Raw genomic sequence first — 57,671 nt, forward strand, 5'->3', positions numbered from 1 at the left:
CATAGTTAAGGATTGCCACGGTGTCATCCGGGAACTGTTCGTACGCCTTCTTGTACACCGGCAGCGGATTCTCACCCCGGGAAACATACAGTCCGGCCAGCCGGTACATTTCGTACTGGCTCAGACACTCGGGTTTCTTCTCAAAAATTCCAGAAAGTTCCTCCACAGTGTAGGGTCTCACGTCAAAACTAAGACTGAAGGTAGTACGTCGCAGGGACGGGTAGAACTCTTTCAGGAGAACCTGATAACTCCTGCCGTCATCCAAAGCGCGTATGGCCGCCTCACGTTCGGTATCACGCCCGTTATGTCCGATAATAAAGAGGATTTCTTCTTTATTGGCGAGAGTGGAGCCGTTGACCGCCTCCTTAAGGCCTTCCCAGTCCTCCCCGACACCTTCGGTACGATAGACCGGCGCTTTCTTCAAGGCGGGGTATTGGCTGGAAATATATTCTGAAAGGGTTTGAGTCCGTCGTTGTGCAAGGGACTTGTTGTAGTCAAAATCTCCTTCAGGAGAGGCATAGCCTTTTATATTCACCTCCTTGAGCTCCGTTCCCTGAATGTTCAGGTTCTCCGAAATAAACTCCTTCAGCCTGTCAAGCTCCTGAGCGTTGCCGGCAAACTGCTCCTGCAGGTCGTGGCGTGCCACGGGAAAGACCACCTTGCAGTCGAAGGAGTCCTTGTAGCACTTGACCAGCACCTTCTCCGGTTCAATGAAACTGTAGGCATAATCCTTCTCCCCGAAAAGAGGGATGTCGGCTTGAAAGGCGATGCCCTCGCTCTCGTTCGTGCCGCATTCGGCACAGCCGTACGACACTTCCCTAACAACAAGGCGCCCGTCTGCCATCCAACGCTCGAAGGGGACGCTACTTTTCACCGTCAGCCCCGAACTTTTTAGCTCCTTGGAGGAACGTACCTCACCGGATCCAGGATCACCGGGTTTCAGGTTGCCCAACGTCTTGCGACGCTTGATTACCTTGTACCTCCTCTTGCCCGACACGCAGACCGGTTCAAGGCGGACGCTGTCGTGCCCGTCAGCCGAGACATAGACGGGGAACAGATAAGCGATTTCCTGGTTCTTAAGTCCAGCCAGGGGAGATACACTGAAGGTAATATCCAGTACATCTCCACCCGCTTCACGTTCCACATGGCTGTTTGAATAATCCCAGCGCAGGGTACCCGACGTTGATAAAATGTCTTGGGCGGAAGACAATAAGGGGAACATTCCCAGACAGCCCATGACAAGGATTTGCTTTTTATAATATTGTAACGGTTTCATCGATATTACTTTTTTAGCGTGATAGAATAAAAAGATGTCTCTATAGGATGCAAGGGGGATTATTTCAACATGTAGATGATTGAAATGGCGGCCCTGGTGGGACCTATATAGTCCGCATCCCCCTTGCCGATCTTCTGACCGCAGGTGGTACACTTGTACTTGTCATAACGGGTGTGCACGTAACCGATACCCAGGGAGGCTTCGATATTGAAACGGCTGGAAAGCACCCACTGGTACCCGGCACTCAATCCGCCTCCCCAGAAATAACCCTCGTAACGGTGGTCTTTCATTTTTCCATCCCCTTTTTGAAGAACAAAGGGCACGTCAACACCACCTATGTTCATCTGCCCGCCATGGGCATGCAGCCCGAAGAACCAGCCGTTGAAAACGTCACACGTCCAGTAACGGAGCTCCGGTTGTACCAGCCAGTGGCTGAACTTCTTTGTCTTGTATCGCGGGGAGGTGGCGTCTTTCGTATAAAAGAAGAAATTCATGCCCACCTGGGTGTCAAAAGTCCATTTACGCCCCATGGAAAACTCCAAGGATAAATTGGGAGTCTTCAAGGCATCGTAGGCCAAGTTGTTCTTCAAGGCAACCTTTTGGGAAAAGGCTCCCGCTGAACAAAGCAAAAACACCAAAAGAAAAAACTGTTTCATCATACTGTTATTCATTGTTTCATTATTTTATCTTGTTTAGAAAAAGACAAAGCTACTCTTATGTAATAATCATTAATAAAAATGCAATTCCCGGGGAAAGACTCTAAAATCTTTCTTGTACGGACGGAATGAACGGCCAAAAATTCTTGCCCGCACCAAAATGCCCTGCTCGCCCGTAAACCACGTACAAAACTCAAAAGCCTTTCCGCCGATCCCGCGAAAGCCGAATAGAGGAGACCGTCCCGGGTATGAAGGTAAATAGAGTCTGTATTGGACCACTCCATATTGAATATCTCATGACTCATTCGCATAATATCATTGAATTATAATTCCCATTTATTTTTCCACTCTCTCCCGTAGAGAGTGGAAAAACAGTTAAAACAGCATATAGCATATATAAAAAACATGACAAAACTATTGTCTTTTAATTGCGCTACAAAGTTAGTATGCTTTATACTTTCTGCTGTTTTCCATTAAGTTCTATTATTTATCAATTTGTCTCCCATATTCTCTTTCTGTCCTTTTCTGTCTGCTTTTTATCTGCTCCCTCAGTTCCTTGGGAGAACATCCCAGGCATCTTTTACAAAATCTGGAAAAATTCGCCAAAGATGAAAATTCCAATTCATTGGCAATGATCCCCAGCGGCAAATCTGTGACTGAAAGTTTATACTTAATCTCCCCCAACAGTTGTTTCTGCATCCATTCAGCCGGCGTTTCCCCGAACTCTGTATTGAATTGTCTTTTAAATGTGGAAATGGAAAGTCCACAGGCCGATGCCAGCTCTTTCACCGTTCTGCATCCTTTATAATTATCCAAAACTTTGTTTTTGAAATCCTGCGATTGCCCGATAATCGTATAGAAGAAATTTGCCAGTTCCGGCTTGGAATAGTAAAAACGGATATTCCAAAAAAGTTCTTTAAGCTTTATCTCATGAAAATGGATACAGTTTGCCCCGTCTTCCAAGTAACATACCAAAAGTTCAAGAAATTTAGATAAACGATCTCTTATCTCAAGAGGCTCCATGCTATATTCGATAATACCCTTTAAATGAAATAGTTCTGAAAAAGAGGCTTTTTGGCAAGGCCATACCCCTCCCTCAAACATGGCAGTTATTACTTCACAGCTTTCCAGCGCACACATACTGAACAGGCTGTCACGGCAGAGAAACGCCATCTTTCCCTCTGGTATTGTAAGTTGGAAACCCTTACAGGAAAGCCGTAGATTTCCTTTCAAAACAAACAGGATGCAGTCCTTTACCAGCTGCTCTTCGTGATTCAGTCCCTCGTCAAATTTATAGTGCCGGAATCCTTCCTGCATACACTTCGAATAATGATAGCATGACGTATGCTCGCTCAAATAAAATAGTTCCATTGTTTCTGCTTTTGTTACTGACAGACAAGTTCTTTATCCTATCTATCAGACTGTTATATAATCTATAATTTGTTTTATTCAGATTTCAAATTTCTTCATCACCCACGTATGCACTTGGACAACCTGTTTTGACTATTTTTCCACTCTCTACGGGAGAGAGTGAAGAAACAGAAACAAATATATATATTTTATGATAATATACCATAAAATAAAGCCCAATACTACCTTTAAATAAAATCATTAGCTACACTAATCTCTCTTTTTGTATCAACAGACCATATTACATACAATGGCAGGCAGTTTAAAATATACTCATACCGCCTGAAAAATTATCCCCATAGCCCGAGGCGAACAAGAAGAAAATGCGGGAGAAGCTCCCCACTGGGAGACCCTCCCTTTTCCCTTGGATAATAACCATATACAATGGAGCAAAGCTTGCAGAAACACCGAGAAATGGCAAAATACCTGACAGCCGGGATTCTCGATGCAATAATGAAGCTCCAACCCCACCGTCTGCCTGAAACAGAGGGTCTGCTGGTGTCTTGTGCGGGTGAGATAAATCAGCCATTCACTGCAAAAATGAAATCAGCCACTTGATTATTAACCGCATCCAATGCGGAATGATCCAGTTCCTTCAGGTAGATCCGGGTTGTTTTTTCCGATGTATGACCCAGGCATTCACCGATAATATGGACCGAGGCTCCGTTTTCCTTGGCAATTGTGGCCCATGAATGTCGTGCCGCGTGAAGTCTCAGCGGAATATCCAGGCCAATAGACCGGGAAATCTTTCTCAAGGAGTAGCGAATCTTATGATAGGCATTTCTATAACCGGTGTATGGTTCCTCCTCTTCCGTAAACAACGGGAACATGTACTCTCCTGGTACATTCTTATACCTTTCCAGGATACGACTGATCTCCCTATTTATCCCCACCCGCATCAATTGGTCGGTCTTGTGACGTTTGTAACAGATTTCAGCCGGAAAGACATTCTTTTTTTTCAGCAACGCAATATCGACAAATGACATTCCACGCGTGTAAAAACTGAACATGAAAATATCCCGGGCAAGAGACAAAGGGCTATTATTTTCCAGTTCCATTCCAGAGAGTGTTCTAATTACGATCGCATCAAGAGAACGTTTGAGCGTTTTTTCCGTTTTGATGTTTATCTCGCGAAACGGACAGGGAAGTTCCAAACCCATCTCCCGACATCCCTTTCTGAAAAGGGCCTTGATATTATGCAGATAAAAGCCGATGGTGTTGTCGCATATACCCGAAGCGAGCAGTTTCCCGTGATAGTCGGCTATGATCCGGGAAGAGAGCTTGATAAAGGGAAAATCCTTTTTCCCCAAGTATCTCTGCATCGAACGCAGGCTGGAGGCATATGCCCGGGCCGTTCCCTCGTGACCGCTTTGACGAAGTTCCAGGATTTTCCGTGAAAAGTAAGAATAAAAACCGGCTTCACGGGTCAGCACGCCGTAAGTCCTGAACACATCCTCTATTTCGTACTCCCGGGATTTCTTTTCCATTATTGAAATGCTCTTCACCAATAGCTTTGAGATACTCTCGCACCTGTGGTTGATTCGCCGAACTGACTCTGGAGTGTACTCTCCACCAACGATAACCCTTCCCCTCACGGGATCAAACAGGTTATCCGGAATGCTGAACCCTGTATAAACCACTTTTTTCCTTCGCTTGTGAAGAACCTGAACGACTAACGGGAATTTGCCGGACCGGTTGCTCCTTCCTTTTACCAGTACTGTTTTAACTGTTGCCATAGTTTTTTTATTAGTTAGACATTTGACGCTTCCCTGTTTTCTGGAAAGGAAGCATAAACTTATATGCACCAAATGGGAAAAGGAATGAAAAGGTTCAGTAATCAGGCTGGAAAAATACGCAGAAGACAGAAAGACGTTTTAGAGCCAGTCGGTAAGGAAGCTACACGTCCTGTAAAAGTAGGATTTTTTCGATACGGCAAATATGAAAACCGGTAGTGTTACGGTAATGAATTTCTCGGGTAAATTACGGATATTGGTCAAATGTGATAGATGAAGTTTTCTTGTTGTACAATAGTGAACAGGCGGCTAAAGCCGCCTGTAGTTTGATAAAGGAAAGCCTGTTCGTTATGGGATACGCACGAATGTTCCCCGTGAACATGAAAAGCTTTCACGAGGAAAAAGGGCATCAATGTCAGCAACAACATGCATGCTATGACAGCCCGATGTCTCTGTCTTTTTTTCGTACGATCCATTAATTTGCAAAATTAACGGTTTTAATCATCACTCGCAATACCTACAAATAATGATTTGCAAGCATAACTACTCCGCACATTTAGTTACATATACCAGAACAGAAATAAAAAAAAGAAGTGAACCGTTCGTCACCCGCGTATTCAGATAACGACGGTTCCCTCTGGTCTAAACAGAACCTTATCTTGTCAGATTCGGGTTTTTCTGGGAATCCATATCAGGATATGGAAGATACATCAGATTGTCATTCCACACCTTGTTCGTATATTCTACAGACTCCTTTACCTGAATCCCTTCGGCGATTTCCACAGCCGTGTTCTCCGCTCTTTCCTCAAAAGTGCCTTTCAGTCTGTTCATACGGAACTGATCCGCACGCCGTGTGACAAGGGCCACCCAATAGCCTGCCACCTCCCAGCCATGTTCCTTATAAGCCGCTTCGGCAAGAGCATCTGCGGAAAGTCCGTTCAGCGGTTCCAGTCCGGCGCGCCCACGGACATCATTGAGACACTTGAATGCCAAATCATCCGTTTGACCCATCCTGGCCTTAGCCTCCGCATACCACAACAAAACTTCCGAATAACGAATAATTCTATGTCGATGGTCATTACACAGATTCTGACTGGCCGGTAGTGTATAATCATACGGGGCATTGGTATTCACCTTTGACACAGGATCCCAGTTGACAGAGAATATACTGAACATGGGGTGGTGTTCCGGAACAACAGGTGTGCCGTCCTCCTTCAACTCCCACCAGTCAACCAAGGTTCCGTCTTTTAGACGGATTTTGGGATCATAGGTGGCATCCTTTCTCGGACCATCAGGAAACTCTTTCCAGAAACGGATCTCTCCCCAGGCATCCCCCCAACCACCCAAGGACTCAAACAAGTTACAAGAAGTAAGTTCTGAATCTTGGGACCAGTCCACGAACGGAGAATAATTTATTCCCAGTACCGTTTCCAAATTATAATTATTGCTCATGGCATACACATTCCTATAATTTTCATCAAGTTTATACTCGTATTCCCCCCTGTTCACGCCGTCAATGACCTCCTTTGCCTTTTCAGCAGCTTTTGCATAGTATTCCGTTTTATTCATCGGCCAACCGGCCATAGCCATATACACTGCTGCCAAAGTAGATTTGACCGCCTGCCGGGTTACATATACATTCACTCCATTCAAAAAGCGGGGACTACCGCTGTAACTCGTAGGCAATACGGCCTCAGCTTCGGTCAGATCCTGTACAATGTGATCATACACTTCCTCTACCGGGGTTAGAGGTTTGGTATAATCATCGTTGACATTGTCCAAATTCATCGGCAGCGGTCCCCAAAGTCGCACCAGGGTAAAATAAGCGTATGCCCTCCAGAATTTAGCCTGCCCGAGGGCGATATTTATCTCATCCAGAGTGGTAGGTGTTTTAGACGCCCCCTGTATGATTAGATTGGCAGCCTTTACAATGGCATAATGCATATTCCACGCATCTTTGACACCCTTGTTGTTGTTTACTGCGGCAAACTTGTCCATTTCCGCGGCAGGCTGCTTGTTACTCCCTGGATTGGTAGTTATATCATCTCCCTGCCATTGGGGTAATTGCATATTTGTATATATCTGGGAAGCATTAACTTTCTGATAAAGCGCATATACACTCATGTTCAGTTCATCCTGAGTGGAGAAAAAAGTTTCCGGAGTGAGTTTCCCCCTGGGATCCTCCGTTAAAAAATCACTGCATGACATCAGTGAAAAAGCCAGAGCAACCATAGTGCCTGCTATTATTTTTATATTCATAGGTTCTTCTATTTTAAATTTAAAAATTCATTCGGAGACCGAATGTGAATGTTCTCGGGGAAGGATAGGCTCCCATATCAATACCCGCGTCCACGTCAACGCTGCTGTTTGAGAAGGTAGTACCGGCCGGATCCATTCCCTTGTACCCGGTTATTGTAAATAGATTCTGACAACTGAAAGTAAGCCGCAAATCAGCGAATCCGGTTGTTTTTTTGGGGAAAGTGTATGAAAGACTTATATTCTCCAGACGAAGAAAATCTGCGTTCTCCAGCCATTTGGTTGAAACTGGCTGGAGATTATTCCCACCTTCGGTCAGACTCGGATATGTAGCCGATGGACCAATCTTGTCGAATCCCTTCAGATAGGCATCTGCCAGAGTTACAAAGCGGGAATTCCCTTCGGCCGAAGCCATAGTGTACCTCACAAGATTCAAACGTTTAGCTCCGAAAGATCCATTAAAGAACAGATTCAGATCCCAGTTTTTATAAGACAGGGAGTTGTTCCATCCCAAAGTGAAATCAGGATTGGCCTTCCCGATAACCTTGCGGTCACCGCCGTCTATCGACTGGTTGCCATCCACATCTCTGTATGTATCATGTCCTTTTTCATCCAAACCGGTCCATTCATATCCCCAAAAAGTACCAATGGCCTCACCCGGCTTGATAATAGTGGCATAATCAACCATACCGGCAGCCGGACTGGAACCGTTGATGAAGTCATCCTTACCGCCAGAAAGACGTTCCACACGGTTCTTCAAATAAGTGCCATTCAAGGTGGAAGACCATTGAAATCGATCATTCTGTATAATTCGGGCGGTCACGCTCAAATCAATACCACGATTACTGATCTCGCCGTCATTCACCCAGAAAGAGTTACCGCCGACATATCCGGGGATACTTCTTTTGAGTAACGCATCGGTAGTACGCTTGTAGAAATAGTCCACACTGAAATTCAACCGCCTGTCAAATAGGGAAAACTCTAAGCCCAGGTCGAATTGCTTGGTCTTCTCCCACGTAAGTTCAGGAGTCGCTATGTCATTTGCCCAATAACCGGTAAAATTACTATTGGTTCCAAAATTGTATGCAGTGGCACTCATAAGGCCCAAGGTCGCATAAGGACTGATCGCCTGACTACCCACAATACCATAACTGCCGCGAACTTTAATGTCCTGAACCGCGGAAACATCCTTCATGAAATCCTCATTACTCAACGTCCAAGCTGCGGCAATAGAAGGAAAGTACCCCCATTTCTTTTTGGCGAAGCGAGAAGAACCGTCAGCACGGAATGTACCGGTAAGCATATAACGATCCTTGTAATTGTACATGACACGGGCAACTCCCGACATCAGTGCCCATTGGCTATAGCTGTTGCTTCCATCACGGGAGGAGGCCATGCCTACATTCCACCAGCCCACACCTTCGGTCAGCAAATTGTTCCCCGTTATACCGATTGTCCTGGTTTCAGAAGAAGTCACCTCATATACAGCCGTGGCTGTCAGATGGTGGTCATTCCAGGAACCTGTATATGTCAGGTTATTGGAGCTTTGCAGCATCAGGCGATAAGTGTCATTATTCCCCATACCACTCTTCGCACCCACTCTTTTGGAACTGAAGCTATAACTTTTCCCGTCATAATAGTCCACGCCATTGGTTGTGATAAATGTCAGACCTTTTACTATATTGAAGCGTAAATCAACACGTCCATTGAATACGTTGGTCATTGCCTCTCCCGACTGCAACCTTAGGATACCGACTGGATTGGAGGCTATGGAATTATAAATATCTGTATTATAATTCCCGTTTTCGGACATCATCGTCATTGTAGGTGAATAGTTTAATGCGATCCATATTGGATTGTCCTTACTCGATGCAAAAGAACCACCATAACGGATACCGTGAGAAGCATTGATGTCTGCCGTGATATGCAGCCAGTCTGTAAGCCGTGAAGAGAGATTCATCTTTGCCGAGTAACGCTCATTCTTCGATTTAATGACCACCCCCTCCTGACGCATATAGTTGGCAGAAATATAATATTGCGTCTTCTCACTACCATTGGATACAGTCAGTTTGTAATTTTGTGTAATCCCTGTACGGAAGATCTCATTCTGCCAGTTGATGCCAGCCGAGCCATTCTGGTAAGAGAGTAATTCCTCATCCGAAAAATCAATGCCCTTGACCTCTTTCAACGCCAGAGCGTAATCATATGCTCCAAGGATATCGTATCTCTTATATACGTTAGAAACTCCCACTGATGCGTCGAACATAATTTCACGCACACCCGCCTTGCCACTCTTGGTAGTGATCAGAACAACTCCGTTTGAACCTCTGGAACCGTATATGGCAGTAGATGAAGCGTCTTTGAGAACCTGCATCGAACGGATATCCTCAGGATTGATACCGTCCAAACCGCTTTCACGAACGATTCCATCAACCACATACAAAGGGTCGTTACTTTTGCTGATGGAGTTAGCACCACGGACACGGATCTTCACACTTCCTCCGGGGACGCCGCTGTTCTCAACATGGACGCCACTGACACGCCCTTGAAGGGCGTCTGCAACCTGGGTTATAGGCTGATCCTTAAAATTTTTGTTGTCCAGTACGGCTACGGAACCAGCCATATCCGCTTTTCTTACAGTACCATAGCCAATAACAACCACTTCATCAAGTATTTCGGCATCTTCCTTCAAAACGATGTTTAACGGCCCACCTGTCCAGGCTATTTCCTGGCTCTGATAGCCGACATAAGAAACAATAATTATATCCCCCTTTTTTACGTTCCTAAGGGAAAAATCACCGTCAAGTCCCGTGATGCTACCGTTTGTCGTCCCTTTGACAAGTACGGATGCGCCGATAATGCTTTCACCATTGGCATCTTTGACAACTCCTTGACAGATGTCACTCTGTTGTATAATTTGTCCCTTCATAGAAGGATAATCATGGAAAGCATGAACCTGCATCCCACATAAAAGCGAAAGCGACAGTATTGCCCCCGCTGTTTTTTGAAGTGTATTCATAAATTATTTAGTTAGGATAAAAAGTTAGATAAAAGCTTATTTAGAAGTTACGCCCTTTTCAATATAAGAACTGTATTCCTCCGGTTCATATTTCCTTAGTTGATACACTGAAACTTTCAACAAGGGTATTACCATCTGTTATATATTCCTTTTCCAAACGGTTAACTTCCTTGTCGTCAACGTAGGCGATTACTGTTATATGAAGCTGTTTACCTGCCTCCGAAATACTGGAAACAGAACCGGCACAAGTCATGAAAAATGCGTTCCCACTTGTGTGGCAAGACACGGACGAAGTCTTTATTTGGGCGGAGTAGGAATCACCAATGTATTCATCCTTGTCATTATATAATTTGGCGGGACCACCCTTATCTGCACCATCGATACTTACATGCAGTTCGAATGAATCTGTGTCACCGGACTGTCTGATTACAATTTTATGAACTCCTGTCTGAAGATCATACCCATTTTCAGTTCTTTCATTTGCACACCCTACAAATACAAATCCAGTCAAAAACAAAACAATTCTCAGATAACTTAATTTACTTTTTATTTTTATACACATATAATTAAAGAATAAAATTAATACACCTATAAATCTTAATAAAAGGGATGTAAATTATTCAAAGAAAATACGTTATATATAGTCTATTATATATTTTGCAAAGTAAAATGACATTAAAAGATAATCAGTTATCGTTTAAGCCCTATTATTTACCAATGAAGTTCAAGTATTTGGATTACATAATTATCTTATTGTATCTGACTGAAACCGCAAGCCGGAATGTACAAAATCTGTCGAGAGTAAAGAAGATGATTCAAATAGGCTTCTATATTTTATGTAATTCATCAAGGTATTAAATAATAAGAGAATCAAAGTACGATTAAAAAGAAAGGAGTCCTATATAATACCGAAATCTCTCTATAACTGGATTTTAAAACCGCCTCTTCCTTCTATCTCTGTTTTCTTATTTTCCTAATCCAAATAATTAATACAACCATGCTAACCATAAATAAAAGAAGTAAACAAATAAAAGACATTTTGTAGTCTTTATAAAAATTGATTAATATTGCATAAGCAGTTAATGTTCCTAATGAAATAACAACTCCGGTAAGTAATATACCAACAAAACCTAATTGCTTATGCGAATTGCATGCTTTTCCCATTATGTGACAAAAAAGCCCAACAGGAATAGAGGTACAAATATAAAAGATGAATTTATGATTAACCCCGTCAGGGTTTAAGTATAAAAAATAAATTCCAATACAATAACATAAAAAGATTAACATATATTTCCGCATAATCGAACTATGTTTAATTTAATCAATACTTCCTTATTTCATTAACACAATTAACCATAGGAGTCTATAAACTTTAGCAATAAAGAATGTGAATCACCAAAGGCAAACACGTTATGTATAACACACAAAAATATATTTATTGATGTATGGTACACCGTCTATTATATATTTTGCAAAATAAAACATTAAAAAAAACAACTATTTATCATTTCAGCTCTATATTTTATCAATACAGATTAATGTTTGAATTGTGAAAGATTTGTATATTATTAAAGAGATGATTCAGATAGATTTCTATGTTCCATGTAGTTCGTCAAATTATAGTCAAGATAGATAATCTATAAGGCCATTTTGAGACAAGATAATTTGCTGGTGCAAGGTGCAGCTATATATAAATATAGCTGCACCTTGCACCACAAAATACAGTCTGAAAATCAACATCTTACAACTAAAAGGAAAGCACAAGTGCAAACTCTTTTTTGCTCCTCCTATTTTTTCACACCTTGCTTATTTTTCCATCCTATCGAAAAACTAAAAATCTCCTGTTTTTTTCTTTTTTCAGTCAAAATTATTATATTTGTACCAGTTCTAAGAGCAGAGCGAAGCAATGCAGCGAAACCCGCACCGCTACCAAATCGCTACCAGTTACCGAACTTCCTACTCTTTACGTCTTGTCAATCAAACTATTAAAAGAAATCTATCGTTTTTGAATGAAAAAAGACGATATCAACCTAACAGAACTATCCAAGGGAAATTCAAAGAAGAGATTGTTAATCGGACAATATCAATAAATACTAAACTAGTAGATAGTAATCTTAGCGGTGATGGTTATTCCAGATGGTCCTTTAAAACAAGTATCAATGCTCCAGTAATTACTATTTTAATGGTAGATGGCATTTTAGATTACAGTTCCGATGCAAATAGTTATACCCAGAATGTGACCATGGCGGTAAGTAATGGTAAAGATGGTGATTGGGCTAATGAAGAAAACTTTCCTTATGGTGATAGCAGCGCTCCGGGGGCTTATACATCCTCATATGAATGGAAACAATACACATTGACTATAGACGGAAATAAAGTTGAAGAGAATCTACCTTTTGGATATAGCGGCATAGAGAATTATACAGGAAGTAAGGAATACATAATCGGGAACTTCAAATATACTGTTACATTTTTCCCTAATTGATAATAATAACTTTTGTGTGTAATATTTTAAAATAGATTTTCTATTTATTGAGTATAATAGATCCAGGCATGTCTACAGTGGTTATGCCTAGATCTATTTTTAGAATCTTATGTTACAATCACTTTTCCCGATAGTGCTTATTGTATTGTGTGTATTGTGCAAGCATCATTGAGATTTATATTCAGTATTTCTCCTAAATCACCTTTTATCTGTTCGGGAGCAGTCCAGTTTGTGCCATTACTGGATTTAGAGATATAGCCCGATGAACCTACTGCAATGAAGGAACCAGTATTACTCCTTATCCTTTTCCAGATAACAGAACCGGACACGCTAGAAGTTGTCCAGCTAGTGCCGGATGTGGATGAGATTACCTTTCCACCATATCCCATGGCTACAAATTTGCCATTACCGTAAGTAATGCTTCCTATTGATCCTGAACTTGGCGCACTATTATACCACGTAATACCATCGGATGATCGAGCTATACTTCCATTTGTACCTACTATAATGAAATTTCCATTTCCAAATGTAATTCCGTTCCATTCAGCTGTTCCAACTGATTTGGGAGTTGTCCAATTTACTCCATCTGTAGACGTTGATATATAGCCTGAACCTCCATACGCTGCTGCACGTACTGCGATGAATTTCCCATTTCCGTATGCTATATCAACCCAATTTTCTGTTCCAATTTGCTTTGGTATCGTCCAGTTTATTCCGTCTGTTGATGTTGAAATGTAGCCTTCCGACCCCACAATTACAAATTTTCCATTTCCATATGTGACACTGTACCATGACACTTGACTAATCCGTTTGGGCGTAGTCCAATTCTTGCCATCTGTTGAACTGGAAATATATCCATAATTATAGCCTACTATAACATATTTACCATTGCCGTAGGTGATAGATGACCAATATTCATTATCTATTTGTTGTGTTCCTAAAGGAGTGATCACGTAGCCATTATCGCCTACTATAATGAAGCCTGCTACAGTAAACTTCCCTTGGATAGTTCTGTTAGAACATTACATTGGAAAAAATAAAAAATCCTGCGTGAGCAGTATTTGTAACTTAGGTTAGTGTATATTTGCTTAATAATTCAAAAATTGGTATGATATGATGTATAGTAAAGACATAAAATGTGATATTTATATGGGTAAGCAAGCTGGAACTAGAATATTCTATGAGATTCAACGAGCGAGAAAATCAATCAAGATTGTATCACCTTATCTAAGTGACAATAGGCTAGATGAATTGATTTCTCTGAAAAGAAAAAACATTGATGTAAAGTTAATAACTTCCGATATTGAGCGTTCTAACATTGAACAATCTACTCTACGCAAACTATTCATACAAAAACGTGAAATAGATACTGAGGCTAAGAGAAAATGCGAAAAAGGAATTAAGCTTTTAAAAATACTATTAATGGGATTTATTGTATCTATTCTGTTAGAAACCGTGCTGCTAGTTTGTAATTTTGATGTTAAATACCTTTGGGGAATATTGCCTATAATAGGCATATTCATATGTTACAAAAGTCTCCAAATTTTAATTAAAAGAAAGAAAATTTTCAACTATAAGTATTCAATGTGCTTTCCTATGAAAGTCTATACAACAAAAGAACTATACACTAAAAGAGCTACATTTATTCATGCAAAAATTTATATTATTGACGATTCAGTAGCTTATTTCGGATCTCTCAATTTTACAAATTCTGGGTTTGAATATAATTTAGAAACACAAGTTCGCACAGAGGATAAAGATACGGTAAATAAAACAATGAAGTTGTTCAATCATTTATTTGATGATCCCAAGGTAGATGAAATTGATATAACCGAATGGGGGCAAAAATTATACAGAGAGCCAATAAATGATTTTTTTTAAATTAATACGAATGAAGAGTGCTCATTCTTTAAAGATACAAGTATTAATGGGATTAACAACTTAAAAATACCCAACCTATATTCATTTATATAAGTTGGGATATTTTTAATCAGATTTACTTTTTAATATGCCATCATTGCATACCTTATAGCAATATTATCTTTTTTAAATACTAATTGAAAGTAGTTCTTTTTAGTTATACCCAATATCATAAGTAATCTTCTTTGTTATTGTTTTTCTTTTGCTGGGAATATTGTTATTCAAGGTCAATATATTGATAATTCAAACCACCTCGACACCACCATCCATTGCCATTTTCATTATTTTGCAATTGTTTATCTACATCAGCACCTTTCCAACGCTGTAATTCAGAGTCTGCATCGCTTCGCATTAATCTCCAAATATTGAAGACTCAAAAGAGACATTACTAGCAGCTTTTCAATTTTCATTTTCAATTAATACTATCTTTCAATATCAATATATTTGTAGTTCATTCCTCCTAGACAGAACCAAGACTTGTCAGGTTCATCATTACTGCCCATTATTATTTTATCTACATCTGCCCCTTTCCAACGCTCTAATTCAGAATCAGAATCACTACGCATAAATTTCCAAGTAGTAGTCCCATCTTCTTTATAATAAAAAGAAACTTGAGGGACATATTTCTTCACATCAGATCTATATATACTTATTCTGCATGAAAGTTTACCTTTATATTCTTCTGTGGTTGACGGTAAATTTATAGCCATCCGTCCTATTTCGTCTTCCCAAGTATCTCCATCATTTGCTGAAACTGCATTAAATTCTCCAGTAAATGTTCTATGCCATACAGCCTTAATTTCTCCTTTTAATGCTACATTGGCTCGATTTGTAAGCGTGAAGTCCATATTAAAAGGAGTATTCAACTTGAATTTCAGTATTTCATTCCTATCTACCCTGTACCCCTCTGGGTTCATAAATTTTAGCGACGGAATACTATTATCTTCCTTAACAGTAAACATCCAATCTTGCTCTTCAGAATAACGCTCAGACGGTAATATCCATGTATTTGTTCCCTCTTCTTGCAGTAACATTTTTAATTTGTATGTTCCGGGGGGTACTGTTACAAAACACGGAATTGAAAGAGTCATAAAATATTTGCATTCAAAATAATAAGAAGGAAACTGTTCAACCATCTTATCGCCTTGCCACAATGAATATTTCACTCTACCTTTAAAGCCATCTTTATGTTCATACACAACACCTTCAAAAACAAATGCTTCTCCACGTACCACAGTACGTCCATAAGGACTTCCCGGCATCCTAACCTCAACCGTTCGAAAGTATGCAGAACCAGGCTGTGTATGATCTTCTAACTGGATATTATCATCCTTCCCGTATTTAGTCCAGTAATCTATATCAAGTTCGAGATCCGGAAGTTCTTCAGGTGTCTTACTTAGATTAAGGGTATAAGTATATTCCTTCCCGGCTTCCCAATTATGAGATTTCGGAACATCCCAAATGTAATACTTATCATCTATAGTTATCTGGAATCGGATGTTACCCGGTGCTTCAGAGATCACAGTCGGCAACATGATCATCTGCGTCTTGACAAGATCGTTATCATCCAGGATGAGATTACGGTCTACGGAATAAATAGCAGTAGACCCGGAGCTTGTGACTACACCGGTGGCAATGTTCATAGTACCGGTTTGCTGGACATCAAGCACTTCAACTTTAGTTAGCTTCCCGGCATGCTGGTAATCATTCTTTCGAATCCGAATGGAGATCAATGATAACGCATGCTTCATTCCTATCTGGGCGATAGGATTTTTCTTATCAACAATAGATGAAGTAGCCAGGGCCGACGCATTAAATAATTTACTATTGCATATGTACTTTTCTTATTGCTATTTAATTGAATATTAATTATTTAGCATTGTTTTATTTCGTTTATATTTCGTATATTTACATGGTAATATTAAACAGTAATTGACATGAAAATAGGTATAATTGACATTTGTAAGCAAATAGAGGACCCTCGGATGGATCGTAAAAAGTTACATAAAATGGAAACGATCATATATGTATCCATTGCTGCTGTCATCTGTGGTGCTCAGTCTTGGAATGAGATTGAAGAATTTGGCCATGCTAAATTCAATTTTTTTAAAAGTAGAATACCCGATTTAGAAGTTATCCCCAGCCATGATACTTTTAATCGTTTCTTCAGCATTATAAAACCATCCTATTTTGAGTTGATTTTCCGCAATTGGGTGAAACAAGTGTGTCAGGAGATTAAAGGTGTTGTAGCCATCGATGGAAAACTAATGCGTGGTCCTAGCAAATGTAATGATGAACATACTACCGGCAAAGAAGGCTTTAAGCTCTGGATGGTTTCAGCATGGTCTGCAGCTAACGGTATTTCTCTGGGTCAGGTAAAAGTGGATGATAAAAGTAATGAAATCACAGCTGTTCCTCTGCTAATCCATGCCTTGGATCTGGATGATTGTATCGTCACTATTGATGCCATGGGCTGTCAGTTGGAAATAACAAAAGCCATTATTGAACGGAATTCAAACTATATAATAGCTTTAAAGAAAAATCAAAAGAGCAGTTATGAATTAGCCAAGAAAATAATTGATGGGTATGAAAACAGAAATGTGATTCTCAATAGGGTTACCCGGCATACCAGCGAAAGTACAGGACATGGCAGGCTTGAAACAAGAGTCTGTACTGTAGTCAGTTATGGTCCGGTCATGGAGCCGATGTTTAAGGACAAATTTGCGGGATTGAGGTCAATAGTGGGCATGAAATCCGAAAGGATAATTTTGGCAACGGGGGAACGTACTGAAGAAACGAGGTATTATATAACTTCACTTGAAAATACTAACCCGGAGGAAATAGCCAATGCCATTAGACAGCATTGGTCCATTGAAAACAATCTGCATTGGCAACTGGATGTTACCTTCAGGGAAGACTACAGCAAGAAAGTGCAGAATGCAGCAAGAAATTTCTCGGCAGTTACAAAAATGGCGCTCACCATTTTGAAGAATGATAAAGTCACAAAAGGAAGCATGAATCTCAAAAGGCTGAAAGCAGGATGGGATGAAAAATACCTGTCAACACTTTTACAGGACAGCGCATTTTAATGCGTCGGCCCTGATGAAGTAGCATAGAGATAATCCGTCTGTGTCGCTATTTCTAAAGGCATAGCTGTAGCATCAGAAATATCATTACTATATGGATAATATGCAAATGCAGTACCTTCTTCTGTCAGTTCAATATCCTTTTCTACCTTCCAATTTCCTTGCATATACATTGCAGGCAAGTTAGCAGCTTCAGGATTATCCTGATAATTAGTACCTAATTCTCCATTGGTCAGATATAAACCAATCCGATCATTATCCGTAAAATTAGTAATTATTCCCCTAGTGACGGGCTCAATGCCGGCTATGACAGGATTAATACTTAAATAGACAGGTTCGGGTTCTGGGGGAGTTACAGGTTCTTCAGGAGCTGGAGGAGTAACTGGAAGATCTATTATATCATCTTCCTTCGAACAAGAAAATATAGCAAGACTCAAAAGAGACATTACTAGCAGTTTTTCAATTTTCATTTTCATAAATTAATTATATTATTTCTGTTTTGTTTCTGTTATTTACATATACTATCTGAATCCAATCGGATTACGAGGTTTTTCAGTTTGTATCTTTTGAGCTTGCAACTCCGCTAATGTCTGATTGATCAATTCCAGTTGCACCCTGGTATCGTCATTGATATCGTTGTAATCAGAGAATACATCTTCTATATACTCTTTCAACTCTTTGACTTCATTCTGAAGTTCACGTACAGGATCAGTGGGAGCATTTAATAGTAACTGGCGAACTGCAACGAAAGCACGCATTATTCCCCGATTAACTTCAATTGCCGTTTTTGAGTTAAGAACACTACTAAGCATTGCCACGCCTAGCTCAGTAAAAACAAAAGGCATGTATTAAAGTTACTTCCCCTTTGGTTATTCAAGGTGCCAAAATTGCACCTTGAAAGTTCTTCCTTTGTTAGTTCAAACATAAAGTCCTCACCTTCAAGTCTTTCAATATTTCTTTTCACAGAACGTTTTAAGTATTTTGTCTCCGTACCGTACATTTCCGCCAGGTCAAAGTCCAACATTACTTTCTGTCCTCGGATCTCATAGATCTTACTCTGAATTAATTGCAACTCCATTTTGTGGGTTTATAACATTTAAAATACAGCAACAGCCATTCCTGCCGCCAATAATAGAAGAAAACCTATAACAAGTTTGAAAATTGTCGTAGTGATCAATACAATCTTCTTGTAGAACCACCTGGCAATTCCTAGTGCCAAACCGCCCCCAGTTAAAGAAAAAGGGAAAGTCGCCTGATTTTCGGAAACCGCTTCAAGAGTAGCATTTCTCTCTCCAAAATAATAAAACGTGACCGCTACAACAACAATTAACAAAAACGATGCAAAAAGCACCAGCAGATTAACTCGTTTCATAAATTAACTCTTTGATTATCAATACCTAAAGATACAAATTTTATTTGAATACACAAAGTAAATGTACTAATAATTCAGAGCGGATTATAGTTAAATTAATTAACAATAATTTGTTTTTTCTTTTGTTGGGGAGCACTTGATTTAAAATAGGTTCTACTTCTTCTTTTTATCTATCCTATCATAGTATTCCAACAGTGCCGTCTCCAATACTTGATAATCCTTTCTTCCTTGATTGGCCGCTTCAATTTTGAGCCTTTTATGAATAGACATTTTAATCCGGAATGAAGTTGACTTCATTTCATCCGAGTTACCATCTTGAATTTCTTCTTTTTTCTTTTTTTGCTCCAGTTGTGAGTCTCCTGATAGAATATCAGATATACCTTCAAATTTTTTCGCCATGATTTCAGATGTTAATTGATTAAAAACCTTTTGTTTTATTTACTTAAATAATTAATTACCGCAAAGATAGTATTTTTTTAGATTCTCTGTATCAATTCTTTCGTTGCATTTGAATAATCAGTAGCCCCCGCACTTTTTTCATCATAAGAAAATATATCCATTCCTTTATGCGGAGCTTCTGAAATGCGAGTATTTCTTCTTATTACACTTTCAAACACATCCGCTCCATGCTTGCCTTTCATTTCCTGTATCACACTTCGGTGGAGCCCGGTTCTTCCATCGTACTGCGTCATCAAATAACCCGCTATTCTCAGTTTTTTATTCAGCTTCTTTTTTATAGTAGAAATAACATCAACCATAGAGACAAGACCATGCAGAGAAAGAACTTCTGTCTGTACAGGAACAAGAACAAAATCAGAGGCAACCAATGCGTTTATTGCTATCAAATTTAAGGCAGGGGGACAATCTAAAATAATATAATCGTATTTTTTCCGTATGGGAGAGATAAGCTCTTTTAAGAAGTATTCTCTTCCATGCTCCTTAAACAATAAATATTCCGCATCAACCATTTTCCGCTCTGAAGGTATAATATCCAGATTCTCTTTTAAATGCTTAATAGGAAGTTTACCCTTACCCTCTTCTACAGCGGCTTTCAAAGCTGTATATATTGTCGCTTCTTGATTTTTTAGGCCCACGCTCAAAGTTAAACTGGCTTGTGAGTCCAAATCCATCTCTAGCGTTTTATACCCCATTCGTGCCAACCCTGCACTTACGTTTATAGCGGTAGTGGTTTTCCCGACACCGCCTTTATTGTTCATTATTGCTACAATTTTTGCCATAACCTTAATTTTTAATAGTTGATGGTGCAAATATACTTATTAATTTTATACCTCAAAACCTTTTTAGGTATTTATTTTATTAATTATTTAATTATTGCGGTATTTATTGCTGGAAAATAAAAAGATTATAGACTTATAACCAGTAAGTTACCCTATGCAAATAGGGAGGATTCCGTGAGAAATTAGATATCTCACGGAATAACAACTCTAATTTATGAACCTAATTTCCTCTTTTTAGGTTTGGTTATGGATTTCGTCTGTGGATTGTTTAATTCCATTTTTATTTTTTCCTTTTTTCTCGATAGATCAAAAGCGAGTGTACTCTTTTCCTTATTAACATGTACATATGCATCAAATGGTATTCCTTTAGAGGATATCATTCCTTTTACTAATACCTTCTCACCTCGTGCAAGTTTCTCTTTATCTTCCGTTGTTATTTTTGTCTCCTTTATAGTATCAGGAATACAAAATTTCTCCCCTGTTTGTTTATCAACAACAATTTCCTTTTTCACACCTAATTTTTGGATCATTCCTTCATAAAGTATTTTTCTACAATCTTCTATAGCTTGATCACGTTTAGGTAGTTCTCTATCCAGGTCGTAAACCTCAGCGATATCACGAGTAGCAATGGCATAAAAATAGGAGCCATTCCAACTATCTCTTTCCACACACTTTTTTTCAAATTCATTAAATTCCTTTTTTAATCCTAAATTATCGAAGAACTCTTTATAGTTGGGGGAATAAGGATTAGTACCGGCATTCATTAATTGAGTATTAGACACATCATATTGGATATTTGGGCGAATTATTTCATACTGAGCTGAGAGTTCATTCTCAAAAACAGCAGAATTAAACACCTTCGGTAAAAGGTATTTATGGGAAAATAATGAAAGTGCTTCTTCTATTGTCGGAACTTTGCCAATTTCAAGATTATCCGCTTTGAACAGAACGCTAACATTTTCTGAAAAATCGTCAGGACTGAAACTTTCTCTCATTTCGGATGCAATTACTATACAAGTTCGCTCAATTTCTTTTTTTATGAAAAATTCATCACTCATCATACGTATGTTGTTGTATGATTTTCCTGTTTCTGAATCATTTAGACATTCATAGAGCCGTTCAGACCAATATGCAAATTGCTCTCTTATTCCCTCAAATCGGTCCTCAAAGAATCTTTCCGGAGCATTGCCTTGGAGTATCTGTATAGCCTCTATTCTAAGATCCTTAATATCGTTATCTGTCACTTTTCCACATTGATCAGGACTGATGTGTAATTTTGAGTCACCACCTTCTGTAAACTCTTGAAGAGCTTTCGATAATTGTTCCTCTTTCCATGAATCTGCTTCTTTCCATTCGCGCAATTTATTTTCAAGATCATCCGCATAATCTGCACATAGCCACATTTCGTCGTATTTCTTGTTGGTCTCCTCCATTTTAGAGAAGAGCGTTATAGTGGCATCTCTTATATTTTTGTCCGGGATATTAATATTCCCAAATTCTTTTTTTACGGCAGCTTCACAAACTTCTATTGAAGGATTTCTTATTTTTAAAATGTTATAACTATCATCATTTACTGCTGCTAATTGTACACTCGTGGGAGGATAGTTTATAAATAAAATACTCAAAGAATTACTATTTACCGCTGCAAGCATTTCTTGCTCTGTGGGATCTTCTATCTGTGATATATTTTCCCATCTTTCTTTGACAGATATTAAACGTGCTTCTTCGCATGGATCAACTATTCTCTTTATTAGTTCAGGATTCCTCTGCACAGCTGCAACTTGAACATTAGGATATGGCCAGCTAATAGCAACTATAATTGAAGGATCTTTTGTCACAGCAGCCAATTGAATAGTCTCTGAAGCATCCGGAAAATATGATATTACCTCCGGTCTTTTACCTACTATAGTAATAGTATTTTCTTCTGATAATTTATCGCAGTAATGCTCCAGAACATGAAAAGTAAGTTTCTCATCATCTGGAAACCATTCTATGACATTCGGATTAATTTTCACCATTGCCTGCTTTACATCATCCGTTAACTTGTCTGCATAATTTCCTTGAATATAAGGTATAAATTCTGGTGCTCTCTCTGATAATGCTAAAATTACATTTAGGGAGGGATCTTTCATATAGAGAATGCTTTCCGGATCTTTCCGGATCTCAGATATTAATAAATTCTCTCTCCATTTAGCTATAGCATCAGCTATATAATTTAGAATATTCATAATAGGTAAGTATTAATGTTTTTAGGATATCCCGTGAGTTGTTTTGTTGCAACTCACAGGAAAGGTTTTTATTTATAAGCCCAGTTTCTTTTTCTTAGGTTTCTCTATAGCTTCTGCTTGTGGACTGTCTATGCTCTCTTTCTTTTTTTCTTTCTTTTCCGGGAAATCAAAAGCAAGTGTTTTCTTTTCCTGATCTATATACACATACGCATCGAATGGTGTACCTTTGGCAGATGTCATCCCTTCAACAAGAATCTTCTCACCCTGCGTGAGTCTCTGTTTGTTTTCTTCAGACAATATTATACCTTTGACGGTATTAGGCATTCGAAATTCCTGTGCCTGCTCATTCTTTTCCGGGAAATCGAAAGCAAGCGTTTTCTTTTCCTGATCTATATACACATACGCATTGAATGGTGTACCTTTGGCAGATGTCATCCCTTCAACAAGAATCTTCTCACCCTGCGTGAGTCTCTGTTTGTTTTCTTCAGACAATACTATACCTTTGACAGCATTAGGCATTCGAAATTCTTGGGCCTGCTCATTCTTTTCCGGGAAATCGAAAGCAAGCGTTTTCTTTTCCTGATCTATATACACATACGCATCGAATGGTGTACCTTTAGCAGATGTCATTCCTTCAACAAGGATCTTCTCACCCTGTACGAGCTTCTGTTTGTTTTCTTCAGACAATACTATACCTTTGACAGCATTAGGCATTCGAAATTCCTGAACCTGCTCACGCTTTTCCGGGAAATCAAAAGCAAGTGTTTTCTTTTCCTGATCTATATACACATACGCATCGAATGGTGTACCTTTGGCAGACGTCATCCCTTCAACAAGGATCTTCTCACCCAGTGCGAGCTTCTGTTTGTTTTCTTCAGACAATACTATACCTTTGACAGCATTAGGCATTCGAAATTCTTGCTGTGTCCCGTTTTCAATGTTCTCCTGGAAGCTGTAGACTGGCTTATTCTTTTCTAAGTCATAAGATACATTAGCAGAAAATGGTTTCCCATTACGATCAATAAGGTTTTCAAGAAATACTTGTTCACCTTTGCTCAATTGCTCTTTTTGTTGTTCTGTCAATACTACACCTTTTATTTCATTAGGAATAGTAGTCGTCCCAGTCGCCTGAGTCGTTTCATTAATTTTCTCGTCCATGTTTAATGATTTTAAATTATTACTAGAAACTTCTATAGTTAAATTCTGATATGATTTATAGAGAATATATCTCAGACTATTATCTGTTAATTTAAAGTTGAGGTCTACACCGCTTTTTTTTAGCATATCAATGAATAACGATTTTATTTTCTTCCATAATGCGAGTTCATCAGGATCGCTAAAACCTCTTTCTGCTAATTTCGCTAGATACTCTTCGGTTTCAATCAGGCGTTTAGTCGGATCTCCGTTTGTTGCATACAGTATTCTTCCTTGAATTTCTGGAACTGCGTTGTTATAAACGTTATCCAGAAATACATCGAAATGTTCACCAAACATTTTTCTAAGCCCATAGTGTGCTACTGCTTCATGAAAAACAGTTCGTTGCGCATCTTCCAAACTCGAAATGTGCGGGAGATATACATTCACACTATTAGTTGTTGGTATAAACCATCCTTTTACATTACTTCCGGATTCTATCTTTTTTTTAATTAGACTATCAGGTAGTTCATTTATATCATTTATAATATTAACTGAAGTATGCATAGAATTAGCCAAAGACTCAACAGCGGAAATAAACTCTGCTCTTGATGGATGCATACTTGCGGAAAAAGCGTTTCTTAAAAATATCTGATCTTCACGTCTGGTATCTTCAGTCAACTTTGCTAGAGAGTTGCGTCTTTCTTCAAGAGACATACCCATGCGTGATTGTACATTGCGGGCTTCCACTTCACCAGAAAGTTCTCTCTGTGCCCTAATTACGTCTATGTATTTTCCCTCTGCAACAGATAGATTACCGCCATGAGCAAATCCTTCTATGTGTTGAATTGCATGCTGAACCTCATGAGATAGTATTCTTTCTGCAATATCACTCAGTTTAAAACCGAGTAAATCACCCCGTTTTTCAAGAGGAATATCATCAATAGATTTAATCCACTCTTCTATCTCTGGACAGCGTTCAGCTATATTTTTGTATGCATCATTACTCATACGGTTATGTTCGCCACCAAAGGCATCATCTTCGTATCTCCATTTATCATTAGCACCTCTCTCCCATCCCGTAGCGATCTTAATAGATAGAGCATCTTTACCGACGAATTCCATTTCTTTAGCAACAAAAAGGTTATCTAACCTATAAGTTGCTTCTTCAGCTCGATCAAGCTTAGCAGCTCCTTTCTCGCCAATGAAGCGATATCGGATATCATTTTTGCGACTGTTAAACCGTTGAGACAAAGGAATTATATTACCCTTATTATCATAGGTAATCGAATAATCAAGCTTCCGGTTATTTTTTGTATTCTTATACCGATAGCCTTTTCCGTCGTCAACTCCCCATTCATTAATGTCATTGCCATCCCACCACAATTCGTTGGCAGAAACTTCTTGTTCAATCAGCAGGAATTTTCCTTCAAGACGTGCATTCCCATGCATTTCCGCATACTTTTTGCTTAGTGTCACCCAATCACCGTTTCTTATACTGTTCTCTTTCACAGTTATCGGAACGGCACGATATACCTTTATCTTTGGTATATTCCCAGTGTTATGTATTTCATTTATGGCATTACTTATTACTTTGGCCGATTCCTTTCCCTCCGGAGTATCCGTGCCATAAGCTCTCAGGTTCGTGAAATAGTCATCGGGTTGTGGGGAATATCCCATGGCTATATCTTCAACATTCACATCAGGACTATTCTCTTCTACGTCTGCACGTCTCGCCTGCGTATTTTCATACCCAGGGTTAGCCGGTGCTGTCCATGCACCCATCCCTTGATAATCGCTGGTCACATCTTCATAACCGTTGCGGCGTGCCGCCTCATTTACAAGGTCACGTATACGCGACTCGTTATTATCATTAACCGCTGTGAAATATTCTTCATCCAATTGTCCACTGGACATATCCTGAAACTCCTGCAAACGTTCTCTTTCTACTTTAGCCTCTTTTTCCATACGTATACGAGCAGCTTCCATTTGATCATGTTCTGCTTTCGTATTATGAACTACTTCCTCCCGTAGTTCATCTATATTTCCGAAGTTCTCATATAACTCTTTTTTTATGGGAGATAAGCGATTTGAGAATTGCTCGAAACTATCATTTATGTTATCAATTCTCACTTTCCTTTTCATGTTTATCAGGGCATAAGAAGCTCCTCCCAAATTCCCTATACGCATAGAATCAGCATATTGTTTCACATCTGTCTCTTCTAAGTTATATTTTATGGCAAAGGATGAAAAATTATTGTCTGCAATGCGGAAACGGATATCATCCATTTCATATATGTTTGTATCATTTTGTAGACTTTCTCTTTTATACTCAACAGTAGGTTCCATCAGTGATAGTTCTATCGCACTTTGCGTATGAAGCCCATCTGCTACAATACAGTCTAGCAATTTGACTGTGTGCCCGGAGAATCGTCCTACTTCCATATTTAAAAAATCAAGATTTACATTCTGAAGACTATAACTTCCATACAATACTGCCCGTACACCACCGAATCTTATAGTATTTTGTACTATTTCATTGGCTATTTTAGTCTCATTACCGCTTACAGCATTAAATGCAGTATGCAGATTTCCTACAATATGATCTCCATGATCTAAAATCAGGTAACTGACCTTTTGCCTGTTTCCCAAACGTTGGGAAGATATTAATGCTGCTATGTCTCTAGAAGAATGTACTACGCTCAGTTTTTGAGGATCATAATCTCGTGAAAATACCGTTTTATCAAACGAATACAGTTTTAAAGGGTATTCATCATAGATTGGCTGCGGATAATTGGTTTCCTCACTATTTCCTTTGAGATCAAATGTGCCGTATTTTCCGGAAGTTGTATTTATAATAATACCTTCTCGTAATACATTATTTCCCACCATCTCAGCTATTACATCGAGTAATCTAACATCTGGCCTGGAACAGTGTAAGTTACCAGATGGGTGATTATGCACGAAATATACTTGATCAGCTCCCAAGGCGTCATAGGCAGCTTTTATTGCAGCTAAGTTAACTTGGGTTTCTGCAAAAAGCCCCATCCCTAAATGCACTATAGTTGGAATGTTTTCTTTTACCAGAACAACAAAAGCATTCTCAACAGAGGCATTCTCTAACTCTTTAAATATATAAGCCACATCATCAGCTGTTTCTATTTTCTCTTTCCCACAAAAAGAAAACATCCCACTTTCACGAAATATTCTCTCTATATGACAGAATTCACCATTTCCTTTGGGTAAACCGCTTAGGGAAGTTAATGGAGCTTCGTTATTTTGTTGCGAAATAGATTCACTTTTAAATTCCGCTACTTTATGATAAGTACCATTCTCTTTTCTCATACATTACAAATTAGTTTAATTAGTTTGTGTCCGGATATGATAAACAACTTGCCATCACTGCCATTTTTCAGAGTATCTGATCCTGTTTTGCCCGTGTGAATAAAATATCCTTTATTACTATTTGAATGTTCTATTAACTTTCTAAAGCTCATTATGTGTTCACGCGAAACATAAGACTTATATCGTTTTGCTTGTATCAGAACAAGATGACCATTTTCGATAATACGTCCATCTACTCCACCATCTCCTGTATATCTTTTATTGCGAATTACTTTGCATCCTTTTTCTTCAAATACAGACAAAAGTAATTCCTCAAAAACGAATGGGTCAATTTTCCTTAAGTATGGGATCACTTTAGAATCAGGCAGAGTTCTCACTTTAGTAAGTACTCTAGAAGCTGTTTGCATATTCCTTTCCTGGCGCCATCGTTTGTGTGTATTAAAAACGACCTTATAAATAACTATAGCAGCGAAAAGTAGAATTAATATATATAGTTGCATAATAATCTAAGGTTTTTAATTATTAAATTAATAAATTATTTACCGCAATAATTTATACTTTTAATTCTTTTCTCTTGGTACTAACTGTACCGCTTTTAATGATTGATTCTCCCTGTTTTTTTTCTTTTCTCTTATTTATTTCAGTCTTCTCTCCATTATTATTATGACGAATTTGTATCTCGTGTTTAAGAGCTGGAGTAATGACAAGTTTGCCTTGCTTGTCTTGGGTTACATGTGCCGTATATTTTTCCCCTTTGGAATCAATGAGATTAGATATTTGAATCGTTTTCCCTTGTTGGAGAGCTTTAGTATCTTCATTCGAGAGCAGGGAACCACCTATTTTAATTTTCCCGATATTTGCTTCTAATCGTTTTGAATCTACACTATATTGAATTACCATACTATACGAACACAGTTCTTTTTCGCTTTCAATAACCACCGGCAAACCGGTTCTAAGTTCTTCTTTGTTACTATCAGATAATCTTATTCCGTTGTATTGATCCGGGATAACAATATCTTTAACTGATTTAGAGACTAATTCTCCTGTGAATCTATCAACAGAGATTAATACATCTATTACCTTTCCTGCTGAATTTGTAACCTGGATCACTTCTCCAGCATTCCTGTCTATTAATAAGTTTTGCTTTTGCGTATCTGTAAAATGATGTCCCATAAAAGATTGATTGAGATCACTAGCTAAATCATTTCTAACGAAATGAACTTTCACCCCTAATTCTCCATCATCTTTTTTTGTAAGCGATAGTCTAACCTGGGCATCTATAGTCTGATCTAAAATTTCGATCTGGATATTGACCAAAGAAGCGGTTTTTCCTTCTGATAATAACTCGCTTACTATTTTTTCTCGTTCTATTGCAGGGATACCCAATTTTTCTAATTCATTCAAAGGTTTATTGAATAATGACGTATCATCTTTCTTTCTTAATGAATTCAACATACCATCCTTTGTCCTTTTTAAAATCTCTAAAATATTTCCCATATTCTTTTTCTTTATAATTAGTTTATATATCAGTTATATACAAAGGACAACATAAAAGCTCGTTGGAGCAATATATCATGCGCATGTAGGGATGAGAAAGGACATGTTTAGATGGGTGCAGGGATGAGAAAGGACATGCTATAAAAAATATATCTATGGCAACTTTTCAATTTGCAACAAAGAATCATAATATGATTGAGTTCGATTATTGCGGAGAGGGTGTTTTCAACGTTAAGGCAAATGGTGAAGAAAAAGAAGGTACACATATTCAAGAGGCGGTCGGTTTTTCATCGAATTTCATAAAGAAAAGGCCGTGGTGTATATACTTGATGTGATTGCAGAAATGATGAAAGATAAAAGAGAAATGTTAGACTAATAATATAACGCTTCGCTATCGGCATGACGGGCACACATTATGACAATCAGAGAACTTATTATTCAGAAACGTACAGAAGTAGCCCAATAAGCTACCTCCGTTTTTTTCTTTTTTTGATGGGAAAACTATGGAGCTTATACAAATATCTGTATATTCATAGTTTCCTTCTTTTCAGTTTAATGACTTTAGGCTTCTCAGGTTTGCCATTGTGATTTACTATATTCTCCTTAGCTTCCTCAAGAATTATAACTTCGGTGTTTAGTCCAGATTCATTTAATAGCTTAATAGCTTCTCTCTCATCATGAGCAATTACTTGGAAATCCTGTTCTGGATAGGTATTTTCATCATAACTATTATACAAGTTTACTTTTTCGGTTGTTTCCATATATTTTTATTTTAGTTTACTACTGTTGTTTTATCATCTTTTCGCTATATTTGCGGCAGATACCAACGATAGGTGTCATTGTACGTTCAATTTTTCCTTTGTAGAAAGCGGCAATTTTCAACAAAGTAAGGAAATAGATTGAGCGGTGAGCGTGTTTTGTTTTATCACAAATATGCGTGCCCGTTATATCTATGCTTCCTTACTTGGTTTGTTTGCCGCACCTCTACGAAGGGTATATTTATTTTCGGGCACGTTCTATTTAAACAATACAAAACATGAGCAACTTTAGAACTTTCAAAGATTTCTTCCATTTCAATAAAGAAGTAGTGTGTTTAATAGTTTTGGGCTATATAGCACTTATCTTTATAATCATTGTATTAAGTGTAACTATCAGTGAGCAAAACCGAACAATTAACCTTCTGCAAAATGGAATAATCAGAAAGCAATCGGATTCGTATATTCGGCAACCTCGTAAAGATGGATTATTAGAAGCTGAATACAGGATGATGATAAAATCTACTTATCGGTAATATTTAAATCCTCTATATCCTTTTAGCGTTTCAATATCTCACACACATTACAGCAAAAAATGATAGTGCTACCAACACAAATGCAGTGATAGCATATGCAAATGCTATTTGATATTTATCCATAAATATTTAAGTTTTATTTTTAATATTCATATTTACTTTGTTTTATCACTTGTCCTAAATCCATATTAACTTCTTCTTTATTGTTAGTAGTCAATTGTCTTTTCAGATTTTCTATTATAAATCCACTCATACGCTTTTGCCTTTTCTTCTACTGCATCAGCCTTTACACTTTTATTTGAAGAATATTCGCCATCGCAGAGGGGATTTTCAATAAGTGGGATAAACTGTTCTACTTTAAAGAAATGGAACTTCCCCAATTTACGTTCATATATAAAAGTTACAATTCTTACTATATGGTCTAGCCTTGTCCTATTCCATGCCTTAGTCTCACGAACGGAACTATATACCTGTTGCTTTTTTAATAAGTTCATTTTCTCTTGTAAAAATCAATACCTAAATATATTTTTCTTTTATTGGGGGAATTCCAACTTTCTATAACAGTATTAAGTTTCTCTTTGGTAGTAGCCGGTAAGTTGTTTAACTCTTTGAACTTCTGGAGATATTCTTCGGCTTGTGTAAACGGTAAAAATCCAGATAAGAAGTCATTGCCATCTTCATCGCATGCCAAACTCTGTAGTTCTCCTACCTCCAAAAACTTAAAAAACAACATTTCCTGGAGTAATTCATTCCATTCTTCAGGTAGAAAATCAAGCTCCGTATCAGTACAACTTAAACCACTTCCTTCATTTTCCATCAAGTACAATTTCATTGGACGGGATCTGTCGATCTGATTTTCAGCTAAATATATCTGAGTCATCAATTTAGAAACTTCTCTTTCTATATTCATATCATACAGTTGTGCAGTAGTTAGAAGTTTCTTTATTGTCCCCGTTCTATACGTAGTAAATTGAGCCAAATCTCCTGTTATTAACATAAACTTAGAATAATAAAAGCGATATTCTAGTATCTCTAAAATATTCCCCCATATTGAGCTATTCAGTGTGAGAAGAAACAAGTCATCTATAATGAGCCGTGAACATTCCTTATACTCTGCGATCTGAGTAGGTGTCAATATACTACTGTTAAAAACTTCTTTGCCATCAATAAATAGACAAGCTTGAAAAACATCTATATATGTATTAGCCAATGCTGATTTATTTATGCCGGAATCCCCTGTTATTATAATTACATCTTTCATATCGGAATTATTCTTCAGTATATACGCTAGTAGTATTAATTATTCCTGTTTTGGTATCTGTGATACCATCATTTATAAAAAAGCCATCAAAGATAAGCGCCTTATAGTTCGCTTCCGTAGTCCAAAATGTACATATTCTACCATTTACGCAGATATTACATTTTATAAGATCATTGTATTTAATGACATTCTCTGTGGATTCTTTTCCCACAACATTAATTTGAATTTTCTTTTTCATGTTTATTGTTATTAGTTATTCTTTGAAATCCAGTTATCAGTATCACAGTGAAAGCAATATCCGCTTTTAGGATGTTCCGCACCGTCTTTAGCTCCACAAGTTCCACAATAATACTCCTTATCATATTCCGGGGAAAGACCTTTATTTCGTTCTTTAATGACGGCTTTCCTTTCTTCAAGCATCATCATTTTATCGGGATTACGGCTCAAATAAAACTTTCTGACTTTATGTATTTGCTTTTCAAATAGTTCATCAGATTCAGCTATTTGCTTTGCTGTATATTTGCTCATTTCTATTCTTGTTATTCGCTAAGAAACAATTCTCTCACACATGAAAATGAAATAACATCTGCATGGCAATAAACTCTTCTTTTTTCAAAATCAATACTTAGCAGTTGGTATTTTGGAAAACAAAGAGAAGATACATAAGTAACTTTGAAATAGGCATACATACCGGTGTTTTCAATGTGAAATTCCGAAACAATGCCTTCAGTAACTTCCTCAATTTCTTTGATTATTTCAAATTTCAGCTCTTCTAATTTTTCTAACGTTATTTGAACTCTACTCATTTCTTGATTTTATTAGTCAATTCCTAACGCTTGTTTAATGTGTCTTTGGACATCATATCTACCTCTCCATTCTCCACGTTGTTCGTCGATTTTCTCTTTAAGTAAAAGTACATTGCGGACAATGGTAATGTCTTTATATCCAATTAAATCGTAAAAAGGAACATTATCGTCTTCTTCGTCTCTTATTTCCACATCACTAAGTGGAGATGGATGTTCAAGTTTACGTGCTGAATAATTCATTAGTTCGGTTAAGAACTTGTCAAGTTCCTCAATAGTGAGTTTCTTGTCTAAAAATTCTATTTCATTCATATTTATCTTGTTTTACTCTTATTATTTAAAATAATAGCCACATTTAAATCCTTTGCGTGGTGAGAAGTCGGCAAAATCAAATGACTTGAATAACCATCTCCTATTAGCCCACTTCGCTATATCTAACTCATATTGTCTAGGCTTTCTAGTGTTTGAAAAATCCCGATATGGTTGAACAAAAGGGGTAATTCCTAAACTCTTTAGTGTATTAAGCCGAAACAGATCTTGCTCGATTGTTGAATTGAAACCAACTAAAACATAACATATAATCTTACGAGGTTTTACATACTTGATCATCTCTTTAAGTCGGTCCGTCAGGTCTATTTGAGGAAAATCCCATGCAATGTGTATAGACTGGTTTATTCTCAATTTATTCAACCAGTACGCTTGCTCTTCATTCATTATTCTGACATCGACTCCATGAAGTTTCACAGGCTGCCTAGCTTTTAAAAGGTAATCTACAGCACCTACCCATTCTGGATTTGCAAAAAAATTATTATCAAGTACCTCTATCCATTCTCCCTTGGGGTTGAGCTTCACAGGCTCTGCCGGTTGAATATCACCTTCTTTCTCTCTCACAAGGCAAAATGGACATTGCCGGATGCACCCTCTGCTAAAGAATTGAATGGAAAAATCATACTGCGGATATATAGAATAATCCATCAATATACTGCTTTCAATTTCACATGATAATTGTTTCTTTATGTCATACCCTGTACCTCCTTTTTCGACCATATCTGTCTGCAATGTCAGATAGTTGAAATCAGGAGTAAAGGTAAACACCTTACTTGCTAAAACTTTATCATATCTGTTGAAAGGAGTAGCCCATTCTACTTGATCACCTTTCGCTTTATGGAAAGCAGATACACGCATAAGAGCGAAGTTAGGGAAGTTGTGACCGTCAACGTCAATTAATCCGATATTCATGTTCTTTATTGAATTAAAATTGTTCTATCAAAAGATTGACGATCTAACAGAATAGAAGGTCTTTTGGATATATCCCAAAGTTTATATTCTTCAAGTAGAGTTACATTGTTATTTTCTAACTGGCACAATCGCTTCCCTATTGATACAGCGTTTTTTTTAGTATTAAACGGTATCCTCTTTCCATTCACATATAATGCCCAAATGGATATTGCTTTTGTTCTTAGTTCAAGCATAATTTCTTCTAATTTGACAGATACTAATTTACGCTGCTATTTTTCTCAACTCATGAAGTTTTTTGCTAATAGTTTCACAGAGGACCCGTGCCATATTTACTTCAACTGCATTTCCTATAAATTTTTTCTGGTCAGCTTGTGTGCCGATTAAAACATAATCTTCTGGGAATCCCATTATTCGTTTCAATTCTGGAATTTTCAGCATGCGTTGCTTTATATCAATAATGCCATACATCGCCATTATTTCCTTTATTTCTTTTATAACAGGCAAATCATCTCCATAAATTTCATAAATTATGCCATAGGGAGTAATCTTCACAAATGGAGGAACCTTTTCACCTATTTCTGTTTGACATGTAGTAATAATCGGAGGACGTTTATCCATACGTGCAATTAATGTAAAACAAGGTGAATCTATGCTTCCACCTGCCGATGTGTACTGTGGATTTACTATATAATGCCATTTATGATTAGCTGTCACAACAGGAGCAGGTTCGGAAAGCGGACTACCAACATTAGAGAAGTTAGTATTCATTAGCCATCTATTGCACGTAATTAAACTATGTTTAGGATTCTGAAGAACTGCTCCTGCTGGTTGATTGACAGACGTACAGCGGCTATTACCATATTGCATGTCGAGGAAATTGCATGATACAAGACGTTGCTTCGGGTTTGCCAATATGGTAGGGCTTGGTTGACCGACATGTGCATGTTGTCCACCACCTGAATAGTAATTCATAAAATAATTGCATGAAACTAAAGCTAACCTGTCTTTTGTTAGCAACGTTGGACAAGGGCCGTTTATAGTTTTCCCGACATCTTTGAAATTGTACGAGCATAAGAATGCGGGGTGAACATAATTGAAGCGGTCCTTTGTAGTAACAGTGGCACACGGCATATCTACTGATCGCACATTATCTCCAGTTCCATAATAAGCTGAAAGGAAGTCAGCTGAAACCAAAGCATGATTATCTTTTGTTTTAATAGTATGTGCCGGACCGGATACCGGAATATTTTTGCTATCCGGATGACCGCTATAATATTTCGATAGGAACTGTATATTTGCTACACCAAGTCGATTCTGGCAACTCACTACCGGGCAAGGCTCATCCACTCCTGGAGCAACATATCTTCCTTTACTGTTCATTGAATTCCACTTGATAAGATATTGCTCTTTCCCTCCGCATACAAACTTAATAAGCCCTGATTTATGGCGTTCAAAAGTTTTAGGAGCAAGTGCTTTTTTACGACCAAAGATAGATTCACCCTCATCTCTCAAATCCAATACATCTTTTACCGGTAACCATTTCTTTTTCTCATCGAATAAATCTTTCACACCGTTTTTACTATGTGTTGGCTCCGGCCATACGGTAGGCAGACCAGTTTTTGCAAATATTCCAAAGAAACGAATCCGAGATGTACGGGCAGCATAATCAGCAGAGTTCAGTATTCGATTGTCAAATGTAAAACCATAACTTTTCATCTTCTTCACCCAACGTTTGTAATATAATCCTTTTGTGTTTGGTTCCGGGACCATCTGAGGACTAAGACTCCAACGAAAGCGTTTCTTTTCACCTCGCTTCATGGAAACTTTTACCTTTTCTACATTACAAGGACAATATTCAGCTCCTTCTTTTGTCTTGGAAACTTTCACAATTAGTGGCCCCCATGTCATAAACTCCACAACGTTTTCAATTTGTACATAATCAGGTTGTAGAGCTTCAATGTATCGGAATAAATGTTCCGCCAATGTTCGACTATCAGCATCACGGGATTGCCCACCTTTTGCCTTTGAGAAATTGGTACACTCCAACGATGCCCACAATACCACATGAGCTTTCGGGTATATCTGCTTCATCCGTTTTAAGTGATTGATCAGTGGAGAAAGTTCAAGCGTCCTAATATCCTCAGTAAAGTGTAGTGCGTCCGGGTGATTGGCCGCATGACTGGCGATGGCATTTGCATCATGATTCACACAAGCAATGACTTTTGCGCATTGCTCTTCGTTTACTTTTGCGGATTCAACACCGGTGCTTGTACCACCCGCCCCGCAGAATAGGTCTATATATAATAAGTTAATATCATTCATATATTAATCATTTAAAATTGAGGTTGTTTATAGATGGATCTTATTTGAATTACTGCCGTTCATATTAAAAAAGGGTATACTATCTTCACAGACCATATACCCGGCACAACACAAACAAAATAAAACACTACTATATTTGATTTACTTACTATTAATTAGTCGTTTATCTCATTTTATAAAATAATGTAACCGGGTGTTTCGCAACATGCCTGTTACGTAGCTGACTGGGTGTTTCGCAACTTGCCAATCGCATTCTTCTATTATATTAATTTATAAATCAATCAAATAAGGGTCGTTTAAGCGTTTTGTACATTCACACATCTTTACATTTAGATTCAGATACTACATCTTCAAGTTCTCTGGAATTTTTGGGGCAGTACGTATCTCTAAAATGGCAATAACAGTATTTACTACCATAAGAGCAGCAATTAAATGTTTTGTTCAAAGAATCTCCACTTTCCCAACGTGCATCATCTTTGGGTATTCTTCCCTCTTGTAGCCACTGCCATCTTGTTTTCATCTTTTCCCGAAATTCAGTAGCTTCTTTTCTCTTCTGCTCTCGCTCTTTAGCCTTTGCCCTGTATTCCTTGTTCTTAGCTGATACAATGGCTTTTGCAGCAACCAAATCCTTATGTACTTCACTTTCAGAGAAACGAATAACCCGATAACGATAATAATTGTTATTCCAGCCTTCTACGCCTTTTGCGTCAGCATTGAGAACATGTCCCTTCTTAGCCCACTGCAATTCAGTTAGTCTGTCCATAACTTGTTTAATTAAATAATAATAGAAACATTAATACTACCCCAGCTAATGAGAATGTACACATTCGTACACTATCTTTATATTGTCCTTTACTCATGATTGTCATTCGTTTTGTGTTATATTGTATTTCTCCAACACATCAGAAAGAACCTTCAATTCAGTTTCTTTCGGAGATAATAAATGAATAAAGAAACCTAAAGAATCGAATATCACTCTAATGAAGATAAACGTAAGAATAGTTACTAATAGAAAGAAATAATTAAGAGAATTCAGAGCTATTCCCAACAAAACACATGCGCAGAGTCCAAAGAATATTAGTAATCCATGATAAAGTCTTGTACTTTTCTTAAAGAGAATATTATATTCCTTTTCTATGACTTTTCTTACAGCAAAACCTTTTTGAGCTACATCTGCCAAACGATTATAATTATCAAATAATATTTTAAAAGGTTGGATTTCCATTGTACAACCTTCGACTGTGAAAAAAGTTAGATTTACTTCTAGATCATTCTGATCTTGGCTACAATAAACATCAACTCTCAATTCTTTGATAGTTTGTCCTGTGCCTTTTGTAGAATTCATTACTTTGCCAACTATCCGTTTTAAATAAGCATCAAAATCCGAATCCATGAGGAGAAATTCCCAAACGAGTCCGGATGTTGAACTTGTTGTATAGCAATCATATTTTTCTAAGTGATAGTGACATTGGATATAAACTTCTATGTTTTCCATTTTAGTTATTTAATTATTTACCAATTTAATGATTTAAATATTGAGGCAAAAAATCCTTTTTCTTTTGTTGGAGGATTACTTCAGTCTATTTTTAATATACCATTGCCGAAACTGGTCATTACATTTCTCTGATGGAACGAAAATAACCAGTTTATCATTGATCCGTAGTGGTACTTCTTGCTTTTTCATTTCATTATATCCAGAAATCATTTCTTCTAATTTTGTAAGATCCTGATTATTCAAATCCACTTTTTCTTTATATTTTCTTCTTCGTCTCATTTTTTTCTTCTTTAGTCCATGCAGAAAATGGTAATTGGTAAATAATCAGCATTCCCATTTCTTTAGCGATGTATTGTTCTATCCGAGCCCCCTTACTATTTTCCCAGTCCATCTGGAGATAAATAGCCTCGCATCCAAGTAAAAGGTTTATGTCTTGTACCATATGCTCATGCCAATCAGCATCGTAAGGCAGATCTTTGTTTATTGGGCTTATTGGAGTAAAGCCTAATCTTCTTATCTGCTCGGATGCCCAAGTGAATTTTTCTTTTACCTCTTCATAGGGGAGTCCTGTGATTTTTCCTGCTATATAAACTTTCATAGTTATTTCATTTGGTATTGTATTTCCTAACAAAAAAAATGATAATAGCCAAACACCGATTATTAAATTCCAAATATTCAATCTAAAATTGGTGCTTGACAATCTTATTTAGGTTTTAATTTGGGTTTTAAAATAGGCTTTTCTGTGTTTATCTTCTCTTCTATAACACCTTCATTATTCTTTTTTTTTAATGAACATAGTAGATATTCATTGAAATCCTTACATTGAGGATATAAGTATGAAGATTCGTTTATAACTTCTTTCCCGCAGCTTTTAAGCACTCTTAGAGCATTTCTTCCAGGAGCATCATTATCTAGAAAAGAGTGGATCATCTGGTGACTTTGAATGAAGCTGGCTGCTTTTGTGATCAGTGCAGTTGTGTTGAGTATAACCATATTCACATTTTGCCTTCTTTCTGGTCTACTTTTCATCAATTGCTGATATGAAAGCATATCAAAAAAACCTTCAAATATTGCACATCGAGAGCTGCCATTGTCTATACATGTGATATCCTTAGAAATACATCCTTTAAAAAAGGGGTTTCTTATCTCATATCCTTCGGAATCGTTTTTGAAACCCAATGCAAAACATGATACTCCTTCTTCGCCTATTTTATAGTAAATTTCCTGACAGTACGTTTTAGCTACATCCTCATCAATTCCTCTGCTCAAAGCATAATTTATTAGAATCTTGTTTTCTAAGGGAGCAACTTTCAGAATGTGCAACTTATTTTGCTTTTCCTTTTTCGGTTGCCTTGGATGAGTTTCATGGGGTGTTAAATTACCCGAAAAACTCTTTTCCTCGCAGATCTTCATGGCTTCAAAAAATGAACATTTCTCCATCCTCATGACAAGATCTACCGCACTTCCATAACTACCTTCGCCAAAGTCTTGCCAACGATTGGTTTCTGTATTTACTTTGAAACTTGCGGAATGTTCTTCCCTAAAAGGAGACAAGTACATGTCATACCCAAAGTATGATTTTACAATTGTACGATCATATTCTCTAAGAATATCATCAAGCGGTATTTGGTTTGCTTCTTCAGATTCCATATTTGTTAGATTGTATGTTTTTAATAAATTTATCGACATCTTCCTTCTTAAATCTTAATCTACCTGAAACATCCTTATCAGAGGGAAGCTTGTTCTCGGAAGCATATTTCCTTATTGTTTTCTTTGATAAATTCATCAACTGACTTAGCTCTGAGACATCTACATAAGCCTCCATTTCATCCTCATTGTCTACCATTATCTCTTCGATTGTTGATACGAGTTCGTTTTTAAAACGTTGAACAGCATCCTCAATGAGTTCCTTTATATTTTCTTTTTTCATATGCTTTTTCAAAAAAGGAGTAAGTAGAATAAGTAAACGATAAATCCCAGAAATAATATTCCCAAGTATATAAAAACAAAAGCCATTGCATACCCTTTCCTTTCTGTCATACAGTTTTTAGTTTGAGTGTTTTTGCATATTGATCTCTACTACATATTGATTTAGTTTCTTTTTGATGGGAAAAGAATAAGTAGAACTGTCATTTTCTATGTGGAATAGAAGAGTATCGTCTTGAATCTCAATACTTATCTTTCCATTTGTAGGTACTCCTTGGGGTTCGAGTAAATTGATTAATTTTTCTCTATGATAATTTATCATACCCTTTTCATTGATAGCTTTAGGTATGAAACATGCAACAAAGATGATGAGACTTCCTATCATTGCGGTTTTCAAACGTAACTTACATTTATCTTTTATGTAGAAAATAACAGTGAGAACTATAATCACCCCCATTGACGAAAGAAGGGTGCTAAGAAATTCATTCGGTAAAATTAAATAATTCATTATTATTTTTTTTAAGTGATAATTTATTCTTTAAAAAACCGGATCTATTGTAACCGAAAACGACACTTATGAACATATCCCGCAATTTGTTTGGAAATCGTATTAAGTCCATACCCAGCTTTGCGGTAAATTACATTTAGTTGTTCAGGATCAGTAAAAGCATCTATTATCAATCCTTTTCCTTTAGTCTTATAAATATCGGCTTCTTGGGCTGATACTATGACTCGTTTAGGATCTCCACCCGGTATTATGCTTAAATGCTTGTAAACCTCTGGAATAGGACACTCCAAATGTAATATAACAAGACCATCAATATTTTGAGTTACCCAAATCGTTATATTACGATCCTGATCCAGCTTTAGCATACTTTGTTCCCTTGTTTGTTTATTCCTCTTCATCTTCTTTTCTTGATTGATAAACTTTCTGAAGATCATCAGTAGTAATTCCTAATTCTTCTATAATACTAGCCATCAGTTCAGTTTTAAACCCTTTCTGCATCTGTGGTGAATAGAAGGTGTCATTCTCAATGTTAAGACGAATGATAGAAACAATCATTTGTCCGAGCCAGACTTGTGTGTCACCTTCTAAGCGTGGTAACTTGAAGGTCGTTTGACACATCCAGTTGGATGGACCATTTTTGGGGGATACTTCTGTTGCAGTTTTTGTTTTTTGAAGATTCTTCATATTACTCATGTTTACATTGGATTTATTACGTTATCTAAAAAAACGTAGTAGGGTATTTCACAACATGCCTAAATACGTCGCTAAATGGAATGTTTCACAACTTTCCATTAGCTACATTATATTATTAATGTTAATTTGTAACATGCTACGTTATTATAGCACGTTACTATATTGAGATAAAAAATGGGGTCAAAGAATTACATCCTGAGAGTCGTCATTGAATAAACTTAATTGATTCTTGTTTTCTGCTTCTTTTTTAATCTGTCGGACATGTGCAGCCTTATTAACATAAGTTTTAGCAAAAGTGACCCTATTGCCGTTAAATACCACCATTGGGTTAATATAGAAGAAAACTTCTGTACGACCTCTGGCTATAATTTCTGCACTGATCAACTCTGCCAATGCAGAATAGATACTATTTTTGCCTTTATAGGGTGTTTTTTGGAGGCATTCATCAATGAGAAATACAAACTCATCACTATCCGGTTTGAGTAGCGTGAGGATATAGCCAAACACACGCATTGCTTTTTCTGAAAGCCCGAAAAAAACCTGAAAATCTCTTAGATAGAATTTAATAAACTCTTGTTCATCACATTCAATCTGACGAATAAATGAGGTATGTCCTAAGATTTCTCCTGTCTGTGAGTCCATAGCTTGTAATACAGCCCTTTTGTCTGTACCTGTAGAGGAACGATATTTCTTCACAGTGTGATTATTGATCTGTTCCATTGCTTGACTCATAAATGGATTCTCTCTATTTTTCTCGTAGTCAGAGAACTTAGCGATTTGTTTCTTCATATTATCATTTTAGTGAGTTCATAAAAAACGAATAAAATTTGAACTAATAGTTCATGCTTTTTGAACTGAAAGTTCATGAAACAAGGTCATTTTTTGAACTAATAGTTCACGGTATTTGAACTGAAAGTTCATTAAATAGACTTATTTTTTGAACTGAGATTCTTTTGTGGTCAATATCGGATTCGAACCGAACGAGTTAGCCAATTGAATTTTAACGCTTCAACTAACTGCTATTGACCGTTTTTCTTAAAGCAGGTTCCTCGACCTACCGACATCTAATGTCTAGCTGTTTTGATTTACAACGATGCCGATTGACCATTATCGCAGCATACATCGTTGGAGAGTATTGTCTACATTCACCTATATTGGTTTTCGACTCGAAGTAGACTCACAACTTCCAATATTCTTAAGATGTCAAAGAACGATTAATGATCTATCATATGCTAATGTTTGCCCATCAACTATCTGAATATGATTGATAAGATTAACTAGAATTTCTATTTTTTGCAGGTTTGTCATGTGCATACCGTAACACGTCTTCGGCATTACACTCCCATTGTCCTTTACGATACGCAACATTGTGGATTATAACCCGTATCTTACCAGATGCTCTCAGACGTTCAAGCATTGACCGGCTCCCAACAATCTTTGTCGCTTGCGTTTTGGTGAAAGTTATTTTGTTCTTTCGTAAAACAGCATAGACATCCTCCATATGCTGAAGTTTATCATTAATTGATTTAGTAATTTCCATCATGATCTTTATCTTAACCGTTTTACATAATATTCATCTACATATCCCTTCTCTGTATATTCCCATTCTTGAGAATCCCTATCTCTAAGTTTAATGAGACATCCTCTTGCAACACCGGGTTTAATATCAGATGTCTTGATAATAGCTTCCTCTCCAATCAGAAAGTTTCTGAAGAAGTCAATTGTAGTTTGTTTTACGTACCTTTTGCAAGGTACTTTTTTTTCCTTATCTTTGGCGATTAAGTTGTTTTGCATCATAATTGCGAATTTCTGTTGTTATTTCGATGCAAAAATAAGCGGTTTAACTTTTATATCAAAGAAAAATCAATAAAATATGTAAGCTATACCGTTATTTGTAATAATTCTAAATAAAACCAAATGGAAAATACTGTAAATGAAAGAATAAGGCTTCTAATAAAGGAACTTGACTATAAAAGTGCTAGAGCATTTGCAATAAAAATTGGTATTTCACAGACTTCCTTCAATGACATTCTTAAAGGGGCTGAACCTAAATTCAGTACTCTCAATAAAATAATAACCGCTGAACCGCTTATTTCAGCAGAATGGCTATTAACGGGTACAGGAGAAATGCTAAAACAAACTCCTTCTATATCCAGTTCAAATCAAGGAGATGGAAATAAAATTGAATATAATCATATTGGGATTGGCAATAGCGTGAATGCAAATATCTCCGATTCAAGCTCACAAAAGACTATATACCCTACGGGAAAAGTAGATGTAGCTGGTCTTGATCATGCTGAATCAGCAGTATCTAATGAGGATAGTGAAAAGCAATTTCTAAAAGCTGAAATTGCCCATCTACGGGAAAGCATGGAAATAAAAGATGAGTTAATTATTTCTTTAAGAGAAACTATAGAACTGTTAAGAAATAAAGAGAAGTAGGTCAATACAATATTTATCTAGCGTTACACTCATAAGCAACAAACAATGATAAGCACTATTAAGGAGCATATAGCATATATAATAACACAGCACAACTTTAGCCTGAAGAAGTTTGCATGTACTATTAGTATTCCTCAAACATCTGGTTGGGGTATAGGAGGATTTCTAAAAAACAAGTTTGCTATATCCACTACCAACAAAGGAAATAATAATAATATCAATTATAACAATGTCGGAGTCGGTAATTCGGTCTATCTAACTTTGCCCAACTTAGGAAGACAAAAAATAATATATCCTAATGGAAAAGTAGAGTTATACAGCTCCTCTTCAAGTGATTGTAGCACACTTGAAGAAGATAGTGAAAAACGACTGCTTGAAGCAGAAGTAGCTCACTTAAAGGATTCTATTAAGGTCAAAGATGATTTAATATTATGTCTGAAAGAGACTATCGAACTTTTAAAAACATAATTATGCTTAGACCATCAAAACAAAAGTAGAAAATTGCCTCCAAACAGGGTGTTTTTGACTTATAGTTATCAATAAAGAGAAAATTATATAATTATGAAACTAAAAACAATTAAAAATAATAAATATGAAACATTTGATTTGTAATTATAAACGAATAAAAATCCCTAATAGTTCAAAAAAACGTATCATTATTTGAACTATTAGTTCATGCATGTGTGAACTAATAGTTCATGAGTCATGAACTAAGGGGTGTTGATTATCAGCCAATTAAGGACTTTTACTTCTTAAGTTCTTATATACCATCAAAAAGGATACTTTTTAAGTAGCAAAATTCAAAGTGACAAAATGCTATTCTTTAGTATTAAGATTGCAGATGAAATATAATCCTTAAATCATGGCTTTTTATAAATTATTACGGATAGGGTAATATGATTTAATAACATTAAATACTAATCAGAGAGAATGAACTACAATACTGAATGATGTTTGTCAGAGTGTTTGCCAAATATAAAAGAACAATTTATTAAATAAAAGAAAGATAATTAGTTAAATGCCGTTTTTAGCGCACGTTCGTAACGCGTAGGTCGCCAGTTCAAGTCTGGCTAGCGGCTCATTTATAAAAGCGCTGATTATAAAAATATAGTCAGCGCTTTGTTTATTTCTAACTGTCTTTTTTGAATAGAGACAGGATATATAATTCTTAAATATTATATCGTGAGTGGAAGAAAATCCTTAAAAAAAAGAAAATCTCAGAACAGACTCAAGTTAGGCTGCATTATTATTTTCATCGCTTTAATACCACTTTTTTATGGACTGTATCTCTACATACAACAATCTGGAGCAAAAGACAACGAAAATAATAAAACGCTACAACCTATTGTCGCAGTAAATAAACCCAAGAGGGCCATCTACAAAGACTTACCAAAACCTATTGGTAAAAAAACAGAAGCTTCTTCAAATAAAGGTTCAAAAGCCTCAATCCCTCAGAAGCAGAAAATCCCCACAGCCGAGGAACTGGAAATCCCGGTAATGACCGCCCCCAGAAAGGGACAGATCATCCGTCACACCGGATATACCGTATCTTATAATGAAAACCTGCGACTGCCCAACTGGGTAGCTTACGAACTCACCCGCCAGGAAACGCAGGGTAACGCCCAAAGAACCGACCGCTTCATTGCCGACCCACAGGTGAAAGGGGTCATCGCCACCAATGCAGATTACACCCGCTCTGGCTACGACAAGGGGCACATGGCCCCGGCTGCCGATATGAAATGGAGCGTAACGGCCATGAAGGAGTCGTTTTACTTCAGCAACATGTGCCCGCAACACCCCGAACTGAACAGGCGGAAATGGAAAGACCTCGAAGAAAAGATACGCGACTGGGCCATAGCCGACAGTGCCATCATTATCATCTGCGGCCCCATCGTAGAGGATTCTGCACAGAAAATAGGGAAAAACCGGGTGGTTGTGCCACAGAAATTCTTCAAAGTGATTCTCTCGCCTTTCGTCGACAATCCCCGGGCCATCGGCTTCCTTTTCGACAATGAACGTTCGGTAGAACCTCTGGGCACCTACGTCGTAAGCGTAGATAGCATCGAAACGCTGACGGGGATGGACTTCTTTGCCCCGCTACCCGATGAACTGGAAGATAGCATAGAGGCAAAAGCGGATATCAGGCTGTGGAAATAGTTTCAAGTGTATTTCACCACGGAGGACACGGAGGACACAGAGTTTTTTAGATCTTTGATGAAACGCGGATAAACGCAGATTTTCGCAAAGGGGAAAAAATAAATAGTATTTCACCACAGAGTAACACAGAGTTCCACAGAGTGGTATTTATCTGATAAAACGCGGATTAAAAGACTGTAATTCTTTATCATACATTTGTTTCCCTTTGCGAAAATCTGCGTTTATCTGCGTTTCAATAAAGATTAAAAAACTCTGTGTCACTCTGTGGTGAAGTATGAATAATTTGCCAATATGCTCATTATTTATCTGCGTTTCATCAAAGATCTAAAAAAACTCTGTGTCCTCCGTGGTGAAAACGCCAACGCCTTGCCTTCATCTAGCCAACGCCTTGCCTCCATGCAGCCAACGCCTTGCCTATTTTCTACAAATTCCGCTCCTCCCCTCCAAATATTTCCCCTGCAAAACCTCCGGAATTACTCGGATTCTTGTTACCTTTGACCCGTTTTTATAACGTCAACATTCCCCATGGAAAAGAAAAAGAAAAAAATCCTCATCAGCCTCCTGGCCATCCTCCTTATCGCCTGCGCAACAGCTGCCGGAACCGTTTATTATTACCTTCTGTATCCACAGTTTCATCCGGCCCGCACCGTCTACGTATACATCGACCGTGACGACACAGCCGACTCCATATATAATAAGGTGAAAACCTACGGCCATCCCACCACCCTCACCGGATTCCGCTGGCTGGCCAAATACCGGCAACTCGAAAAAACAATCCACACCGGACGATACCCCATTCGCCCCGGCGACAACGCCTATCACGTCTACAGCCGCCTCTCCCGCGGCTATCAGGAGCCCATCAACCTCACCATCGGCAGCGTTCGTACCCTCGACCGCCTAGCACGCAGCGTAGCCCGCCAACTCATGATAGACTCTGCCGAAATAGCTGCCCCCCTTTTCGACCCCGCCTTCCAGCAGCAACTGGGTTACAACCCCGAAACCATGCCCTGCCTCTTCATCCCCGAAACCTACCAAGTGTACTGGGACATGAGCGCCAACGATTTCTTTGAACGCATGCAGAAGGAACACCGGAAATTCTGGAACGCCGAACGCCTCGCCAAAGCCCAGGCCATCGGCATGAGCCCCGAAGAGGTGTGCACCCTCGCCTCCATTGTGGAAGAAGAGACGAACAACAACGCCGAAAAACCCACCGTAGCCGGACTCTACATCAACCGCCTGCACACCGGAATGCCCCTTCAGGCAGACCCTACCATCAAATTTGCCCTGCAAGACTTCGGACTGAGAAGAATCTCCAACGAAAACCTGCGCGTAGAATCGCCCTACAACACCTATACCAACACCGGACTCCCTCCCGGACCGATACGCATCCCCTCAGCCAAAGGCATAGACAGCGTACTCAACTACACCCGCCACAACTACCTGTACATGTGTGCCAAAGAAGATTTCTCGGGCACCCACAACTTTGCATCCAACTATACCGACCACATGGCAAATGCCAGAAAATACTGGAAAGCACTGAACGAAAGAAAGATTTTCAAGTAATTCTGTGATAAAATGACCGTAAAAATGTATCTTTGCCAAAGACTAGAAGTAGGCAAGCGAGTAGTAAAGTAAGTAGTTAAGTAGTCAAGTAGTCAAGTAGCAAGTAGAATAGATAAAATGAAACATTTCTACTTAACTACTTGACTGCTTAACTACTTAACTACTCGCTTTACTACTTACTTAACTACCTGACTACTAAATAAAAATAACCGTGACTAACACTAATTAAAAAACAAAGATATGAGCAAGCAACTCTTACTTGGCGACGAAGCCATTGCACAAGCTGCACTGGATGCCGGACTCTCAGGCGTGTACGCCTATCCGGGCACCCCTTCAACCGAGATAACGGAATACATCCAGATGTCTCCCATTACGAGTGAAAGAAACATACACAACCGCTGGGCAGCCAACGAAAAAACAGCCATGGAGGCCGCCCTGGGCATGTCCTTCGTTGGCAAACGCGCACTCGTCTGCATGAAACACGTAGGCATGAACGTAGCTGCCGACTGCTTCATCAACTCAGCCATCACCGGCGTAAAAGGTGGCCTGATCGTAGTAGCCGCCGACGATCCCAGCATGCACTCCTCACAGAACGAACAAGACAGCCGCTTCTATGGCGACTTCTCACTCATCCCGATGTACGAACCCAGCAACCAGCAGGAAGCCTACGACATGGTGTACAATGGATTTGAATTCTCCGAAAAAACCGGCGAACCCCTGTTGCTGCGCATGGTAACCCGCCTGGCACACTCACGTTCCGGCGTAGAACAGAAACCGCAAAAACCACAAAACGAAATCGCCTTTGCCGAAGATCCCCGCCAGTTTATCCTCCTGCCCGGCAATGCACGCAAACGCTACAAAGCACTGCTGGCCCGCCAGGACGAATTTATCCGCGCTTCCGAAGCATCACCCTACAACAAATACACCGACGGCCCCAACAAGAAACTGGGCATCATCGCCTGCGGTATCGGCTACAACTACCTCATGGAAAACTATCCGGAAGGTTGCGAATACCCCGTACTCAAAATAGGCCAATACCCACTCCCAAAAAAACAACTGATGCAGCTTGTGGAAGCCTGTGACGAAATACTCGTCCTCGAAGACGGCCAGCCTTTCGTCGAAAAACAACTCAAAGGCTATCTGGGCATCGGACTCAAAGTAAAAGGACGCCTCGACGGCACACTCTCACAAGACGGAGAACTGAACCCAGACTCCGTGGCACGTGCCGTGGGCAAAGAAAACAAATCCGAATTCAGCGTACCTTCCGTAGTCGAAATGCGCCCACCCGCCCTATGTGAAGGTTGCGGACACCGTGACATGTACATCACACTCACCCAGGTGCTGACCGAAGAATACCCCACACACAAAGTATTCAGCGACATCGGCTGCTACACACTGGGAGCCAACGCACCCTTCAACGCCATCAACTCCTGCGTAGACATGGGCGCCTCCATCACCATGGCCAAAGGTGCTGCCGACGGAGGACTTTACCCCGCCGTAGCCGTTATCGGCGACTCCACCTTCACACACTCCGGCATGACCGGACTGCTGGACTGCGTCAACGAAAATGCCGATGTAACCATCGTCATCTCCGACAACGAAACCACCGCCATGACCGGTGGACAAGACTCTGCCGGAACAGGACGCATCGAAGCCATCTGCACAGGACTGGGAGTTGACCCCGCACACATCCGCGTGATGACCCCGCTGAAAAAAAACTACGAAGAAATGAAACAGATCATACGCGAAGAACTCAACTACCACGGCGTGTCAGTCATCATCCCCCGCAGAGAGTGTATCCAAACATTAGCACGTAAAAAAAGAAACAAGTAAACCATGAAAAAAGACATCATACTATCAGGAGTAGGCGGACAGGGCATTCTGTCAATCGCCACAGTCATCGGTAAGGCAGCCCTGAAAGACGGGCTATACATGAAGCAAGCCGAAGTACACGGCATGAGCCAGCGCGGAGGAGACGTACAATCCAACCTCCGCATCAGCGACCAACCCATTGCGTCAGACCTCATCCCCTCCGGAAAGTGCGACCTCATCATCTCACTCGAACCCATGGAAGGACTACGCTACCTGCCCTACCTCAGCCCCGAAGGCTGGTTGGTGACCAACGAAACACCGTTCGTCAACATCCCCAACTATCCCGCACAGGAAGACGTACTGGCCGAAATCGGCAAACTCCCCCACAAAGTAGTGCTCAATGTAGACAAAGTAGCCAAAGAAGTAGGCTCGGCACGCGTAGCCAACATCGTATTGCTGGGAGCCACCATCCCATTCCTGGGCATCGACTACCAGAAAATACAAGACAGCATTCGTGAGATATTCCAACGCAAAGGAGAGGCCATCGTAGACATGAACCTCCAGGCACTGGAAGCCGGCAAGGAAATAGCCGAAAAATTAATCAAATAACACCAATGTGATACAACACAATGTGCCAATTGTCCGCGTCCAAACCACCGCAGCACAATTGGCACATCAACTCCATTGCTCCAATTAATAAAAACCATGAATACAACATACTGGGAAGAAGATATAGAAACCATGAGCCGCGAAAAGCTGAACGAACTACAACTGCAACGGCTCCGGAAAACAGTTTCAATAGCAGCAAATGCTCCTTATTACCAAAAGGTCTTTAAAGAACACGGCATCACCGCCCAGTCCATCCAGACACTGGACGACATCCGGAAAATACCCTTCACCACCAAAACCGACATGCGCGCCTACTACCCCTTCGGACTCGTAGCCGGCAACATGCAAAGAGATGGCGTACGCATCCACTCCTCAAGTGGAACCACCGGAAACCCCACCGTCATCGTACATTCACAGCACGACCTCGACTCCTGGGCAAACCTCGTTGCCCGTTGCCTCTACATGGTAGGCATCCGCAAAACGGATGTATTTCAAAACAGTTCCGGTTACGGTATGTTTACCGGTGGCCTCGGATTCCAGTACGGAGCCGAACGTTTGGGAGCACTCACCGTACCAGCCGCCGCAGGCAACAGCAAACGGCAGATAAAATTCATCAACGATTTCAAAACCACCGCCTTGCATGCCATTCCCAGCTACGCCATACGCCTGGCAGAAGTCTTTCAGGAAGAAGGACTGGACCCCACAGGCACCACCCTGAAAACCCTCGTCATCGGAGCCGAACCTCACACAGACGAACAACGGAGGAAAATAGAACGCATGCTGGGCGTCAAAGCCTACAACAGCTTCGGAATGACAGAAATGAACGGTCCCGGTGTAGCCTTTGAGTGCACCGAACAAAACGGCATGCACTTCTGGGAAGACTGCTATTTTGTAGAAATTATCGATCCCGAAACAGGAGAACCCGTTCCGGAAGGAGAAATCGGAGAGCTTGTACTCACCACCCTCGACCGCGAAATGATGCCCCTGCTTCGCTACCGTACCCGCGACCTCACCCGCATCCTACCCGGAAAATGCCCCTGCGGACGCACTCATCTGCGCATAGACCGCATCAAAGGACGCAGTGACGACATGTTCATTATCAAAGGAGTCAACATCTTCCCGATGCAGGTGGAAAAGATACTCGTGCAATTCCCACAATTGGGCAGCAACTACCTCATCACCCTGGAGACAGTCAACAACCAAGACGAAATGATCGTCGAAGTAGAACTGAGCGATCTCTCTACCGATAACTACATCGAACTGGAGCGCATCCGCAAAGAAATCACCCGCCAGCTTAAAGATGAAATACTGGTTACCCCCAAACTTAAATTGGTCAAAAAAGGCTCTCTCCCCCAAAGCGAAGGCAAAGCAGTAAGGGTAAAAGACCTGAGAAACAATATATAATAAATACACCAATGCGCCAATCAGGAGGCCCTCCCTCCCCAAATTGACGCATTGGCATATCAACTTCTTCAGCAAATGACACGTTGATATGTCCCCATTTTCCTTATTCATTATGCAATTATTAAAGAAAAGAATACAGCAAGACGGAAGATGCTTTGAAGGCGGTATCCTCAAAGTAGACAGCTTCATCAACCATCAGATGGACCCTGTATTAATGAAATCCATCGGAGTAGAATTTGTTCGCCGCTTCGCCGCCACCAATGTCAATAAAATCATGACCATAGAAGCCAGCGGCATTGCCCCCGCCATCATGACCGGCTATCTCATGGACCTCCCCGTTGTATTTGCCAAAAAGAAATCGCCCAAAACCATTCAGAACGCATTGAGCACCACCGTACACTCCTTCACCAAAGATCGTGACTATGAAGTAGTTATCAGCTCCGATTTCCTCACCCCCGAAGACAATGTGCTCTTTGTCGACGACTTTCTCGCCTATGGAAATGCCGCCCTCGGCGTGCTGGACCTGATCAAGCAATCGGGCGCCAATCTGGTAGGAATGGGATTCATTATAGAAAAAGCCTTTCAAAATGGCCGGAAAACACTTGAAGAGCAAGGTGTACGTGTAGAGAGCCTGGCTATCATCGAAGATTTATCAAACTGCCAGATAAAAATCAGATAACACGGCAGCGGACTACGGGGAACACTTTATATTCGGATTTTAGAAATCCGGCAGCAGCCGCCAGTCATTTTACATTCGGATTAAAGTATTGCCCCTTTTTCTTTGTGACTTTCCCATACTGCACAGCCTTCTGCGGACATACATGATAGCAAGCCAGGCAGGAAGTACAATCTGCTCCCCAAACCGGTTTCCAACCCACCATCACGATATTCAACATCGGACAAACCTTCTCACACCGCTTACAGGCAATGCAGGCATCCGTTGCATGAAATTTCCCCACTGATATGCCCTTCTTGATAAAAAGAGGATTGATCAACTTCGTCTTAATAAAAGGAAAACGCCCTTCGTTGCACTGAAAAGATTTAGTCCTCTCCTCTATCATCTCTCCCACTTCGCCCACTCTCTGAACAGCATTATCCAGCTTCCGTTTCTCTACCTCTTTAGAATCTACATCAAAACCAGGAAGCAATACATAATTATTAGGCATAGTAACTGAGAATCCCGCATCACATCTCCATCCCTTTGCAGCCACTGCGTCGCAAAACACCTGCTGAGCCAGCCCGGTATCATCACCACACGAACACACAAAAAAGAAATACTGACTATGATAATTAGACAAAGATAAACTCTGCAAGAATTGGAGAACAATAGGAGGAGGCCCCCAGGAATAAATAGGAAATACGAAACCGACCTGCTCTTTATCGGCCAGCTCATAATGGGTAACTGCATTCCGCATAGCTTCCGGAATGAATATCAATTGTTCTTTCAGCACACCAGCAAGCTGCTCTGCAATCCACTTAGAGTTTCCTGTACCAGAAAAATAAAATATCATAAAGGGGAGGGGTATAAAAAAGCCGCACCGACGATGTGATGAAACTCTGATAGAACAAGATTTGAGTGCTCGCCCTCTTTGTAATCCACCGGCATTAAGCTGTCCCGAAGGATGTGGCCCGCCATTGAGAGCTGAAGCGTTCTCGGTTTATCAGATTAATTTGAAGAGTTTCCCGATCAAGTCGATACGGCTAATATTTTAACTACACAAATGTAACAACTTTGTATGAGATAAACAAGGAAAAGCAGCTTTTTGTTTACCCTCAAAATAACTTTTTCTCCCGTCCGGAGGGAGTTCCGGAAAAGAAAAATGCCGGTTGCTGTAAAGCAACCGGCACCTATAATTCTTACACTGTGTAACTTAAGCAGCTTTTGCTTTAGCAACTACAGCCTTGAAAGCTTCCGGATGATTTACTGCTAAATCAGCCAAAACCTTGCGGTTTATTTCGATACCGGCTTTGTGCAAACCGCCCATCAACTTAGAATATGACATTCCTTCAAGACGTGCAGCAGCATTGATACGTTGTATCCAAAGAGCGCGGAAGTTTCTTTTCTTATTTCTACGGTCACGGAACGCGTATGTCAAACCCTTCTCCCAAGTGTTTTTAGCTACGGTCCAAACATTTTTTCTTGCACCAAAGTAACCTCTGGTCAATTTCAAAATTTTCTTTCTTCTTGCTTTTGAAGCAACATGATTTACTGATCTTGGCATAGTTTTACTCTTTTTTGAATGTTAGCGCCGTTACTTCACGTAGCGAACTTTAAGCTAATGCATTCGGTTAATACTTTAATAATACTTTTACGCTTTTGATTACTTCATAGCTAAGAGTTCCTTAACCTGGCTTACATTTGTTGCATCAACAGTTGTAGAGTAGCACAGATTTCTTTTTCTCTTCTTAGTTTTCTTAGTCAAAATATGACTGTGAAAAGCGTGCTTTCTTTTGATTTTACCTGTTCCGGTAAGGGTAAACCTTTTTTTAGAACCGGAGTTAGTCTTCATCTTTGGCATCTTACTTGATTTTAAATTATTAAATTATATGGCAACGCACTATACCTGGCGCGTTACGCATTTCTTTCTTATTCTTCAGTTGACTCTTCACTTGCTTTCGGAACTGCAACTTTAGGCGCAGCTACCTTAGGAGCAACGGGCTTCTTAGGAGCACCTTCTTTCTTCTTCGGAGAAAGCTGAATAATCATGCGCTTCCCTTCCAAAACAGGCAACTGATCTACTTTTGCATAATCTTCCAGATCATTGGCAAAACGCAATAACAACACCTCACCTTGTTCTTTGAAAAGAATAGAACGTCCTTTAAAGAATACATAAGCTTTCACTTTGTCACCATCTTCCAAAAATCCTTTTGCATGCTTCAACTTAAAGTTATAATCATGGTCATCTGTCTGAGGTCCGAAACGTATCTCTTTTACGTTCACCTTCACTTGCTTAGCCTTTTGTTCCTTCTGACGCTTCTTTTGCTGGTAAAGAAATTTAGAGTAGTCAATAATACGACAAACAGGGGGTTCTGCATTAGGTGAAATTTCTACCAGGTCAAGTTCTTTTTCTTCAGCCATCTTCAAGGCCTGGAAAATAGGATATACCTTAGGTTCTATATCATCGCTTACGATGCGTACTTCTTTGGCTCGAATCTGTTCGTTGATTCTGTACTGCCCTTTTAAGCTGTCGTTCTTCATCAAATAACGTTTACTTCCGGGTTGTTTTTTATTGTCTACCAATTTATTTTAATTTATTAATTGCGCGCAAAGTTACCACTTATTTATCATATTCTGAACTTCTTCGTTCAAAATTTTAGCAAATTCTTCAAATTTCATAGTCCCTTTATCGCCTTCACCTTGTCTGCGAACTGAAACTTCACCGTTTTCGGCCTCTTTCTCACCCACAATCAGCATGTAAGGAATACGTTTCATTTCATTATCGCGTATCTTACGACCGATCTTTTCATTACGATCGTCAACAATCGCACGGACTTCATGTGTTCTCAGATACATCTTTACCTGCTCAGCATAGTCATTGAACTTTTCACTGATCGGCAGAATGGCTACCTGATCGGGTGTCAGCCACAACGGGAATTTTCCGGCTGTATGCTCAATAAGCACTGCCACAAAGCGTTCCATCGATCCGAAAGGAGCACGATGAATCATTACCGGACGATGTTTCTGGTTATCAGATCCCATGTATTCGAGTTCAAAACGCTCCGGCAGGTTGTAGTCTACCTGGATTGTTCCCAACTGCCAGCGACGACCGATGGCATCTTTCACCATAAAATCAAGCTTAGGACCATAGAAAGCAGCCTCTCCATATTCTATTTTAGCCTTCAAACCTTTTTCTTCACAGGCTTCAATGATGGCTTGCTCTGCCTTTTCCCAGTTCTCATCACTACCGATATATTTCTCACGGTTAACCTTGTCACGCAGAGAAATCTGAGCTTCAAAGTTAGTAAAGTCCATTGAACGGAACACAATAGAGATAATATCCATTACGCGAAGGAATTCACCCTTCACCTGATCCGGACGACAGAATATGTGTGCATCATCCTGTGTAAAACTACGTACACGAGTCAAACCGTGAAGTTCACCGCTTTGTTCGTAGCGGCATACCGTACCAAACTCTGCAAGACGCAAAGGAAGGTCTTTGTACGAACGCGGGAAATTCTTATAAATCTCGCAATGATGCGGACAGTTCATTGGTTTCAAGAAGTACTCTTCACCTTCTTCGGGAGTATGTATCGGCTGGAAAGCATCTTTACCATATTTGGCATAGTGTCCGGAAGTTACATACAACAATTTATTACCGATAGGCGGAGTTATCACTTCCTGATAATCATAACGGGTCTGGATACGACGCAAGAACTCTTGCAGGCGCAAACGAAGTGCAGTTCCCTTTGGCAACCACATCGGAAGTCCCTTACCCACTGTATCAGAGAACATAAAAAGCTGCATCTCCTTACCAATCTTACGATGATCGCGCTTTTTAGCTTCTTCCATCAGCGTCAGGTATTCATCCAGCATTTTCTTTTTCGGGAAAGTAATACCATAAATACGAGTCAGCATCTTACGGTCTTCATGGCCACGCCAGTATGCACCTGCCACAGAAGTCAGTTTGATAGCCTTGATCGGAGCAGTAGTCAGCAAGTGAGGACCACGGCAAAGATCAGTAAAAGCTCCTTGCGTATAGGTAGTAATATGACCGTCTTCCAATTCGGATATCAATTCGCATTTGTAGGTTTCACCACGATCACCAAACATTTTCAAAGCATCGGTTTTTGCAATGTCTGCACGAACCACAGCCTCTTTCTTTGCCACCAACTCTGCCATTTTAGCTTCAATAGCCGGCAGATCAGCTTCTTTGATCACAGCTTCACCCGGATCAACATCATAGTAAAAACCATTCTCAATAGCCGGCCCAATACCAAACTGTATGCCTGGATAAAGTTCCTGCAATGCCTCTGCCAGCAAGTGAGCACTTGTATGCCAGAAAGCATGTTTACCTTCCTCGTCCTCCCATTTATAAAGTACGATAGAAGCATCTTCATTAATAGGGCGACCTAAATCATAAATTTCACCGTTCACGCCACAAGCCAGTACTTCCTGTGCCAGTCGCGAACTGATACTTTCTGCAATTTGCAAACCGTTCACTCCCTCGTTATATTCACGAACAGAGCCATCGGGAAATGTTATCTTTATCATAATGTGATGTTATATTTTTCTTTTTAGCACGCAAAGATAGTGCAAACCGAGAGCAGAATAAAATGAACGAGTTCATTTTTTATGCCAAGGTGCAGCTTTACTTCACTTTTTGGTGCAAAAATAGCTAAATCTTTTTGAGTTTTCTATTATTTATAAAAAAAATGTTATTCCATCTGATCGGTGAAACGTTTAATAATATTGTATGCCGAAACAATCCCCAGTTCACCAGCCTTACTCAAATCTGTAATTCCTTGCTTATTATTACCCAGGAAAATATGGGTCAATCCACGGTTATAATACGCATCTGCAAAATCGTGATTCAACTCGATGGCTTTGTCATAATCGACCAATGCAGAACGATAATCTTTCAACATTGCCAACACATTAGCACGATTGTAGTAAGCATAAACGAAATCGGGTGCCAAAGCAATCACACGGTTTAAATCTGCTATTACCGCATCATAATCTACCGCACCGATCTCCTTATGAGACGAATCGATGCCCTGTTTGGCACTTGTAGCTTCTTCGGCTTTTTGATACTCCAACTGCTTACAGCGCACCAAAGCTCTCATAAAGTAAGCAGGGAAGAATGTATCGTCCAGCAAGATGGCTTGTGTCAGGTCGTCAACCGAGCTTGTAAAATCCTGTACAAGATAAAAATCGAGCGCACGGGCAAAACGTTTCGCAGCACTCTTCTCATCTTCCACAATGGCAGAAGTATGGGCATCGATCAATGCAAAATGGAACTTAACCTGCTCTTCGGTCAACGGCGCTTCCATATTAGTAAGACGCAGACGCTTCGGGAATATACCCGTCTGGTTCAGTTCGTCAATGTAAGTATGATAGTTCACAGAACGCTTCACATCACTCATCTTCTCATAATAAGTAAGTGCAAACATCGGTTCGGGCTTGATATTCACGTTACGATCCTGTACTCTACCCCGGTAATCGCTCTTGTACTGCCGTTCCTGTTCAGAATCGTCTGCTATCACTATCTTACGATAGTTATTCATATTTTTATCCGACTTCTTACGTGTCTTGCCTTCGTCTTCTTCATCTTCATTATTCTCAGCCTTATCATCTTTATTATTTTGTGCCACATCTTTATTTGACACACCACCATTCTGACGATCGAGCTGCATTTTCATAATTTTGAAATCATCCGCTTCGGCTCCTTTGCGGTCTCCTATTTTCTTTCTGGCTTCAGCACGCTGATAATAACCTGCCAGGAAGTTAGGATACTGATCAATAACTGTAGTATAATCCTTGATCGCTCCCCGGTAATCTCCCGTTTGTGCACGCAACAATCCACGGTTAAAGGTAGCCATCATATTATCCGGTTCTATTTCAAGCACAAAGTTAAAATCTTCAATAGCACGGTTGTCATCTCCCACTTGTGCACGCAGCAAACCACGGTTATAATGCCCGATAAAATTGTTTGGATCTATATCCAAAGCGAGGTCATAGTCGCTCATGGCCCCTCTCAGATTGTTCTGATGGAAACGAGCCAAAGCACGATTAATATAATTCCCGGCATTCCGGGCACTCAAACGAATAGCCTGGTTGAAATCGGACTCAGCCTCTGCATACTTGGATTGTTGTAACTGTACAATAGCCCGTGACGACCATGCATCCGGATCGTATTTATCCAGCTCGATAGCTGTATTAAAATCATTCAATGCCCTAATAGTATCCTGCTGTTTTAAAGCCACTTCACCACGCATGAGATAGGCTCGTGTATATTTGGGAGATATGGCCAATAATTTACCCAAATCTTCTTCTGCAGCTTTATAATCTTTTTTCTGAATATGGCATAAAGTCAGATTGTGCCACAACGTAACATTCTCCGGTGCATAAAACAGGGCTTTCTGATAATCTTCAATCGCACCATCATACTTATTCTGCCGGATACGGGCCAACCCTCGAATCTGGTAAGCTCCCACAACAAAAGGATTACGCTCGATAGCTTTATCACAATCAGCCTCCGCACCCTGAAAATCATCCAGATTTATTTTAGCCAAGCCTCTGAAAAAATAAGGCTCGTACAAATAAGGTTTCGCATTGATTACCTGATTAAAGTATTGGATAGAGAGCACATAGTCTTCAAAATAAAGCGCATTACGGGCAATCATCATTACCCGCTCTGTATTTATTTGAGCATACACCAGCGTAGGCAGTAGCATGAGTGCTACTAATATCTTTTTTATCATTGGCCTTTGAATACTACTTAATAAGTGAAACAAAAGTAATGCTTTTCGGCTATTAAACAGGGATATCGG

At 39.3% G+C, this 57,671-nt stretch carries 59 protein-coding genes and 1 pseudogene (1 of these 60 cut by a window edge); 13 read left to right on the forward strand and 47 right to left on the reverse strand.

All coding sequences use genetic code 11. The features are described from left to right. From VCM39_RS13335 to VCM39_RS13350, 4 genes are all read right to left on the reverse strand, one after another. Positions 1-1,276 carry the 5' portion of a DUF3868 domain-containing protein gene (locus VCM39_RS13335; protein WP_322934233.1) on the reverse strand. Its footprint begins 191 nt before the window's first position, so 1,276 of the gene's 1,467 nt are visible here — the first part of the coding sequence; its start codon is at positions 1,274-1,276; the stop codon falls past the left edge of the window. 59 nt (positions 1,277-1,335) lie between these two features. Beyond that, positions 1,336-1,932: a DUF3575 domain-containing protein gene (locus tag VCM39_RS13340; protein WP_407934722.1), complete on the reverse strand. Its 597-nt coding sequence runs from the start codon at positions 1,930-1,932 to the stop codon at positions 1,336-1,338. A gap of 483 nt (positions 1,933-2,415) precedes the next feature. Beyond that, positions 2,416-3,303 carry an AraC family transcriptional regulator gene (locus VCM39_RS13345; RefSeq protein ID WP_322934267.1) on the reverse strand — a complete coding sequence of 296 codons (888 nt, stop codon included), beginning with the start codon at positions 3,301-3,303 and terminating at the stop codon, positions 2,416-2,418. Positions 3,304-3,863: 560 nt separating this feature from the next. Then, the gene (locus tag VCM39_RS13350) at positions 3,864-5,078 is read right to left on the reverse strand and encodes a tyrosine-type recombinase/integrase (protein ID WP_322932474.1); all 1,215 of its coding nucleotides are present in this window, start codon (positions 5,076-5,078) and stop codon (positions 3,864-3,866) included. An 84-nt stretch (positions 5,079-5,162) separates the two neighbouring features. Here VCM39_RS13350 and VCM39_RS13355 point away from each other — a divergent pair, with 84 nt between their 5' ends. Beyond that, positions 5,163-5,294: a hypothetical protein gene (locus VCM39_RS13355; protein WP_322932475.1), complete on the forward strand. Its 132-nt coding sequence runs from the start codon at positions 5,163-5,165 to the stop codon at positions 5,292-5,294. Between the two features lie 435 nt (positions 5,295-5,729). On the opposite strand, the gene VCM39_RS13360 is transcribed toward VCM39_RS13355, so the two are convergent. The 3 genes from VCM39_RS13360 to VCM39_RS13370 all read right to left on the reverse strand — a co-directional run bounded on the left by VCM39_RS13360 (position 5,730) and on the right by VCM39_RS13370 (position 10,912). Continuing rightward, a complete protein-coding gene (locus VCM39_RS13360) occupies positions 5,730-7,334 on the reverse strand; it encodes a RagB/SusD family nutrient uptake outer membrane protein (protein ID WP_322932476.1) in 1,605 nt (534 codons plus the stop codon). Positions 7,335-7,353: 19 nt separating this feature from the next. Then, positions 7,354-10,350: a TonB-dependent receptor gene (locus VCM39_RS13365; RefSeq protein WP_322932477.1), complete on the reverse strand. Its 2,997-nt coding sequence runs from the start codon at positions 10,348-10,350 to the stop codon at positions 7,354-7,356. A gap of 85 nt (positions 10,351-10,435) precedes the next feature. Then, the gene (locus VCM39_RS13370) at positions 10,436-10,912 is read right to left on the reverse strand and encodes a DUF4425 family protein (RefSeq protein ID WP_322932478.1); all 477 of its coding nucleotides are present in this window, start codon (positions 10,910-10,912) and stop codon (positions 10,436-10,438) included. Between the two features lie 1,344 nt (positions 10,913-12,256). Here VCM39_RS13370 and VCM39_RS13375 point away from each other — a divergent pair. Continuing rightward, on the forward strand, positions 12,257-12,835 hold the full coding sequence (locus tag VCM39_RS13375) for a hypothetical protein (protein ID WP_322932479.1): 579 nt from the start codon (positions 12,257-12,259) through the stop codon (positions 12,833-12,835). A gap of 137 nt (positions 12,836-12,972) precedes the next feature. Here VCM39_RS13375 and VCM39_RS13380 read toward each other — a convergent pair whose 3' ends face one another. Then, a complete protein-coding gene (locus VCM39_RS13380) occupies positions 12,973-13,788 on the reverse strand; it encodes a WD40/YVTN/BNR-like repeat-containing protein (RefSeq protein ID WP_413544802.1) in 816 nt (271 codons plus the stop codon). Between the two features lie 196 nt (positions 13,789-13,984). Between VCM39_RS13380 and VCM39_RS13385 the strand changes: the two genes are divergently transcribed. Beyond that, entirely contained in the window at positions 13,985-14,716 is a 732-nt protein-coding gene (locus VCM39_RS13385) for a phospholipase D-like domain-containing protein (RefSeq protein WP_322934214.1), read from the forward strand. A 256-nt stretch (positions 14,717-14,972) separates the two neighbouring features. On the opposite strand, the gene VCM39_RS13390 is transcribed toward VCM39_RS13385, so the two are convergent. Both VCM39_RS13390 and VCM39_RS13395 read right to left on the reverse strand, forming a co-directional pair. Continuing rightward, complete coding sequence (locus VCM39_RS13390; protein ID WP_322934213.1) at positions 14,973-15,107, reverse strand: hypothetical protein; 135 nt, start codon at positions 15,105-15,107, stop codon at positions 14,973-14,975. A 70-nt stretch (positions 15,108-15,177) separates the two neighbouring features. Then, complete coding sequence (locus VCM39_RS13395) at positions 15,178-16,506, reverse strand: fimbrillin family protein (protein ID WP_413544803.1); 1,329 nt, start codon at positions 16,504-16,506, stop codon at positions 15,178-15,180. A gap of 186 nt (positions 16,507-16,692) precedes the next feature. Here VCM39_RS13395 and VCM39_RS13400 point away from each other — a divergent pair, with 186 nt between their 5' ends. Continuing rightward, positions 16,693-17,844 (forward strand): ISAs1 family transposase, encoded by a 1,152-nt coding sequence (locus VCM39_RS13400; RefSeq protein WP_413544804.1) that lies wholly within the window; start codon positions 16,693-16,695, stop codon positions 17,842-17,844. Here VCM39_RS13400 and VCM39_RS13405 read toward each other — a convergent pair. From VCM39_RS13405 to VCM39_RS13445, 9 genes and pseudogenes are all read right to left on the reverse strand, one after another. Further along, complete coding sequence (locus tag VCM39_RS13405) at positions 17,841-18,287, reverse strand: fimbrillin family protein (RefSeq protein ID WP_322933739.1); 447 nt, start codon at positions 18,285-18,287, stop codon at positions 17,841-17,843. The genes VCM39_RS13400 and VCM39_RS13405 overlap by 4 nt on opposite strands. A gap of 75 nt (positions 18,288-18,362) precedes the next feature. Beyond that, a pseudogene (locus VCM39_RS13410) lies at positions 18,363-18,919 on the reverse strand (ORF6N domain-containing protein). 18 nt (positions 18,920-18,937) lie between these two features. Beyond that, positions 18,938-19,213, reverse strand: coding sequence for a hypothetical protein (locus tag VCM39_RS13415; RefSeq protein ID WP_322933737.1), 276 nt, complete (start codon positions 19,211-19,213; stop codon positions 18,938-18,940). Positions 19,214-19,366: 153 nt separating this feature from the next. After that, complete coding sequence (locus tag VCM39_RS13420) at positions 19,367-19,612, reverse strand: hypothetical protein (RefSeq protein ID WP_322933736.1); 246 nt, start codon at positions 19,610-19,612, stop codon at positions 19,367-19,369. Between the two features lie 77 nt (positions 19,613-19,689). Beyond that, positions 19,690-20,451: a ParA family protein gene (locus VCM39_RS13425; protein ID WP_322933735.1), complete on the reverse strand. Its 762-nt coding sequence runs from the start codon at positions 20,449-20,451 to the stop codon at positions 19,690-19,692. Between the two features lie 212 nt (positions 20,452-20,663). After that, complete coding sequence (locus VCM39_RS13430; RefSeq protein ID WP_322933734.1) at positions 20,664-22,679, reverse strand: DUF3945 domain-containing protein; 2,016 nt, start codon at positions 22,677-22,679, stop codon at positions 20,664-20,666. A 72-nt stretch (positions 22,680-22,751) separates the two neighbouring features. Beyond that, a complete protein-coding gene (locus tag VCM39_RS13435) occupies positions 22,752-27,158 on the reverse strand; it encodes a DUF3945 domain-containing protein (RefSeq protein WP_322933733.1) in 4,407 nt (1,468 codons plus the stop codon). Beyond that, positions 27,155-27,565, reverse strand: a complete 411-nt coding sequence (locus tag VCM39_RS13440) for a restriction endonuclease (protein WP_322933732.1) — start codon at positions 27,563-27,565, stop codon at positions 27,155-27,157. The genes VCM39_RS13435 and VCM39_RS13440 overlap by 4 nt, the downstream gene beginning before the upstream one ends. A gap of 145 nt (positions 27,566-27,710) precedes the next feature. Next, complete coding sequence (locus VCM39_RS13445) at positions 27,711-28,655, reverse strand: DUF3945 domain-containing protein (RefSeq protein ID WP_322933731.1); 945 nt, start codon at positions 28,653-28,655, stop codon at positions 27,711-27,713. Between the two features lie 155 nt (positions 28,656-28,810). Here VCM39_RS13445 and VCM39_RS13450 point away from each other — a divergent pair, with 155 nt between their 5' ends. Next, the gene (locus VCM39_RS13450) at positions 28,811-28,990 is read left to right on the forward strand and encodes a hypothetical protein (protein ID WP_322933730.1); all 180 of its coding nucleotides are present in this window, start codon (positions 28,811-28,813) and stop codon (positions 28,988-28,990) included. Positions 28,991-29,185: 195 nt separating this feature from the next. On the opposite strand, the gene VCM39_RS13455 is transcribed toward VCM39_RS13450, so the two are convergent. The 22 genes from VCM39_RS13455 to VCM39_RS13560 form a co-directional block, all read right to left on the reverse strand. Next, complete coding sequence (locus VCM39_RS13455; protein WP_130061973.1) at positions 29,186-29,416, reverse strand: hypothetical protein; 231 nt, start codon at positions 29,414-29,416, stop codon at positions 29,186-29,188. 736 nt (positions 29,417-30,152) lie between these two features. After that, the gene (locus VCM39_RS13460) at positions 30,153-30,440 is read right to left on the reverse strand and encodes a hypothetical protein (protein ID WP_322933729.1); all 288 of its coding nucleotides are present in this window, start codon (positions 30,438-30,440) and stop codon (positions 30,153-30,155) included. Further along, positions 30,437-31,207 (reverse strand): hypothetical protein, encoded by a 771-nt coding sequence (locus VCM39_RS13465; protein ID WP_322933728.1) that lies wholly within the window; start codon positions 31,205-31,207, stop codon positions 30,437-30,439. Before VCM39_RS13465 ends, VCM39_RS13460 begins: the two co-directional genes overlap by 4 nt. Positions 31,208-31,214: 7 nt before the next feature. After that, on the reverse strand, positions 31,215-31,445 hold the full coding sequence (locus VCM39_RS13470) for a hypothetical protein (RefSeq protein ID WP_322933727.1): 231 nt from the start codon (positions 31,443-31,445) through the stop codon (positions 31,215-31,217). Positions 31,446-31,456: 11 nt separating this feature from the next. Then, positions 31,457-31,735, reverse strand: a complete 279-nt coding sequence (locus VCM39_RS13475) for a hypothetical protein (RefSeq protein ID WP_322933726.1) — start codon at positions 31,733-31,735, stop codon at positions 31,457-31,459. An 11-nt stretch (positions 31,736-31,746) separates the two neighbouring features. Continuing rightward, positions 31,747-32,013 carry a hypothetical protein gene (locus tag VCM39_RS13480; RefSeq protein ID WP_270288950.1) on the reverse strand — a complete coding sequence of 89 codons (267 nt, stop codon included), beginning with the start codon at positions 32,011-32,013 and terminating at the stop codon, positions 31,747-31,749. Positions 32,014-32,025: 12 nt separating this feature from the next. Continuing rightward, entirely contained in the window at positions 32,026-32,322 is a 297-nt protein-coding gene (locus VCM39_RS13485) for a hypothetical protein (RefSeq protein ID WP_234134240.1), read from the reverse strand. 21 nt (positions 32,323-32,343) lie between these two features. Beyond that, on the reverse strand, positions 32,344-33,249 hold the full coding sequence (locus tag VCM39_RS13490) for a hypothetical protein (protein ID WP_322933725.1): 906 nt from the start codon (positions 33,247-33,249) through the stop codon (positions 32,344-32,346). Between the two features lie 5 nt (positions 33,250-33,254). Beyond that, positions 33,255-33,482: a hypothetical protein gene (locus tag VCM39_RS13495; protein ID WP_322933724.1), complete on the reverse strand. Its 228-nt coding sequence runs from the start codon at positions 33,480-33,482 to the stop codon at positions 33,255-33,257. Positions 33,483-33,510: 28 nt separating this feature from the next. Beyond that, positions 33,511-35,571 (reverse strand): DNA cytosine methyltransferase, encoded by a 2,061-nt coding sequence (locus tag VCM39_RS13500; RefSeq protein ID WP_322933723.1) that lies wholly within the window; start codon positions 35,569-35,571, stop codon positions 33,511-33,513. A 313-nt stretch (positions 35,572-35,884) separates the two neighbouring features. Further along, positions 35,885-36,334 (reverse strand): hypothetical protein, encoded by a 450-nt coding sequence (locus VCM39_RS13505; RefSeq protein WP_322933722.1) that lies wholly within the window; start codon positions 36,332-36,334, stop codon positions 35,885-35,887. A 102-nt stretch (positions 36,335-36,436) separates the two neighbouring features. Beyond that, on the reverse strand, positions 36,437-37,066 hold the full coding sequence (locus VCM39_RS13510) for a hypothetical protein (RefSeq protein ID WP_322933721.1): 630 nt from the start codon (positions 37,064-37,066) through the stop codon (positions 36,437-36,439). A 75-nt stretch (positions 37,067-37,141) separates the two neighbouring features. Beyond that, positions 37,142-37,345, reverse strand: a complete 204-nt coding sequence (locus VCM39_RS13515; RefSeq protein WP_322933720.1) for a hypothetical protein — start codon at positions 37,343-37,345, stop codon at positions 37,142-37,144. Beyond that, a complete protein-coding gene (locus tag VCM39_RS13520; RefSeq protein ID WP_322933719.1) occupies positions 37,323-37,664 on the reverse strand; it encodes a DUF4406 domain-containing protein in 342 nt (113 codons plus the stop codon). Before VCM39_RS13520 ends, VCM39_RS13515 begins: the two co-directional genes overlap by 23 nt. Before the next feature lie 104 nt (positions 37,665-37,768). After that, positions 37,769-38,716: a toprim domain-containing protein gene (locus VCM39_RS13525; RefSeq protein ID WP_322933718.1), complete on the reverse strand. Its 948-nt coding sequence runs from the start codon at positions 38,714-38,716 to the stop codon at positions 37,769-37,771. Continuing rightward, a complete protein-coding gene (locus VCM39_RS13530; RefSeq protein WP_322933717.1) occupies positions 38,706-38,996 on the reverse strand; it encodes a helix-turn-helix domain-containing protein in 291 nt (96 codons plus the stop codon). Before VCM39_RS13530 ends, VCM39_RS13525 begins: the two co-directional genes overlap by 11 nt. A gap of 117 nt (positions 38,997-39,113) precedes the next feature. Next, positions 39,114-39,500 (reverse strand): hypothetical protein, encoded by a 387-nt coding sequence (locus tag VCM39_RS13535; protein WP_322933716.1) that lies wholly within the window; start codon positions 39,498-39,500, stop codon positions 39,114-39,116. A gap of 44 nt (positions 39,501-39,544) precedes the next feature. Beyond that, complete coding sequence (locus tag VCM39_RS13540; RefSeq protein ID WP_322933715.1) at positions 39,545-39,898, reverse strand: hypothetical protein; 354 nt, start codon at positions 39,896-39,898, stop codon at positions 39,545-39,547. Continuing rightward, positions 39,885-40,184: a hypothetical protein gene (locus VCM39_RS13545; protein ID WP_322933714.1), complete on the reverse strand. Its 300-nt coding sequence runs from the start codon at positions 40,182-40,184 to the stop codon at positions 39,885-39,887. The genes VCM39_RS13540 and VCM39_RS13545 overlap by 14 nt, the downstream gene beginning before the upstream one ends. A 189-nt stretch (positions 40,185-40,373) precedes the next feature. Then, positions 40,374-40,982 carry a hypothetical protein gene (locus tag VCM39_RS13550; RefSeq protein WP_322933713.1) on the reverse strand — a complete coding sequence of 203 codons (609 nt, stop codon included), beginning with the start codon at positions 40,980-40,982 and terminating at the stop codon, positions 40,374-40,376. 484 nt (positions 40,983-41,466) lie between these two features. After that, the gene (locus VCM39_RS13555) at positions 41,467-41,736 is read right to left on the reverse strand and encodes a hypothetical protein (RefSeq protein WP_322933712.1); all 270 of its coding nucleotides are present in this window, start codon (positions 41,734-41,736) and stop codon (positions 41,467-41,469) included. 5 nt (positions 41,737-41,741) lie between these two features. Beyond that, positions 41,742-41,990 carry a hypothetical protein gene (locus VCM39_RS13560; RefSeq protein WP_130061954.1) on the reverse strand — a complete coding sequence of 83 codons (249 nt, stop codon included), beginning with the start codon at positions 41,988-41,990 and terminating at the stop codon, positions 41,742-41,744. A gap of 120 nt (positions 41,991-42,110) precedes the next feature. Here VCM39_RS13560 and VCM39_RS13565 point away from each other — a divergent pair, with 120 nt between their 5' ends. The 8 genes from VCM39_RS13565 (at position 42,111) to xpt (ending at position 50,859) form a co-directional block, all read left to right on the forward strand. Then, a complete protein-coding gene (locus VCM39_RS13565; RefSeq protein ID WP_322933711.1) occupies positions 42,111-42,635 on the forward strand; it encodes a hypothetical protein in 525 nt (174 codons plus the stop codon). Between the two features lie 45 nt (positions 42,636-42,680). After that, positions 42,681-43,103, forward strand: coding sequence for a hypothetical protein (locus tag VCM39_RS13570; protein WP_322933710.1), 423 nt, complete (start codon positions 42,681-42,683; stop codon positions 43,101-43,103). Positions 43,104-43,817: 714 nt separating this feature from the next. Next, entirely contained in the window at positions 43,818-44,792 is a 975-nt protein-coding gene (locus VCM39_RS13575; protein WP_289294145.1) for a DNA/RNA non-specific endonuclease, read from the forward strand. A 525-nt stretch (positions 44,793-45,317) separates the two neighbouring features. Beyond that, positions 45,318-46,355: an endolytic transglycosylase MltG gene (mltG, locus tag VCM39_RS13580; RefSeq protein ID WP_289293774.1), complete on the forward strand. Its 1,038-nt coding sequence runs from the start codon at positions 45,318-45,320 to the stop codon at positions 46,353-46,355. 240 nt (positions 46,356-46,595) lie between these two features. Then, entirely contained in the window at positions 46,596-48,188 is a 1,593-nt protein-coding gene (locus tag VCM39_RS13585; protein WP_195450115.1) for a thiamine pyrophosphate-dependent enzyme, read from the forward strand. A gap of 3 nt (positions 48,189-48,191) precedes the next feature. Continuing rightward, positions 48,192-48,776 carry an indolepyruvate oxidoreductase subunit beta gene (locus VCM39_RS13590; RefSeq protein WP_002561634.1) on the forward strand — a complete coding sequence of 195 codons (585 nt, stop codon included), beginning with the start codon at positions 48,192-48,194 and terminating at the stop codon, positions 48,774-48,776. Positions 48,777-48,872: 96 nt separating this feature from the next. Further along, positions 48,873-50,180: a phenylacetate--CoA ligase gene (locus VCM39_RS13595; protein ID WP_002561635.1), complete on the forward strand. Its 1,308-nt coding sequence runs from the start codon at positions 48,873-48,875 to the stop codon at positions 50,178-50,180. 112 nt (positions 50,181-50,292) lie between these two features. Continuing rightward, positions 50,293-50,859, forward strand: coding sequence for a xanthine phosphoribosyltransferase (gene xpt, locus VCM39_RS13600; RefSeq protein ID WP_044166434.1), 567 nt, complete (start codon positions 50,293-50,295; stop codon positions 50,857-50,859). 64 nt (positions 50,860-50,923) lie between these two features. On the opposite strand, the gene VCM39_RS13605 is transcribed toward xpt, so the two are convergent. The 6 genes from VCM39_RS13605 to VCM39_RS13630 all read right to left on the reverse strand — a co-directional run bounded on the left by VCM39_RS13605 (position 50,924) and on the right by VCM39_RS13630 (position 57,602). Further along, a complete protein-coding gene (locus VCM39_RS13605; protein WP_322933709.1) occupies positions 50,924-51,691 on the reverse strand; it encodes an EFR1 family ferrodoxin in 768 nt (255 codons plus the stop codon). A 360-nt stretch (positions 51,692-52,051) separates the two neighbouring features. Further along, positions 52,052-52,402: a 50S ribosomal protein L20 gene (gene rplT, locus VCM39_RS13610; RefSeq protein ID WP_002561638.1), complete on the reverse strand. Its 351-nt coding sequence runs from the start codon at positions 52,400-52,402 to the stop codon at positions 52,052-52,054. Positions 52,403-52,501: 99 nt separating this feature from the next. After that, positions 52,502-52,699, reverse strand: coding sequence for a 50S ribosomal protein L35 (rpmI, locus tag VCM39_RS13615; RefSeq protein WP_002561639.1), 198 nt, complete (start codon positions 52,697-52,699; stop codon positions 52,502-52,504). Between the two features lie 68 nt (positions 52,700-52,767). Beyond that, the gene (gene infC / locus VCM39_RS13620; RefSeq protein ID WP_221648755.1) at positions 52,768-53,379 is read right to left on the reverse strand and encodes a translation initiation factor IF-3; all 612 of its coding nucleotides are present in this window, start codon (positions 53,377-53,379) and stop codon (positions 52,768-52,770) included. 72 nt (positions 53,380-53,451) lie between these two features. Further along, positions 53,452-55,392, reverse strand: coding sequence for a threonine--tRNA ligase (thrS, locus tag VCM39_RS13625; RefSeq protein ID WP_221648756.1), 1,941 nt, complete (start codon positions 55,390-55,392; stop codon positions 53,452-53,454). Positions 55,393-55,556: 164 nt separating this feature from the next. Further along, positions 55,557-57,602 (reverse strand): tetratricopeptide repeat protein, encoded by a 2,046-nt coding sequence (locus VCM39_RS13630; protein WP_322933708.1) that lies wholly within the window; start codon positions 57,600-57,602, stop codon positions 55,557-55,559. Between the last annotated feature and the right edge of the window lie 69 nt (positions 57,603-57,671).

This window comes from Bacteroides mucinivorans (assembly GCF_034654355.2).
Lineage (GTDB): Bacteria > Bacteroidota > Bacteroidia > Bacteroidales > Bacteroidaceae > Bacteroides > Bacteroides nordii.

Bases quoted from the DNA above. Each gene is read 5' to 3' on its own strand.
- VCM39_RS13340 (WP_407934722.1), bottom strand. From the start codon at position 1,932: ATGAAACAGTTTTTTCTTTTGGTGTTTTTGCTTTGTTCAGCGGGAGCC.
- VCM39_RS13345 (WP_322934267.1), bottom strand. From the start codon at position 3,303: ATGGAACTATTTTATTTGAGCGAGCATACGTCATGCTATCATTATTCG.
- VCM39_RS13350 (WP_322932474.1), bottom strand. From the start codon at position 5,078: ATGGCAACAGTTAAAACAGTACTGGTAAAAGGAAGGAGCAACCGGTCC.
- VCM39_RS13355 (WP_322932475.1), top strand. From the start codon at position 5,163: ATGAAAAGGTTCAGTAATCAGGCTGGAAAAATACGCAGAAGACAGAAA.
- VCM39_RS13360 (WP_322932476.1), bottom strand. From the start codon at position 7,334: ATGAATATAAAAATAATAGCAGGCACTATGGTTGCTCTGGCTTTTTCA.
- VCM39_RS13365 (WP_322932477.1), bottom strand. From the start codon at position 10,350: ATGAATACACTTCAAAAAACAGCGGGGGCAATACTGTCGCTTTCGCTT.
- VCM39_RS13370 (WP_322932478.1), bottom strand. From the start codon at position 10,912: ATGTGTATAAAAATAAAAAGTAAATTAAGTTATCTGAGAATTGTTTTG.
- VCM39_RS13375 (WP_322932479.1), top strand. From the start codon at position 12,257: ATGCAGCGAAACCCGCACCGCTACCAAATCGCTACCAGTTACCGAACT.
- VCM39_RS13385 (WP_322934214.1), top strand. From the start codon at position 13,985: ATGGGTAAGCAAGCTGGAACTAGAATATTCTATGAGATTCAACGAGCG.
- VCM39_RS13390 (WP_322934213.1), bottom strand. From the start codon at position 15,107: ATGCGAAGCGATGCAGACTCTGAATTACAGCGTTGGAAAGGTGCTGAT.
- VCM39_RS13395 (WP_413544803.1), bottom strand. From the start codon at position 16,506: ATGAAGCATGCGTTATCATTGATCTCCATTCGGATTCGAAAGAATGAT.
- VCM39_RS13400 (WP_413544804.1), top strand. From the start codon at position 16,693: ATGAAAATAGGTATAATTGACATTTGTAAGCAAATAGAGGACCCTCGG.
- VCM39_RS13405 (WP_322933739.1), bottom strand. From the start codon at position 18,287: ATGTCTCTTTTGAGTCTTGCTATATTTTCTTGTTCGAAGGAAGATGAT.
- VCM39_RS13415 (WP_322933737.1), bottom strand. From the start codon at position 19,213: ATGAAACGAGTTAATCTGCTGGTGCTTTTTGCATCGTTTTTGTTAATT.
- VCM39_RS13420 (WP_322933736.1), bottom strand. From the start codon at position 19,612: ATGGCGAAAAAATTTGAAGGTATATCTGATATTCTATCAGGAGACTCA.
- VCM39_RS13425 (WP_322933735.1), bottom strand. From the start codon at position 20,451: ATGGCAAAAATTGTAGCAATAATGAACAATAAAGGCGGTGTCGGGAAA.
- VCM39_RS13430 (WP_322933734.1), bottom strand. From the start codon at position 22,679: ATGAATATTCTAAATTATATAGCTGATGCTATAGCTAAATGGAGAGAG.
- VCM39_RS13435 (WP_322933733.1), bottom strand. From the start codon at position 27,158: ATGAGAAAAGAGAATGGTACTTATCATAAAGTAGCGGAATTTAAAAGT.
- VCM39_RS13440 (WP_322933732.1), bottom strand. From the start codon at position 27,565: ATGCAAACAGCTTCTAGAGTACTTACTAAAGTGAGAACTCTGCCTGAT.
- VCM39_RS13445 (WP_322933731.1), bottom strand. From the start codon at position 28,655: ATGGGAAATATTTTAGAGATTTTAAAAAGGACAAAGGATGGTATGTTG.
- VCM39_RS13450 (WP_322933730.1), top strand. From the start codon at position 28,811: ATGGCAACTTTTCAATTTGCAACAAAGAATCATAATATGATTGAGTTC.
- VCM39_RS13455 (WP_130061973.1), bottom strand. From the start codon at position 29,416: ATGGAAACAACCGAAAAAGTAAACTTGTATAATAGTTATGATGAAAAT.
- VCM39_RS13460 (WP_322933729.1), bottom strand. From the start codon at position 30,440: ATGAACTTATTAAAAAAGCAACAGGTATATAGTTCCGTTCGTGAGACT.
- VCM39_RS13465 (WP_322933728.1), bottom strand. From the start codon at position 31,207: ATGAAAGATGTAATTATAATAACAGGGGATTCCGGCATAAATAAATCA.
- VCM39_RS13470 (WP_322933727.1), bottom strand. From the start codon at position 31,445: ATGAAAAAGAAAATTCAAATTAATGTTGTGGGAAAAGAATCCACAGAG.
- VCM39_RS13475 (WP_322933726.1), bottom strand. From the start codon at position 31,735: ATGAGCAAATATACAGCAAAGCAAATAGCTGAATCTGATGAACTATTT.
- VCM39_RS13480 (WP_270288950.1), bottom strand. From the start codon at position 32,013: ATGAGTAGAGTTCAAATAACGTTAGAAAAATTAGAAGAGCTGAAATTT.
- VCM39_RS13485 (WP_234134240.1), bottom strand. From the start codon at position 32,322: ATGAATGAAATAGAATTTTTAGACAAGAAACTCACTATTGAGGAACTT.
- VCM39_RS13490 (WP_322933725.1), bottom strand. From the start codon at position 33,249: ATGAATATCGGATTAATTGACGTTGACGGTCACAACTTCCCTAACTTC.
- VCM39_RS13495 (WP_322933724.1), bottom strand. From the start codon at position 33,482: ATGCTTGAACTAAGAACAAAAGCAATATCCATTTGGGCATTATATGTG.
- VCM39_RS13500 (WP_322933723.1), bottom strand. From the start codon at position 35,571: ATGAATGATATTAACTTATTATATATAGACCTATTCTGCGGGGCGGGT.
- VCM39_RS13505 (WP_322933722.1), bottom strand. From the start codon at position 36,334: ATGGACAGACTAACTGAATTGCAGTGGGCTAAGAAGGGACATGTTCTC.
- VCM39_RS13510 (WP_322933721.1), bottom strand. From the start codon at position 37,066: ATGGAAAACATAGAAGTTTATATCCAATGTCACTATCACTTAGAAAAA.
- VCM39_RS13515 (WP_322933720.1), bottom strand. From the start codon at position 37,345: ATGAGACGAAGAAGAAAATATAAAGAAAAAGTGGATTTGAATAATCAG.
- VCM39_RS13520 (WP_322933719.1), bottom strand. From the start codon at position 37,664: ATGAAAGTTTATATAGCAGGAAAAATCACAGGACTCCCCTATGAAGAG.
- VCM39_RS13525 (WP_322933718.1), bottom strand. From the start codon at position 38,716: ATGGAATCTGAAGAAGCAAACCAAATACCGCTTGATGATATTCTTAGA.
- VCM39_RS13530 (WP_322933717.1), bottom strand. From the start codon at position 38,996: ATGAAAAAAGAAAATATAAAGGAACTCATTGAGGATGCTGTTCAACGT.
- VCM39_RS13535 (WP_322933716.1), bottom strand. From the start codon at position 39,500: ATGAATTATTTAATTTTACCGAATGAATTTCTTAGCACCCTTCTTTCG.
- VCM39_RS13540 (WP_322933715.1), bottom strand. From the start codon at position 39,898: ATGAAGAGGAATAAACAAACAAGGGAACAAAGTATGCTAAAGCTGGAT.
- VCM39_RS13545 (WP_322933714.1), bottom strand. From the start codon at position 40,184: ATGAAGAATCTTCAAAAAACAAAAACTGCAACAGAAGTATCCCCCAAA.
- VCM39_RS13550 (WP_322933713.1), bottom strand. From the start codon at position 40,982: ATGAAGAAACAAATCGCTAAGTTCTCTGACTACGAGAAAAATAGAGAG.
- VCM39_RS13555 (WP_322933712.1), bottom strand. From the start codon at position 41,736: ATGATGGAAATTACTAAATCAATTAATGATAAACTTCAGCATATGGAG.
- VCM39_RS13560 (WP_130061954.1), bottom strand. From the start codon at position 41,990: ATGATGCAAAACAACTTAATCGCCAAAGATAAGGAAAAAAAAGTACCT.
- VCM39_RS13565 (WP_322933711.1), top strand. From the start codon at position 42,111: ATGGAAAATACTGTAAATGAAAGAATAAGGCTTCTAATAAAGGAACTT.
- VCM39_RS13570 (WP_322933710.1), top strand. From the start codon at position 42,681: ATGATAAGCACTATTAAGGAGCATATAGCATATATAATAACACAGCAC.
- mltG (WP_289293774.1), top strand. From the start codon at position 45,318: ATGGAAAAGAAAAAGAAAAAAATCCTCATCAGCCTCCTGGCCATCCTC.
- VCM39_RS13585 (WP_195450115.1), top strand. From the start codon at position 46,596: ATGAGCAAGCAACTCTTACTTGGCGACGAAGCCATTGCACAAGCTGCA.
- VCM39_RS13590 (WP_002561634.1), top strand. From the start codon at position 48,192: ATGAAAAAAGACATCATACTATCAGGAGTAGGCGGACAGGGCATTCTG.
- VCM39_RS13595 (WP_002561635.1), top strand. From the start codon at position 48,873: ATGAATACAACATACTGGGAAGAAGATATAGAAACCATGAGCCGCGAA.
- xpt (WP_044166434.1), top strand. From the start codon at position 50,293: ATGCAATTATTAAAGAAAAGAATACAGCAAGACGGAAGATGCTTTGAA.
- VCM39_RS13605 (WP_322933709.1), bottom strand. From the start codon at position 51,691: ATGATATTTTATTTTTCTGGTACAGGAAACTCTAAGTGGATTGCAGAG.
- rplT (WP_002561638.1), bottom strand. From the start codon at position 52,402: ATGCCAAGATCAGTAAATCATGTTGCTTCAAAAGCAAGAAGAAAGAAA.
- rpmI (WP_002561639.1), bottom strand. From the start codon at position 52,699: ATGCCAAAGATGAAGACTAACTCCGGTTCTAAAAAAAGGTTTACCCTT.
- infC (WP_221648755.1), bottom strand. From the start codon at position 53,379: ATGAAGAACGACAGCTTAAAAGGGCAGTACAGAATCAACGAACAGATT.
- thrS (WP_221648756.1), bottom strand. From the start codon at position 55,392: ATGATAAAGATAACATTTCCCGATGGCTCTGTTCGTGAATATAACGAG.
- VCM39_RS13630 (WP_322933708.1), bottom strand. From the start codon at position 57,602: ATGATAAAAAAGATATTAGTAGCACTCATGCTACTGCCTACGCTGGTG.